Source organism: Candidatus Accumulibacter sp. ACC007 (assembly GCF_907163205.1).
Taxonomy (GTDB): Bacteria; Pseudomonadota; Gammaproteobacteria; order Burkholderiales; family Rhodocyclaceae; genus Accumulibacter; species Accumulibacter regalis.
This window is the reverse complement of the sequence record NZ_CAJQUD010000006.1, coordinates 282,444-339,178: the sequence shown is the minus strand read 5'-3', so window position 1 is coordinate 339,178 and position 56,735 is coordinate 282,444. Positions and strand designations below refer to the sequence as shown.

The 56,735-nt window shown below is 65.2% G+C and carries 49 protein-coding genes, 2 tRNA genes, 2 pseudogenes and 1 riboswitch (1 of these 54 only partly in view); of the genes and pseudogenes, 37 read left to right on the top strand and 16 right to left on the bottom strand.

Translation table 11 applies throughout. The features are described 5' to 3' along the window. Positions 1 to 76: 76 nt before the first annotated feature. A complete protein-coding gene (locus QZ634_RS15390) occupies positions 77 to 241 on the bottom strand; it encodes a hypothetical protein (RefSeq protein WP_291989845.1) in 165 nt (54 codons plus the stop codon). A 122-nt stretch (positions 242 to 363) separates the two neighbouring features. On the opposite strand from QZ634_RS15390, the gene QZ634_RS15385 reads away from it, so the two are divergent. From QZ634_RS15385 to cyoE, 3 genes are all read left to right on the top strand, one after another. Beyond that, complete coding sequence (locus QZ634_RS15385; protein ID WP_291989842.1) at positions 364 to 852, top strand: DUF2244 domain-containing protein; 489 nt, start codon at positions 364 to 366, stop codon at positions 850 to 852. A gap of 17 nt (positions 853 to 869) precedes the next feature. Continuing rightward, positions 870 to 1,220: a cytochrome c oxidase subunit II transmembrane domain-containing protein gene (locus QZ634_RS15380; RefSeq protein ID WP_291989966.1), complete on the top strand. Its 351-nt coding sequence runs from the start codon at positions 870 to 872 to the stop codon at positions 1,218 to 1,220. Between the two features lie 194 nt (positions 1,221 to 1,414). Beyond that, positions 1,415 to 2,311 (top strand): heme o synthase, encoded by an 897-nt coding sequence (gene cyoE / locus QZ634_RS15375; RefSeq protein WP_291989840.1) that lies wholly within the window; start codon positions 1,415 to 1,417, stop codon positions 2,309 to 2,311. Between the two features lie 4 nt (positions 2,312 to 2,315). On the opposite strand, the gene mpl is transcribed toward cyoE, so the two are convergent. Next, complete coding sequence (gene mpl / locus QZ634_RS15370) at positions 2,316 to 3,674, bottom strand: UDP-N-acetylmuramate:L-alanyl-gamma-D-glutamyl-meso-diaminopimelate ligase (protein ID WP_291989838.1); 1,359 nt, start codon at positions 3,672 to 3,674, stop codon at positions 2,316 to 2,318. Positions 3,675 to 3,803: 129 nt separating this feature from the next. Between mpl and QZ634_RS15365 the strand changes: the two genes are divergently transcribed. The 8 genes from QZ634_RS15365 (at position 3,804) to QZ634_RS15330 (ending at position 10,449) form a co-directional block, all read left to right on the top strand. Next, the gene (locus QZ634_RS15365) at positions 3,804 to 4,412 is read left to right on the top strand and encodes a hypothetical protein (protein ID WP_291989835.1); all 609 of its coding nucleotides are present in this window, start codon (positions 3,804 to 3,806) and stop codon (positions 4,410 to 4,412) included. Further along, entirely contained in the window at positions 4,409 to 4,960 is a 552-nt protein-coding gene (locus tag QZ634_RS15360) for a TlpA disulfide reductase family protein (RefSeq protein WP_291989833.1), read from the top strand. Before QZ634_RS15365 ends, QZ634_RS15360 begins: the two co-directional genes overlap by 4 nt. A gap of 47 nt (positions 4,961 to 5,007) precedes the next feature. Further along, on the top strand, positions 5,008 to 5,499 hold the full coding sequence (aroQ, locus tag QZ634_RS15355; protein WP_291989832.1) for a type II 3-dehydroquinate dehydratase: 492 nt from the start codon (positions 5,008 to 5,010) through the stop codon (positions 5,497 to 5,499). Positions 5,500 to 5,572: 73 nt separating this feature from the next. After that, on the top strand, positions 5,573 to 6,028 hold the full coding sequence (gene accB / locus QZ634_RS15350) for an acetyl-CoA carboxylase biotin carboxyl carrier protein (protein ID WP_291989830.1): 456 nt from the start codon (positions 5,573 to 5,575) through the stop codon (positions 6,026 to 6,028). Between the two features lie 15 nt (positions 6,029 to 6,043). Further along, positions 6,044 to 7,408 carry an acetyl-CoA carboxylase biotin carboxylase subunit gene (gene accC / locus QZ634_RS15345; RefSeq protein WP_291989828.1) on the top strand — a complete coding sequence of 455 codons (1,365 nt, stop codon included), beginning with the start codon at positions 6,044 to 6,046 and terminating at the stop codon, positions 7,406 to 7,408. A 16-nt stretch (positions 7,409 to 7,424) separates the two neighbouring features. Next, positions 7,425 to 8,315: a 50S ribosomal protein L11 methyltransferase gene (gene prmA, locus QZ634_RS15340; protein ID WP_291989825.1), complete on the top strand. Its 891-nt coding sequence runs from the start codon at positions 7,425 to 7,427 to the stop codon at positions 8,313 to 8,315. A 3-nt stretch (positions 8,316 to 8,318) separates the two neighbouring features. Next, positions 8,319 to 9,443, top strand: coding sequence for a DUF3426 domain-containing protein (locus QZ634_RS15335; RefSeq protein ID WP_291989823.1), 1,125 nt, complete (start codon positions 8,319 to 8,321; stop codon positions 9,441 to 9,443). A gap of 70 nt (positions 9,444 to 9,513) precedes the next feature. Then, complete coding sequence (locus tag QZ634_RS15330) at positions 9,514 to 10,449, top strand: carbohydrate kinase family protein (RefSeq protein ID WP_291989821.1); 936 nt, start codon at positions 9,514 to 9,516, stop codon at positions 10,447 to 10,449. An 84-nt stretch (positions 10,450 to 10,533) separates the two neighbouring features. Here the strand turns inward: QZ634_RS15330 and QZ634_RS15325 are convergent, their stop codons facing one another. Next, positions 10,534 to 10,932, bottom strand: a complete 399-nt coding sequence (locus QZ634_RS15325) for a hypothetical protein (RefSeq protein ID WP_291989819.1) — start codon at positions 10,930 to 10,932, stop codon at positions 10,534 to 10,536. Between the two features lie 302 nt (positions 10,933 to 11,234). Here QZ634_RS15325 and QZ634_RS15320 point away from each other — a divergent pair, with 302 nt between their 5' ends. The 5 genes from QZ634_RS15320 (at position 11,235) to QZ634_RS15300 (ending at position 15,621) form a co-directional block, all read left to right on the top strand. Then, positions 11,235 to 12,695 (top strand): DUF2868 domain-containing protein, encoded by a 1,461-nt coding sequence (locus QZ634_RS15320; protein WP_291989817.1) that lies wholly within the window; start codon positions 11,235 to 11,237, stop codon positions 12,693 to 12,695. After that, the gene (locus tag QZ634_RS15315) at positions 12,692 to 14,182 is read left to right on the top strand and encodes a DUF3482 domain-containing protein (RefSeq protein WP_291989815.1); all 1,491 of its coding nucleotides are present in this window, start codon (positions 12,692 to 12,694) and stop codon (positions 14,180 to 14,182) included. The genes QZ634_RS15320 and QZ634_RS15315 overlap by 4 nt, the downstream gene beginning before the upstream one ends. Before the next feature lie 13 nt (positions 14,183 to 14,195). Further along, entirely contained in the window at positions 14,196 to 14,519 is a 324-nt protein-coding gene (locus QZ634_RS15310) for a multidrug efflux SMR transporter (protein ID WP_291989813.1), read from the top strand. An 11-nt stretch (positions 14,520 to 14,530) separates the two neighbouring features. Further along, positions 14,531 to 14,851, top strand: a complete 321-nt coding sequence (locus tag QZ634_RS15305) for a multidrug efflux SMR transporter (RefSeq protein ID WP_291989811.1) — start codon at positions 14,531 to 14,533, stop codon at positions 14,849 to 14,851. A 179-nt stretch (positions 14,852 to 15,030) separates the two neighbouring features. Further along, positions 15,031 to 15,621, top strand: a complete 591-nt coding sequence (locus QZ634_RS15300) for a 1-acyl-sn-glycerol-3-phosphate acyltransferase (protein WP_291989809.1) — start codon at positions 15,031 to 15,033, stop codon at positions 15,619 to 15,621. A 19-nt stretch (positions 15,622 to 15,640) separates the two neighbouring features. On the opposite strand, the gene QZ634_RS15295 is transcribed toward QZ634_RS15300, so the two are convergent. Then, positions 15,641 to 16,330, bottom strand: coding sequence for a 3'-5' exonuclease domain-containing protein 2 (locus QZ634_RS15295; protein WP_291989807.1), 690 nt, complete (start codon positions 16,328 to 16,330; stop codon positions 15,641 to 15,643). A 486-nt stretch (positions 16,331 to 16,816) separates the two neighbouring features. On the opposite strand from QZ634_RS15295, the gene QZ634_RS15290 reads away from it, so the two are divergent. Both QZ634_RS15290 and QZ634_RS15285 read left to right on the top strand, forming a co-directional pair. Then, the gene (locus QZ634_RS15290; RefSeq protein ID WP_291989805.1) at positions 16,817 to 17,092 is read left to right on the top strand and encodes an AbrB/MazE/SpoVT family DNA-binding domain-containing protein; all 276 of its coding nucleotides are present in this window, start codon (positions 16,817 to 16,819) and stop codon (positions 17,090 to 17,092) included. Next, the gene (locus QZ634_RS15285; protein WP_291989803.1) at positions 17,089 to 17,484 is read left to right on the top strand and encodes a type II toxin-antitoxin system VapC family toxin; all 396 of its coding nucleotides are present in this window, start codon (positions 17,089 to 17,091) and stop codon (positions 17,482 to 17,484) included. Before QZ634_RS15290 ends, QZ634_RS15285 begins: the two co-directional genes overlap by 4 nt. Positions 17,485 to 17,690: 206 nt before the next feature. Here the strand turns inward: QZ634_RS15285 and QZ634_RS15280 are convergent. Continuing rightward, a tRNA-Arg gene (locus QZ634_RS15280) sits at positions 17,691 to 17,767 on the bottom strand. Positions 17,768 to 17,882: 115 nt separating this feature from the next. On the opposite strand from QZ634_RS15280, the gene QZ634_RS15275 reads away from it, so the two are divergent. Next, positions 17,883 to 18,338 carry a c-type cytochrome gene (locus tag QZ634_RS15275; protein ID WP_291989801.1) on the top strand — a complete coding sequence of 152 codons (456 nt, stop codon included), beginning with the start codon at positions 17,883 to 17,885 and terminating at the stop codon, positions 18,336 to 18,338. Positions 18,339 to 18,434: 96 nt separating this feature from the next. Here QZ634_RS15275 and QZ634_RS15270 read toward each other — a convergent pair whose 3' ends face one another. Continuing rightward, positions 18,435 to 18,980, bottom strand: coding sequence for a hypothetical protein (locus QZ634_RS15270; protein WP_291989799.1), 546 nt, complete (start codon positions 18,978 to 18,980; stop codon positions 18,435 to 18,437). A 168-nt stretch (positions 18,981 to 19,148) separates the two neighbouring features. Then, positions 19,149 to 21,134, bottom strand: a complete 1,986-nt coding sequence (locus tag QZ634_RS15265; RefSeq protein WP_291989797.1) for a UvrD-helicase domain-containing protein — start codon at positions 21,132 to 21,134, stop codon at positions 19,149 to 19,151. A gap of 204 nt (positions 21,135 to 21,338) precedes the next feature. Between QZ634_RS15265 and QZ634_RS15260 the strand changes: the two genes are divergently transcribed. The 9 genes and pseudogenes from QZ634_RS15260 (at position 21,339) to arsC (ending at position 29,965) form a co-directional block, all read left to right on the top strand. Further along, positions 21,339 to 22,499, top strand: a complete 1,161-nt coding sequence (locus QZ634_RS15260; RefSeq protein WP_291989795.1) for an efflux RND transporter periplasmic adaptor subunit — start codon at positions 21,339 to 21,341, stop codon at positions 22,497 to 22,499. A gap of 3 nt (positions 22,500 to 22,502) precedes the next feature. Next, entirely contained in the window at positions 22,503 to 23,243 is a 741-nt protein-coding gene (locus QZ634_RS15255) for an ABC transporter ATP-binding protein (RefSeq protein WP_291989793.1), read from the top strand. Beyond that, positions 23,225 to 24,433 (top strand): ABC transporter permease, encoded by a 1,209-nt coding sequence (locus tag QZ634_RS15250; RefSeq protein WP_291989791.1) that lies wholly within the window; start codon positions 23,225 to 23,227, stop codon positions 24,431 to 24,433. The genes QZ634_RS15255 and QZ634_RS15250 overlap by 19 nt, the downstream gene beginning before the upstream one ends. Before the next feature lie 303 nt (positions 24,434 to 24,736). Then, positions 24,737 to 24,982: an AbrB/MazE/SpoVT family DNA-binding domain-containing protein gene (locus QZ634_RS15245; RefSeq protein ID WP_291989789.1), complete on the top strand. Its 246-nt coding sequence runs from the start codon at positions 24,737 to 24,739 to the stop codon at positions 24,980 to 24,982. Positions 24,983 to 24,996: 14 nt separating this feature from the next. After that, positions 24,997 to 25,131: pseudogene (locus QZ634_RS15240) on the top strand (DNA-binding protein); the annotation flags it as partial. Between the two features lie 637 nt (positions 25,132 to 25,768). Further along, positions 25,769 to 27,073: a HipA domain-containing protein gene (locus QZ634_RS15235; protein ID WP_291989787.1), complete on the top strand. Its 1,305-nt coding sequence runs from the start codon at positions 25,769 to 25,771 to the stop codon at positions 27,071 to 27,073. Further along, a complete protein-coding gene (locus QZ634_RS15230; RefSeq protein ID WP_291989785.1) occupies positions 27,070 to 28,275 on the top strand; it encodes an ABC transporter permease in 1,206 nt (401 codons plus the stop codon). Before QZ634_RS15235 ends, QZ634_RS15230 begins: the two co-directional genes overlap by 4 nt. A gap of 219 nt (positions 28,276 to 28,494) precedes the next feature. Beyond that, complete coding sequence (locus tag QZ634_RS15225) at positions 28,495 to 29,526, top strand: SGNH/GDSL hydrolase family protein (RefSeq protein WP_291989783.1); 1,032 nt, start codon at positions 28,495 to 28,497, stop codon at positions 29,524 to 29,526. 85 nt (positions 29,527 to 29,611) lie between these two features. After that, positions 29,612 to 29,965 (top strand): arsenate reductase (glutaredoxin), encoded by a 354-nt coding sequence (gene arsC / locus QZ634_RS15220; RefSeq protein ID WP_291989781.1) that lies wholly within the window; start codon positions 29,612 to 29,614, stop codon positions 29,963 to 29,965. A gap of 276 nt (positions 29,966 to 30,241) precedes the next feature. On the opposite strand, the gene QZ634_RS15215 is transcribed toward arsC, so the two are convergent. Beyond that, a complete protein-coding gene (locus QZ634_RS15215) occupies positions 30,242 to 32,089 on the bottom strand; it encodes a glutamine--tRNA ligase/YqeY domain fusion protein (RefSeq protein WP_291989779.1) in 1,848 nt (615 codons plus the stop codon). Positions 32,090 to 32,121: 32 nt separating this feature from the next. Then, positions 32,122 to 32,583: a type II toxin-antitoxin system RatA family toxin gene (locus QZ634_RS15210; protein WP_291989777.1), complete on the bottom strand. Its 462-nt coding sequence runs from the start codon at positions 32,581 to 32,583 to the stop codon at positions 32,122 to 32,124. Positions 32,584 to 32,887: 304 nt separating this feature from the next. Further along, positions 32,888 to 32,969, top strand: a riboswitch (SAM riboswitch). A gap of 62 nt (positions 32,970 to 33,031) precedes the next feature. Here QZ634_RS15210 and metH point away from each other — a divergent pair. Together metH and murB are read left to right on the top strand one after the other, a co-directional pair. Beyond that, complete coding sequence (gene metH, locus QZ634_RS15205) at positions 33,032 to 36,739, top strand: methionine synthase (RefSeq protein WP_291989775.1); 3,708 nt, start codon at positions 33,032 to 33,034, stop codon at positions 36,737 to 36,739. A gap of 76 nt (positions 36,740 to 36,815) precedes the next feature. Continuing rightward, entirely contained in the window at positions 36,816 to 37,835 is a 1,020-nt protein-coding gene (gene murB / locus QZ634_RS15200) for a UDP-N-acetylmuramate dehydrogenase (protein ID WP_291989773.1), read from the top strand. Positions 37,836 to 37,889: 54 nt separating this feature from the next. On the opposite strand, the gene QZ634_RS15195 is transcribed toward murB, so the two are convergent. Genes QZ634_RS15195 through QZ634_RS15185 form a run of 3 tightly spaced genes read right to left on the bottom strand, consistent with a single transcriptional unit; the run spans position 37,890 to position 39,721 of the window. Beyond that, on the bottom strand, positions 37,890 to 38,369 hold the full coding sequence (locus tag QZ634_RS15195; protein ID WP_291989771.1) for a hypothetical protein: 480 nt from the start codon (positions 38,367 to 38,369) through the stop codon (positions 37,890 to 37,892). Positions 38,370 to 38,428: 59 nt separating this feature from the next. Then, positions 38,429 to 39,373, bottom strand: coding sequence for a pseudouridine synthase (locus QZ634_RS15190; RefSeq protein ID WP_291989769.1), 945 nt, complete (start codon positions 39,371 to 39,373; stop codon positions 38,429 to 38,431). A gap of 3 nt (positions 39,374 to 39,376) precedes the next feature. Beyond that, a complete protein-coding gene (locus QZ634_RS15185) occupies positions 39,377 to 39,721 on the bottom strand; it encodes an FKBP-type peptidyl-prolyl cis-trans isomerase (protein ID WP_291865568.1) in 345 nt (114 codons plus the stop codon). Positions 39,722 to 39,950: 229 nt separating this feature from the next. Here QZ634_RS15185 and QZ634_RS15180 point away from each other — a divergent pair, with 229 nt between their 5' ends. Both QZ634_RS15180 and QZ634_RS15175 read left to right on the top strand, forming a co-directional pair. Continuing rightward, entirely contained in the window at positions 39,951 to 41,063 is a 1,113-nt protein-coding gene (locus tag QZ634_RS15180; RefSeq protein ID WP_291989767.1) for an HD domain-containing phosphohydrolase, read from the top strand. Next, positions 41,060 to 41,341 (top strand): annotated as a pseudogene (locus QZ634_RS15175) (ThiF family adenylyltransferase); the annotation flags it as partial. The gene QZ634_RS15180 and the pseudogene QZ634_RS15175, both read left to right, overlap by 4 nt. Before the next feature lie 980 nt (positions 41,342 to 42,321). Here the strand turns inward: QZ634_RS15175 and QZ634_RS15170 are convergent. Continuing rightward, positions 42,322 to 44,109, bottom strand: a complete 1,788-nt coding sequence (locus tag QZ634_RS15170) for a GGDEF domain-containing protein (protein ID WP_291989766.1) — start codon at positions 44,107 to 44,109, stop codon at positions 42,322 to 42,324. A 260-nt stretch (positions 44,110 to 44,369) separates the two neighbouring features. Between QZ634_RS15170 and QZ634_RS15165 the strand changes: the two genes are divergently transcribed. Beyond that, positions 44,370 to 44,443 (top strand) — tRNA-Thr (locus QZ634_RS15165). Positions 44,444 to 44,520: 77 nt separating this feature from the next. Here QZ634_RS15165 and QZ634_RS15160 read toward each other — a convergent pair. Both QZ634_RS15160 and QZ634_RS15155 read right to left on the bottom strand, forming a co-directional pair. Beyond that, positions 44,521 to 47,610 carry a PAS domain S-box protein gene (locus tag QZ634_RS15160; RefSeq protein WP_291989964.1) on the bottom strand — a complete coding sequence of 1,030 codons (3,090 nt, stop codon included), beginning with the start codon at positions 47,608 to 47,610 and terminating at the stop codon, positions 44,521 to 44,523. Positions 47,611 to 47,680: 70 nt separating this feature from the next. Then, positions 47,681 to 49,759: a molybdopterin oxidoreductase family protein gene (locus QZ634_RS15155; RefSeq protein WP_291989764.1), complete on the bottom strand. Its 2,079-nt coding sequence runs from the start codon at positions 49,757 to 49,759 to the stop codon at positions 47,681 to 47,683. A gap of 194 nt (positions 49,760 to 49,953) precedes the next feature. Here QZ634_RS15155 and QZ634_RS15150 point away from each other — a divergent pair, with 194 nt between their 5' ends. The 4 genes from QZ634_RS15150 to QZ634_RS15135 all read left to right on the top strand — a co-directional run bounded on the left by QZ634_RS15150 (position 49,954) and on the right by QZ634_RS15135 (position 56,520). Further along, positions 49,954 to 51,222 (top strand): ChaN family lipoprotein, encoded by a 1,269-nt coding sequence (locus tag QZ634_RS15150; RefSeq protein WP_291989762.1) that lies wholly within the window; start codon positions 49,954 to 49,956, stop codon positions 51,220 to 51,222. Then, on the top strand, positions 51,219 to 53,300 hold the full coding sequence (locus tag QZ634_RS15145) for a M1 family aminopeptidase (RefSeq protein WP_291989760.1): 2,082 nt from the start codon (positions 51,219 to 51,221) through the stop codon (positions 53,298 to 53,300). Before QZ634_RS15150 ends, QZ634_RS15145 begins: the two co-directional genes overlap by 4 nt. A 185-nt stretch (positions 53,301 to 53,485) precedes the next feature. Further along, positions 53,486 to 54,046 (top strand): hypothetical protein, encoded by a 561-nt coding sequence (locus QZ634_RS15140; protein ID WP_291989758.1) that lies wholly within the window; start codon positions 53,486 to 53,488, stop codon positions 54,044 to 54,046. 209 nt (positions 54,047 to 54,255) lie between these two features. Next, a complete protein-coding gene (locus tag QZ634_RS15135) occupies positions 54,256 to 56,520 on the top strand; it encodes a TonB-dependent receptor plug domain-containing protein (RefSeq protein WP_291989756.1) in 2,265 nt (754 codons plus the stop codon). Between the two features lie 62 nt (positions 56,521 to 56,582). On the opposite strand, the gene QZ634_RS15130 is transcribed toward QZ634_RS15135, so the two are convergent. After that, positions 56,583 to 56,735 carry the 3' end of a dihydroneopterin aldolase gene (locus QZ634_RS15130; RefSeq protein ID WP_043562580.1) on the bottom strand. 204 nt of this gene lie beyond the right edge of the window, so only the last 153 of its 357 coding nucleotides appear in the window; its start codon lies beyond the right edge, outside the window; its stop codon occupies positions 56,583 to 56,585.

Genomic DNA, 56,735 nt, shown 5'->3' with positions numbered 1-56,735 from the left:
TTTCACCAACCGCGGAGGTTAACACACTCCACTTGATGTGGATCAATGTTCAACCGAAAAAAAATGGCGGCGCCAGTCACCGCGTCTGCGTCACCACGGCCCATTCCGCACCCTGAGACTGACCCCTGGCTCGACCGGAGACCCCGCCGAGAGCAACGCGGAGAATGCGCAGATTGCGCAGAATGCGCAGACGAAGCCGCGGCGAGGCGGCGCAACGCCAGACGAAGGCACGTGTAATCATGCAGTTGCCTGTCTGCCTTGCCATGCGCGCCGGGCCCCGTGTTAGAATTTCGCGATAGATGCCTTGATTTGTGTCAAGCCCAGCCGAGCCGCTCGCGGGGTCTGAGCATGCGGGAGGAATCGATGAGCCTGGTTGCGGCACAGACACCGGCAGCGCAAACTTGGGAGGCCCGCCGGGACTGCTCGCTGTCCGTGGTCGAACGTAAGTGGTTGTTCCGTGTCACTGCTATCTGGTCGGGCGCCATCGCAATCACTTTCTCGTATTTCGGCGCCTGGCCGGTACTTCCATTTACCGGACTCGAGCTTGGTCTGCTGTGGTGGGCTCTACGGCAAATCGACGCGAGCGCCGACGATTTCGAGAGGATCACCCTTGAATCTGAACGCTTGACGATAGAGACACGCTGCGGCGCGCTGTGGCAACGCCATGCCTTTCATCCGTACTGGGCGCAGCTGCAGTTTGATCGGACTCCGGGACAGCAGCGCCGCCTGCTGATCCGCTCGCATGGCAAGGAGGTCGAAGTCGGCCGCTGGCTGACGGAAGAACAGAAGTGGGCGCTCGGCAACGAGCTGAAGAAGAACCTGGGCGCCGCTCGGCCCGAGAAAACTCTCTGAGGAGAGCGTTTTTGAAAATGCTTCATCGTTTCTGTCAACGCACGAACGTCTTATGGTCGGGCCTGTTCGCGGCAGCGACGCCCGCGCTGGCGCGCGCCGAGTCGACTGCCGACACCGCTTTCGCCGCTGCTGTGGGCCATGAACCGCTAGCCATGCACGGCTATGTTCTGGTCATGCTTACCGTGCTCTTCGTGATGATTTTTGCGATCACCATCTACTCGATGGCCAAGCACCGGAAGGGCGGCGGCAATCAGGCGAGCACGTTTTCTGGGCCGACCGGAACGGTGCAGTGGCTGTGGGCGATGGTGCCGTTCGCCATCTTGCTTTTCGTCGACTACATCCTGATCAGCCTCCACTTTGCCGGCTGACCCACCGCGCAGCTTCGAAAAAATGATCGTCGTCAATCAAAGACCACATCGCGCGTGCAGGTGACTGATTCCCGCGGGGATGGCATCATTCGCCAGCGCTGCGGCGTGCGCTTATTCAGAAATCCTCGGAAGTTACCAGCTTGCGCGGAAGCAGGGGTTGAGACGATGAAACCAAGAAGCGACAGGAAAGCGATATGGCAGTGATCAGCACCAGCTCCCGACGTTCGCCCGGGCAGCGCCTGGGGGCATTTTTCGAGTTGTGCAAGCCGCGGGTCAACAGCCTGATCGTGTTCACCGCGATGATCGGCATGTTTCTGGCGGCGCCATCGTTCCCGCCGTTCGGGCTTTTTGTCGCCGCCTCGGTCGGCATCGCCCTGGTCGCTGGCGCGGCAGCGGCAATCAACTGCCTGATCGAGCAGGAAATCGATGCTCGCATGGCGCGAACGCGTGCCCGACCGACCGCGCGGGGCGAAGTTTCGGCACGCGAAACGCTGACCCTGGCCACCGTGGTCGGCGGCCTGGGATTGTGGATTCTGCACGCCTTCGTCAATCCACTCACCATGTGGCTGACGCTGGCCACCTTTTTCGGCTATGCGGTGATATACACCGTGGTGCTGAAACCGGCGACGCCGATGAACATCGTCATCGGCGGCGCCTCCGGCGCCATGCCCCCGCTACTCGGCTGGGCGGCGATCACCGGCCAGGTCGGCGCCGAAGCGCTGGTCCTGTTTCTGATCATCTTCATCTGGACGCCACCGCACTTCTGGGCCCTGGCTTGTTACCGCTGCGCCGAGTACGCCAAGTCGGGCCTGCCTATGCTGCCGGTCACCCACGGCATCCGCCTGACCTGCCTGCACAGCCTGCTCTACGTGGTGATGCTCACCGGCGCAACCATCCTGCCCTACACGCTCGGCATGAGTGGTCCCTGGTATCTGGCGGCAGCGCTGATTCTCGACGGCATCTTCCTCCTCTACAGCGTCACCCTCTGGCGGGACTACAGCGACAAGCTGGCCAGGCTGACGTTTCGCTATTCGATCATCTATCTGACCTTGCTCTTCGCGGCGCTGCTCGCCGATCATTTCCTGCGCTGACCGGTCAGGCCGCGAGCGCGGCCAGCAGCTTCTCGTGAATGCCGCCAAACCCGCCGTTGCTCATCACGAGAATCTGGTCGCCGGCGCTTGCGGCGCCCGCAATCCGCCCCACCAACTGCTCCAGATCGTTCTCGACGATCGCTTTTTCGCCTAGCGGAACGAGCGCCTCCGCAACGTTCCAGCCAAGATTCGCCGCGTAGCAGAAGACCTCGTCGGCGTCGGCCAGGCTGCCTGGCAGCAGTGCCTTCATGATTCCCAGCTTCATGGTGTTCGAACGCGGTTCGAGAACGGCCAGGATGCGCGCCCGGCCGACCTTGTGCCGCAAACCGGCGAGAGTGGTCGCGATCGCCGTCGGATGGTGCGCAAAATCGTCGTAGACCTCGACACCGCGGACAGTACCGCGCAGTTCCATGCGTCGTTTGACATTCTCGAACGCCGCCAGCGCCGCCAGGCCCTGAGCGAAAGACACCCCGACATGTCTGGCCGCCAGCAGGGCGGCCAGCGCGTTGAGCCGGTTGTGCGCGCCGCTCAGCGCCCATTGCGTGCGACCAATCAGTTGCTCGCCCTGCCACAACTGCAGTGACCCGTCTGCGTCGTCGCCCTCGACACGCCAGCCTTGCGGATCGTTGAAGCGTTCGACCGGGGTCCAGCAGCCGCGCGCCAGGACGCGCTCCAGACTGGCCTCGGCGGCATTCGCCAGGAGCAGGCCATTGCCCGGCAGAGTACGCACCAGATGGTGAAACTGCGTCTCGATCGCCGCCAGATCAGCGAAGATGTCGGCATGATCGAACTCGAGGTTGTTCAGGATCGTCGTCCGCGGGGAGTAGTGAATGAACTTGGATCGCTTGTCGCAAAAGGCGCTATCGTATTCGTCGGCTTCGATCACGAAGAACGGCGAGTCGCTGTCGTCGCCGGACAACCGTGCCGAAACGCCGAAGTTCAGCGGCACCCCCCCGATCAGGAAGCCGGGACTCAGGCCGGCATGCTCGAGAATCCACGCCAGCATGGCGGCGGTGGTGGTCTTGCCGTGCGTCCCGGCGACGGCCAGTACCCAGCGTCCATGCAGCACGTGCTCGGCCAACCATTGCGGCCCGGAGACGTAGGGCAAGCCACGGTCGAGGATCTCCTCGAGCAGCGGATTGGTGCGGGAAATGGCGTTGCCAACCAGGTAGCAATCGGGTTCGAAAGCGATTTGTGCCGCATCGTAGCCTTCGACGAGTTCGATCTGCGCCGCTTCGAGCTGCCTGCTCATCGGCGGGTAAACGCTGCTGTCGCAGCCGGTTACGCGGTGCCCGGCGGCACGCGCCAGCTGGGCAAGCCCCCCCATGAAGGTGCCACAGATGCCGAGGATATGAATATGCATTTAGCCGATCCAAGTTAGAATTGCTGCGCGGAAGACGCGATTGTACCCCTCCCGGAGGCCTGCCTTCCTGGCCTGCCCGGACTACCCAGCTTGCCCTTCGACACTACCAAGCACCACCGGAAAGCTTTGATGAGCAGCCGACAGGATCGCCAGCGCCCCCCACAGCAGCGCAGCCGCATCGCCAGCCTCGCAGCACGGCTGATGGCCGAAGATGGCATCAACTCGGCGGCGTTGGCCAAACGCAAGGCGGCGCGCAGCCTCGGCTTGCCGGACAGCGCCGCGATGCCCGACGATGCCGAAGTCGAGGCCGAACTGCGAACCTACCAGCGCCTCTTCCAGGAAGACGAACAGCAGGCGAGGCGCCTGCACCTGCTGGGCATCGCCGCGCGGCTGATGACCACCGTGCAGCGCTTCAACCCCTACCTCAGCGGTTCGGTGCTTGACGGCACTGCCGGCCGTTACGCCGAGATCGACATTCAGCTCTTCGCCGACAGCGCCAAGGACGTTGAAATCTTCCTCCTCAACGAACGCATCAGCTACCGCCACAGCCCGCCGCGTACCGATCGCGCAGAAGCAGTGCTGACCCTGCTCATTGACGACGCGGTCGCCAACCTGGTGGTCTACCCACGCGACGACGAGCGCGTGAGCTTCAAGACACGCGACGGCCGGGTTCGCGAGCGCGCGCGTCTGGCGGCGGTGCAGAAACTACTGGCCGGCAACGGCAGACCCGCACCATGAGCAGAGGGCGCGGATTCCTGATTGGGCTTCTTGCCGCTTTCGTCGCCTTACTGGCAGCCATCTACAACGCAACGCAGCACTCCAGCACCGTCCAGCGGGCTTTTGCAGCTGTCCCGGCCGACACCGTCGCGCACCTGTTCGCCAGCACGCTCGACGACGAGAACGGTCTGCCGCAGCCGCTTTCGCAATGGCGCGGCAAGACGCTGGTGGTCAATTTCTGGGCCACCTGGTGCCCCCCCTGTCGACAGGAAATGCCGGCTTTTTCGCGATTACAGCGGGCATATGCGGCTAACGGGGTGCAATTTGTCGGCATCGCGCTGGATTCCGCCGACAGCGTGCGAGACTTTTCCGAACGCCATCCGGTCGCCTACCCGCTGTTGATGGGTGGCGCCAAAGGTGTTGAACTGGCAGGCCAGTTCGGCAATTCGTCGCTCAGTCTGCCCTACACCATCGTTCTCGATCGGTACGGTGCCGGACGTCTCCTTCGACTGGGGCCCTTGTCGGAAAACGAACTCGACGATTTCCTGCGCAAGTTGACTGCCCACTGAAGACTGTTGCTGGACAAAATGCGCCCATTTGCGGCAAACTTGCAGCCATGGAGAAGCAAAAGACCCACACCACGGAAACCGACAAAGAGCCGCCAAGTCCGCACCTGCTCGTCCTGCACGGGCCCAATCTCAATCTCCTCGGCACGCGTGAACCCAAGCACTACGGCTCGACCACTCTCGCCGAGATCAATTTGGCCCTGGCCAAGCGCGCCGAGACTGCCGGCGTCAACCTGGAGTCGTTCCAGAGCAATCACGAAGGCGCACTGATCGAACGTGTGCACGCCGCCGGCCGACAAGGCGTCAGCTACATGATCGTCAATCCAGCGGCCTACACGCACACCAGCGTCGCCCTGCGCGACGCGATTGCAGGAACCGGCATTCCCTTTATCGAAGTCCACCTCTCCAATGTGCACGCGCGCGAAGCTTTCCGCCACCATTCGTACTTTTCCGATCTGGCGATTGGCGTCATCACCGGCCTTGGCAGCGAGGGTTATCTGCTGGCGCTCGAATACCTACTGAGCAAGGTTTCAGCTGAGTGAGCCTTCGAGCAATACGTTGTCTGGCGCCCGTGGCCCCTGGCCGCGAACGAGTATGTTCATCCGGAGAGAATTAATGGATCTGCGCAAGTTAAAGAAACTGATTGATCTCGTCGAGGAGTCGAGTATCACCGAACTCGAGATCAATGACGCCGAAGAAAGGGTTCGCATCGTGAAACATGGTGGTGCCATGGCCCATCAAGCCTACGCCATGACCATGGCCACGCCGACCCAGATGATGGCCGCCGCGCCGGCAACCGTCACCGTCACGGCGTCCGACGAACCGCAACTGCCGGACGGCGACATCGTCAAGGCGCCGATGGTCGGCACTTTTTACCACTCCGCCAGTCCAGGCGGCGATCCCTTCGTCCGGCTGGGCAGCGTCGTCAAAGCCGGCGACACGCTATGCATCATTGAGGCAATGAAATTGCTCAACGAGATCGAAGCCGATCACGCGGGTACGGTGATGGCCATTCTGGTCGAGAATGGCGAGCCAGTCGAATACGGCGAGCCGCTATTCGTCATCGGCTAGGGAGAATCTTCCGTCATGTTCGGGAAAGTCCTTATCGCCAATCGCGGCGAAATCGCCCTTCGTATCCAGCGTGCCTGTCGCGAACTCGGCATCAAGACAGTGGTCGTTCACTCGGAAGCCGATCGCGAAGCCAAGTACGTCAAACTCGCGGATGAATCGGTCTGCATCGGTCCGCCGCCTTCGGCGCTGAGCTACCTCAACATCCCGTCGATCATTTCGGCGGCCGAAGTCACGGATTCCGAAGCCATTCACCCCGGCTATGGCTTCCTCTCCGAGAACGCGGACTTTGCCGAGCGGGTGGAGTCTTCAGGCTTCGTTTTCATCGGCCCCCGTCCGGAGACTATCCGCCTGATGGGCGACAAGGTCTCTGCCAAGGAGGCCATGCGCGCCGCCGGGGTTCCCTGCGTCCCCGGGTCGCTGGGAGTGCTGCCCGAAGACCCCAGGGAAATCCTGCGCCTGGCCAAGGAAGTCGGCTACCCGGTCATCATCAAGGCGGCGGGTGGCGGTGGCGGGCGCGGCATGCGCGTCGTGCACACCGAAGCGGCGCTGGCCAACGCGGTGACCATGACCCGTACCGAAGCGCAGAATTTCTTCGGCAATCCACAGGTTTATCTCGAAAAGTACCTGGAGAACCCGCGCCACGTCGAGATCCAGGTGCTCGCCGACAGTTTCCGCAATGCGGTCTTTCTCGGCGAGCGTGATTGCTCGATGCAGCGCCGTCACCAAAAAATAATCGAGGAGGCTCCTGCTCCGGGAATTGCCGTCCGCCACATCGCGCGCATAGGCGAGCGTTGTGCCGAAGCCTGTCGACGCATCAACTATCGCGGTGCGGGAACCTTCGAATTCCTCTACGAGAATGGCGAGTTCTATTTCATCGAGATGAACACGCGCATTCAGGTCGAACATCCGGTCACCGAACTGATCAGTGGCGTCGATCTGGTCGCCGAGCAGATCCGTATTGCCGACGGCGAGCGACTGCGCTTCAAACAGCGGGATCTGGCTTTCCACGGCCACGCCATCGAATGCCGAATCAACGCCGAAGACCCGTTCACCTTTGTTCCTTCGCCCGGCAAGATCACCTTCTACCACCCCCCCGGCGGACCCGGCATCCGCGTGGACTCACATATCTATCAGGGCTACACCGTGCCGTCACATTACGATTCGATGGTCGCCAAGGTGATTTCCTACGGTGACACTCGCGATCAAGCGATTCGCCGCATGCGCACCGCACTGTCGGAAATGAGTATCGAAGGCATCAAGACCAACATCGCACTTCATCAGGAACTGATGCATGATGCCCGCTTCATGGAAGGTGGCACCAGCATTCACTATCTCGAACAGCGGCTGGCCGCCAAGAACGAGCTCAAAAAGGGCGCCTGAGCGGCGCCGATCAGCGATGGCCTGGCTATCCCTCAGTATCCAAACCGACTGCCTGCACGCTGAGGCCCTGGCCGATGCGCTCCTTGAAGAAGGGGCGCTGGCAGCGAGCATCGAGGATGCCGACGCCGGCACCGCCGACGAGACGCCGCAATTTGGCGAGCCCGGATCGATGACCCGCCCGGGCTGGGAGCGCTCGCGCGTGGTCGCCCTGCTCAAGCCAGACACCGATAGCGCGCTACTGGTCAGCCTCTGTGCGGCGCGAGCGGGCCTCGACGAGGCACCTGCCTTTGCCGAGGAAGAGATCGCCGAGCAGGACTGGGTGCAAGTCACCCAGGCGCAGTTCGAACCGATTCGCGTCTCGGAGCGTTTGTGGATCGTTCCATCGTGGCACGACGCGCCCGATCCGCAGGCCATCGTTCTGGTCCTCGATCCCGGCATGGCCTTCGGCACCGGTTCTCACCCCACGACCCGATTGTGCCTGGAGTGGCTCGAACACTGCATTGCGCCGGCAAGCTCGGTCCTCGACTACGGTTGCGGTTCGGGCATCCTGGCCATTGCCGCGGCCAGACTCGGGGCCAGCGACGTACTGGGAGTGGACATCGACCCACAGGCGGTGGCCGCGTCGCTCAGCAACGCCGAACGCAACGGCGTCGCCGTCCGCTTCCAGGACTCGGAACGCGAAGTGAAGGGGCAGTTCGACATCGTCGTCGCCAACATCCTGGCCAACCCGCTGAAGGTTCTCGCACCAGCGATCTGTGGCCACGTACGTCGCGGCGGTCGCCTGGCGCTGTCGGGGATCCTCGCCGAGCAGAGCGAGCAGCTTGTCGCTGCTTATGCGCCCTACCTGCCGCTGCGCGTTGCCGACACGCGCGATGGCTGGGTATGCCTCGCCGGCGTGAAGGACTAGCCGATGAAAACCTGCTGCCCGGGCTGCCAGACGATTTTTCGCGTAACCCCGGAGCAACTCAAGGCGCGTGCCGGAAAAGTCCGTTGCGGGCAGTGCCGACGGGTGTTCAACGCTCTCGACAGCCTGCTCGACGACGCCGAACCGGTCGTCGGTGCGCCGCCAGCGACGGCGCCGGATGTCCCGCTCGAGTCGGCAACGCCACTCCACGCGGAAACCCCGCTGCAAGCGGAAACACGGCCGCCGTCGGACCGCGCGGACGAGGCGGCGCCCGCCGTCGCCGCGCTGCTGCGCGAAGAAATCGACGCCGCCGAGACCGGGAGCGGGGAGGACGACGAACCCGCACCCGCAGACGCCGAGCCTTCCGGTCGCGCCGAGCCTTTCTTTGCTACCTACACCCTGGACACTGTCGCCGACAGTACCGGCCAAACGATTCCCGAGGCCGCTCCCGAAAGCCTTGCGGAAAGCGCGCGCGTCAGCCCGCCAACCGATTCGCCGCCAATGGCCACCGGGCGGCTGGCGAACGGCACGGAAATCGACGCCATCCGCGACGCCGAACACGGGCTCCTGCCTCGTGAAAACAAGGACCTGCCGGGTTACGATCGCTGGCTGGAAGGCGCCATCAGCCAGCCCGCGCCGCCGGTCGCCGGCAAGGCGCTGGCCGCCCCGTTCGTGATCGTCATCGTCCTCCTGGTCCTGACCCTGATCGGCCAGACCATCTTTCACTTCCGCGGGGTGATCGCTCTCACCACGCCCAGCACGCGACCGGCGCTGGCCGCGCTGAGCGCCGCTTTGGGCACCGACATCCCGCTGCCGCGTCACGTCGATCTGGTCAGCATCGAAGCCTCGGATCTACAGAGCGAACCGGGACGAAACAAGCAGCTCATGCTCCAGGCTACCCTGCGCAACCGGGCCAGCTATGCGCAGGCGTACCCGGCGATCGAACTGACGCTCACCGACAGCGCCGACAAGCCCATCGTGCGCCGCGTTTTCATGGCCGACGAGTACCTCGCGCCGGCACAGCTTGCCGAGAAATCGTTCGCCGCCAACGCCGACGTCGAAGTTCGCCTGTGGCTGGACGCCAGCGAGGTCAAGGCCGCCGGCTACCGGCTCTACGTCTTTTACCCGTAAGCCTTGTACCCGTAAGCCTTGCCCATTTGCCCATCCTTCCCTCATCCCGATGTAACTCCCCGGAAAGTCAATGTCGACACTCATTTGCGGCTCAATCGCCTTCGATAACATCATGGTCTTCCATGATCGCTTCAAGAATCACATCCTGCCCGAGCAGATTCACATCCTCAATGTCGCGTTCCTGGTTCCCGAGATGCGTCGCGAGTTCGGTGGCTGCGCCGGCAACATCGCCTACAACCTCAAGCTGCTCAATGGCGAACCCCTGATCATGGCCACGGTCGGCGACGACGCCGATCCCTATCTGCTGCGCCTGGACGATCTTGGCTTGTCGCGGGCGCACGTGCGCCGCATTGCCGGCAGCTTCACCGCCCAGGCTTTCATCACCACCGACCTCGACGACAACCAGATCACCGCCTTCCACCCCGGTGCGATGACCTACTCGCACCTCAATCACGTCGCCGATGTGCCTGGAGCAACCCTCGGGATCGTCGCGCCGGACGGACGCGACGGCATGCTGCAGCACGCGCAGGACCTCGCGGCAGCTGGCGTCCCCTTCGTTTTCGATCCCGGCCAGGGGCTGCCGATGTTCTCCGGCGAGGACCTGATGGGCTTCATGAAACTGGCCAGCTACGCCTGTTTCAACGATTACGAGGCGAAGCTGCTCTGTGACCGCACCGATCGATCGATCGAACGACTGGCCGACGAGGTCGACGCGCTGATCGTGACCCTCGGCGGCGAAGGCTCGCGCATCTACGCCAACGGCCGTTGCCACGAAATCCCCGCTGTCCAGGCCACTACCGTCGTCGATCCCACCGGTTGCGGGGATGCCTACCGCTCAGGGCTGCTCTACGGTATTGACGCCGGCTGGGACTGGCAGAAAACGGGTCAGCTTGCCGCCGTGATGGGGGCGATCAAGATCGCCCATCGTGGTGGACAGAACCATCGCCCGACACGCAACGAGATCGCCGATCATTTCGCCAGCGCTTTTGGCAGTCGCCCCTGGTAAGCCGACGGCAGCGACGGGGCATGTGATTTCAGCGCCGCGACCCGCTGCGGCCGGATCGCCCACCCCGGCAAGCCAGCGGCCGGCCTAACTCAGCTTGCACTCGTTGGCCAGCGGCTGGCCGGTCCTGGCGTTCATCAAGACGCTCTTCCAGGGCAGATCGATCCACAGCAGACCATTCTGCCGATCCTCGTAGCGAGGCAGGCCCGAGCTCGAGTCGTAGCGCAGCAAGGTACGGCGCTTGCCCTGCCAGTCCAGCTCGATCATCCGCGTGTTTTTCTCATTGCGCCGGACCATGACGCTGCGCCCGAGCTCACAGAAGTAGACCCCGCTGCCGAGGGGAATCTGCAGTTGCCCGCGCTCGCTGGTGATACCTGGTTGCGGGGCGGCAACAACCGACGGCGGCCGCTGCTCGAAGAGCGCGCAGCCGGCGAGGACGATCGGCAGAATGGCGATGCTGACGATGAGCGGGCGATGAACTGGCACGCGTAAACCTCGAATCGTGAAAAGAAGACGGGAAAGAGCATGACAGGTTTCACGAAAACGACAAGATTTGCCGGCAAGTCCGGCCGTACCTTGCCGCGCAAAAGCGCTTGCACCGACCCGGCGCTTTGCCAACGACGCCAGCCACTGCGCGCGAGCGGGCAGGCGGCCGCGGCTTTCCCGTACTGGTTTCCCGCGCTTGACAGCGCTGACCGGGCCAGAGAAACTCTGCGCGGTGCGCATGCCTACCCCCGACCACTCCCCGCTCATTGCGGCCCGCCATCCCTCCCTCATATCGCCCGACGATGAATGAACGCGACGCCCTGCTGACCACCGCAGTGCGCGCCGTCGAGACCGTCGACGGGGACAGGAGAAGCTGGACCGACGAGGACCGTTCGTGGTCCAGCCAGGCGGCGGCGGAGGCCGTCGGCGAAGGGGCCAGAGCCGCCGACTTCATCGCCTGCCGCGCGCAATTTGCGCTCGATCGCTTGCGGCCGCGTGACCCCGGCTTCGTTCGCGTCGTAGACGGTCTGCTGTGGCGTGGCTGGATCGCTGCCCTGGTGATGGTGCTCTCCTTTGCCGCCGGTGTGCTCATCGATCGCATCGGATCGGGCCAGAACATCAACCTGCTGGCGCCACCGGTGCTCGGCCTGCTGGCCTGGAACGTCGCGGTCTACCTTTTGCTACTCGTCAATAGCCTGCGCCGCGGTGGCAAACCAGCCCGTCAAGCGGGCCCCGTGCGCCGCGCGTTGGTCGCCGGCTTGGCCGGCAGCAGTCGCCGGCTGCGCCAACGCGGCGTCGCCATGCCGTCTGCCGTGCTGCCCCGGCTGCTGGGTGACTGGAGTCAGATCGCCGCGCCGCTCTACGCCGCACGCGTCGCACGCCTGCTGCACTTCGCTGCCGCGCTGTTTGCCGCCGGCATCCTGAGCGGGCTTTATCTGCGCGGACTCGCCTTCGAATATCGCGCCGGATGGGAAAGTACCTTCCTCGACGCCGAAACGGTGCACCACCTGCTGAGCGTGCTGCTGGCACCGGCGCTGTGGCTCACCGGTTCGCTCCTGCCCGACGTTGACCGACTCGCCGCGATCCGCTTCGGCGTCCTGCCGGCGACGGAAAACGCGGCGCCGTGGTTGCATCTTCTCGCCGCCACGCTGTTCATCGTCGTCATCGTGCCGCGCAGCGTTCTCGGTATTGCCAGCGGCCTGCTTGAACGCCATCGCCGCACACGCCTGCTCGGCGACCTTGGCGACCCCTATTTCCAGCGCCTGCTGCACGGCTACCTGGCCGGACCCGCTCAGCTGACCGTCATCCCCTACAGCTATCACCCGGCGCCGGCAACGACGACCGGGCTGCAGCGGCTGCTCAGGCGGGTCTTCGGCGACAACGCGCAGCTCACCTGGGCGACGCCGGTGAGCTATGGCGGAGAAGAGACGCTACCGGCAGGCGGGCACCCCGAGGGCCACGGCCCGAGCGTCGCGCTGTTCAGTCTGCTGGCCACCCCGGAGCGCGAAACACAGGGCGCCTTCGTTCGTGCCGTGCGCGCCATGGGAAATGGCGGGCCGGTCCTCGTGCTGGTCGATGAAGCGCCGTGGCGCGCCCGTTTCGACCCCGATCCACGACGTATCGAACAGCGCCGGGCCGCCTGGCGCAGCGAACTCGCCGATCTCGCCGAACTCGGGCTCACCCCGGTTTTCCTGGATCTCGCCCAAGCCGATCTGAACGCGGCGCAGGACGAGATCGAACGTCGTCTGGAGGGCTCGGCATGAGCGCAGATCGCATCTCCCTGTCGCTGATTTCGCATACCAACGCCGGCAAGACAACGCTGGCGCGGACGCTGCTCGGCTGCGACGTCGGCGAGGTACGCGATGCACCGCACGTCACCGTCGACGTCAACGCCTACTCGCTGATCGGCACGCCCGAAGGCGACGAATTGACGCTCTGGGACACCCCCGGGTTTGGCGACAGCGCCCGACTTGCCAAGCGCCTGCGCCAGCAGGGCAACCCCATCGGCTGGTTCGTCGGGCAGGTCTGGGATCGCTTTCGTGATCGCTCGATGTGGTTTACCCAGCAGGCGGTGGCCAACGTCCGCGACCAGGCCGACGTGGTGCTCTACCTGGTCAATGCCTCGGAGGAACCGGCTGACGCCGGTTACCTCGAACCCGAGCTTGCCGTTCTCGAGTGGATCGGCAAACCGGTCATCGTCCTCCTCAACCAGACCGGCCGTTCGCGACCGCCCGCCGAGGAAGCCGCCGAACACGACCGCTGGCGAAGCCTCCTCGGCGGCTATCCAATCGTCCACTCGGTGCTCCCGCTGGACGCTTTTGCACGCTGCTGGGTGCAGGAGATCACCCTCCTGCACGAAGTCGGCACGATGTTGCCGGCACAACGCGGGGAAGCCTACGCACGCCTGGTCGGCGCCTGGCAGGCGCGCCGTGAGGCACAGTTCGACGCGTCGATGGCGGTGTTGGCAGAAACGCTGGCGCGCGCCGCGCTGGATCTCGAAACCTTGCCCGAAACGCGGCTGACAGGAACGCTGCGCGACCTCAAGCGCGCGCTCGGCGTTGGCCGCAACGCGGCGGCTGGCGACGACGCGGCCAGGGACGACAAGGCGCGCGCCCTGCAGGCGCTCGCTTTGCGCGTCGACAGCGATCTGCAGGCGGGGCTCGATCGTTTGATCGCCATTCACGAACTCGAAGGCCACGCCAGCGAAGAGCTGCTGCGGCGTATCGCGCTGACGGTGAGCGTCGAAGCCCCGGTCAATGAGCGCAAGGCGGCGCTGATGGGCGGCGCGGTATCCGGCGCATTGACCGGCCTCGGCGTCGACATCGCGCATGCCGGCCTGACGCTCGGCGCCGGGATGATCACCGGTGCCGTCGTCGGCGCGCTGGGCGGCGCCGGCATTGCCCGCGGCGTCAATATGGCGCGCGGTCGACGCGGCACCACCTTGCGCTGGGACGACAGCTTCCTGTGCGAACTGGTGGTCAGCTCGCTGTTGCGCTACCTGGCCGTCGCGCATTACGGGCGCGGGCGCGGCGAGTGGCGAGAAACCGAATATCCGGCGTTCTGGCCCCCGCTGGTGACCGCGGCCGTCGCGGCGAGCAGGGCAAGGCTGCTGGCTGCCTGGGCCGGCCGCGAGACGGGCGTCGCGGCGAGCGACATCGACCCGGGCAGAGTCGCCAGCGCCGCCAGGCCGCTGATCGCCGAGATCGCCCGCAAGCTGCTCGACGACCTCTATCCCGCTTCCCCGGGCTGAGCGAGAACAGGGCATGGAGTGGATCGCGCTGCTCGTCGCCGGCGTTTTCGAATGGGGCTGGCCGGTCGGGTTGAAGCTCGGCTGGTCGCCGAGTGGCGCCCATTGGGGCTGGCTGGCCTTCGCCGCACTGAGCATGGGCGCCAGCGGCGCGCTGCTGCTGATCGCGCAGCGGCAAATTGCCATGGGCACCGCCTACGCCGTGTGGACCGGCATCGGCGCCGTCGGTACCTTCGTTCTCGGCATCCTCCTCTTTGGCGAAGCAGCAACGATCGAGCGTTTCTTCTGCGTTGCGCTGATCGTCGCCGGCATCGTCGGCCTCAAGATCGCCTCGAAGTAGGCGCCGGCCCAATGGACTGGATGGCGCTTCTCGTCGCCGGCCTTTTCGAGTGTGGCTGGCCACTGGGGCTCAAACTCGGACACAGCGAGCGCGGCACGCACTGGGGATGGATCGCCTTTGCCGGCGTGTGCATCGTCGCCAGCGGCGCGCTGCTGCTCTACGCGCAACTGAGCATTCCGATGGGCACCGCCTACGCGGTATGGACCGGGATCGGCGCCGTCGGCACCTTTGCGCTCGGCATCGCGGTATTCGGGGAGGCGGCAACGCTGGCCCGTTTCTTCTGCATCGGCCTGATCGTCGCCGGCATCCTCGGCCTGAAGCTGGTGGCGTAGCCGCGCCGTCGCATTCAGGCAATCACGCGACAAGGCCGTCGCGAACGCCCCAGATCGCAGCCAACCGACTCATTGCACGCCTACCGGCGGCCAGGACAGGCGATAATGCGCCTCCCGTTTCAAACGCGGTGGCCTGCCTTCCGGCGACCGGTACTGCGCGCCAACTGACAGGCAGACCCATGCACCGCACCATTTTCGGCACCCCGATCGTCAACAGCGTGCTGCGCGCTTTCTCGGTGAGCTTCCTGAAGATCACCGGCTGGAAGATCGAGGGCACTCTGCCGCCGTCGGCGAGCAAGAGCGTGTTGATCGCCGCTCCGCACACCAGCAACTGGGACCTGCCCTATACGCTGATGGTCGCCTTCGCCCTGCGGCTGAATATCTACTGGATGGGCAAGGCGCAGATTTTCAGGCCGCCGTTTCGCGGCCTGATGATGTGGCTCGGCGGCATCCCCGTTGCGCGCGAAACGGCCAACAATCTGGTCGCCGCGTCGGCAGCCGCGCTCCAGGCCGCCGATGGCCCGGTGCAACTGATCGTCCCGCCCGAAGGAACACGCAGCAAGACGCGGCAATGGAAGACCGGCTTCTACCATATCGCCGTCAGTGCGCAGGTGCCGATCGTCCTCGCCTACATGGATTACGAGAAGAAGGTCAGTGGCCTGGGAGAAATTTTCGTGCCGACCGGCGACGTCGAGGCCGACATCGCTGCCATCAAGGCTTTCTATGCGCCGTTCAAAGGCAGGAACGCCAGCCAGTACCACGCCGATTGATGCGCTGGCGCAGCGCGCATCAATCGGGCGATTCGACGGACTCCACCGGCTCCACCGACTCCACCGGCTCGGCAGAGCCGGAAGGCTCAGCCGGGGCAACGGGTGCAAGGTGCAGGTCCAGTGCATAGAACACGGCCAGAGCGGCGTAGGCGTCGTTGGCCGCATAAAGGAGCTGGTTCGGCAGCAGCGTCGGGCGCGCCCAGTTGGACGTCGTCACCGAGCGCGACTTCTGCAGGCGCTGTCCGAGGACCATGGCCACCGCGGCTTTCGCGCCAACCGTCTGGCGAATTCCCTTCCTGCGCAGCGCGTCCGCAAGATCGATCATCGCCCGAATGCTGGCGCCAAGCTTGCTCAGCAGTACCGCCCGATCCGACTTCAGCCCGAAGCCGACCTTCACCACCGCGTCTGATTCGACGACGCTCTTGATGAATTCGCACGCCGCCGCGCCGTGGACGCGGACGACGAAGGCCTGCTCGCGCAGGGCGAACTGGGCGACGTGCGGCCCGCTGGTCAGCTCACCCTTGGCAAAGGTCGGCTTGCTCTCGGTATCGAAACCGATGAAACCGGCACGCAGGATTTCGGCGCGCGCGGCCTCGAACTGCGCCGCTGTCCTCAGCAAATGAATACGCTCAAGGGGCAAGCCGGCGAAAGGCGGGAGCTGCGCTATATCTTCCCGGGTCGGGCGCTGCGGAAGCGTCGTGTTCGACATTCGCTGCATCACTTCGCTGTAGAGAACTACCTGTTTGCGCCGGCGCGAGAAGCGCAAGCGTCAGGCCAGGGATTATCGTCGAATCCGTTGTTCGCTGCAGGGTTGAATCTCCGCTCGCCGTCGCCACGAACGAAGTTCCCGTCAAGGTGGAGGAGCCATCACGCCGAGAAACACCAGGGTCACCCTGGGTGAACTCTTGGAGGTTTGGCGCGACAGCGCTCGCCAATCGTAGACGCCAAAATGGGCACCGACAAGGTGCCCACTCGTGTTTGCTCCTGGCACGCCCACGACGATAAGTCTGGGCACTGGCAGATCACGATCTCGATCGATGTCTCAGCTGGATCGCCCGCTACCGGTGACGCGCCCACCCCATCCAGCGTCCGCCAGATTCGCAGAGTCTGCGCCAACCGGAAGTAGGCCGCTTGCCACAAGGCCACGACGCACCGATAATCTGTCTTACTTCCCGTCTTACCATCGGAGCTTCCCATGAGCACGGCAACGATCACGCTTTCCAGCAAGGGGCAGGTCGTAATCCCGAAAGAGATTCGGGACGAACTGCATTGGCATCCGGGAACGCAGATCACTCTGGTTTCCAGCGCGTCCGGCGTCACCCTCAAGGCGTTGCCGAAGAAGACCGGACGCAGATTTTCGGACCTGATCGGTCTGCTCAAACACGAAGGGCCGCCGCTAGCCACTGAAGAACTCTGCAAGCCGGTTGACTACGGTGCGGATTGGGAATCCTCGGAGGGTCAGAGCCGTTGATAGCGCTGGACACCAATATGCTGGTGCGGGCTTTGGTCGCAGACCACCCCGAGCAGCTTGCCCTGGTTCGCCAACTGATTGCCAACAACACCATCTTTGTTTCGCGCACGGTGCTGCTGGAAACCGAATGGGTACTGCGAGCGCGCTACAAGCGAACGCCGACCGAACTGCTGAATTTCTTCAGGGTGTTGCTGGAAACCGACGATACCGTGGTCGAGGGCGCCGAAGAAGTCCACCAGGCGCTCGATTGGTACGCGCTGGGCGCGGATTTTGCCGATGCGCTCCACTTGGCTGTGTGCGGTGCCACGCTCATGCACACCTTCGATCAGGATTTTTGCAAGGCAGCTCGCGCTGCGGGAATCGCGCCAGAGGTACGGGTGCTTGCGGCTTGAATCAAGTTTGCCCGATGTAGCGACAATCTCTGCAAACACCACAAATCATGCGGCGCTTACAGCAGCCTTCGCCGCAGAGCTCAAGCTCTCCGAGCTCGCATCGAACGGGTCTTCGCGATACTGACTGCCAGCAGCGCAAAAGTGCGCCGACGCCGGGCGCAGACGTCAAAATGGGCACCACCTGGGTGCCCACCTGTTTGTGCTCTTGGCACGCCCGAGACGATTCGAACGTCCGACCCCTGCCTTCGGAGGGCAGTACTCTATCCAACTGAGCTACGGGCGCGTGCTGGACGGCAAGCTTAACCGGTTTGCCCTGGGCCGTCCAGCTCGGCACTTCTGGGCGGCGGCAAACGGCGTTACAATTCGTCCTCTAACCTGCAGACAACCAAGGATTCGGCATGGCGCAAACACAATTCTCTTCACGGACGATCCTGGTGATCACCATCGTCATTGCCGTTCTTCTGATGGTCGTCATCTGGCCGCTGTCGATGATCGGCAAGGGCAGTAGTGAAACCACCAGCGATGCCTACCACGATGAGGTCTATGTGCGCATTCTGCCGGTGGCCAAGCTCGAGCTGGCGAAAGCGCCGGCAGCAGCGGCCGACGGCCAGCCGCGTGACGGGGCGACGGTTTACAACGCAGTCTGCATGGCCTGCCATGCCAGCGGCGTCGCTGGCGCACCCAAAGCCGGCGACAAGGAAGCCTGGGCGCCGCGGATCGCCACCGGCACCGACGCGCTGGTGGCCAGCGTCACCAACGGCAAGGGCGCGATGCCGCCAAAAGGCGGTGGCGCGGACCTGACCGACGCGGAGATCAGGGCCGCGGTCGAGCACCTGATGAGCCTCGCGCAGTAGGACGTCCGATTCGCCGGCACAAAAAAAGGAGACCTCGCGGTCTCCTTTTTTGCGCGCTGCGAAAGTTGCTCAGTAGGCGCGGGGCATGCCAGAGGTTTACTTCGTCACTGCCGGAACGACGGCCGCGGCGGCGGTCGGGCCGGTGGGCGCGGTCGCCGGAACGGTGCTGGCAGCGGCGGCTTCCACTTTGCCGGCAGCCATGTCTTTCACTGCTGCGGTCGGAGCGCCTGCTTTCGACGACGCAACCGGCGCCTTGCTTTCAGCCTTCATCTCGGGCTTGGCGACGACGGCGCCAGCACTGGCAGCGGTAGCAGGCTTGGCGGCAGCCTTGGGCGCGGCCGTTTTCGGCATCGCGTCATGCATCTTGTCCTTGCCCGCTTCCTTGCCCATTTCGTGGGCCATCGCTTCGGGCTTGGCGGTCGCTGCGGTGGCAGCAACTGCCGGGGTCACCGCGGGAGTAGCTGCAGGAGTAGCTGCAGGGGTCGCAACCGCTGGCGTCGTCGCAGCTGGCATTGCGGCAACCACTGCGGCTGGCTTGACGGCCTCAACGGCCTTGGCGGCACCGGCGGCGGAAGGCGCTTGTGCGAAGGCGGCGGTGCTGAAAGCGGCGGCGATGGCAACGGCGATGATGTTCTTGAACATGTGGATCTCCTGAGATTGATTGGTATTGTGCGCTCGGCCGTTTTGCTGTTTCTGTTGTTTCGGCCTTGCCAGCATTAACGCGGGCGCTTGCCAATGCGATGTCAGGTCGCGCGTAACGTCGCGTAACGCGCTGTAACCACCTCCCGGAGCAGAGGGACTTGCCAGGACTCACCGGGCCTTGCCGAGCATCGCTTTCATCGCGGCCAGGCGGTCGGAGTTGGCAGCCTTGTCCGGCGGTGCGGCGCTCTTGCCGCCGGAAACACGCAGGTCCTCGCTGCCCATTTCGGCGACGAAACGCGACGGCTCGCAGGGAATCGTTTCGCGGCCCTGCTTGCGTCGCTCGCAATAGCTCAGGTGCAGCGACCGCTGCGCGCGGGTGATTCCGACGTACATCAGGCGGCGCTCCTCCTCGATGCGGCCGTCGGCCTGCGCTTCACGGTGCGGCAGAATGCCTTCTTCGATACCGATCAGAAAGACGTGCTTGAACTCCAGGCCCTTGGCGGCGTGCAGGGTCGACAGCTGGACGGCGTCGACGTCCGCCTCGTTCTTGTCGAGCAGGTTGATCAGGGCGATGGTCTGGGTAAGGTCGATCAGCGTCTTGCCTTCTTCCTGCCCCTTCTTGCCCAACCAGTCGCAGAACTCCTGGACGTTGCCCCACTTTATTTGCGCCGCGCGCTTCTCGTCGCGCTCGTTGAGCCAGTCCTCGTAAGCGATGGCGTCGAGCAGTTCGCCGAGTAGCTGCGCCGCCGGGTCGCGGTCGGCACGCGCCTGCAGGCGATTGATGAATTTGCAGAATTCGAGCAGCGGCGCCAGTTGGCGTGGCTGCACGCGCTGCGCGAAGCCCTGTTCGAAAGCAGCGGCGAACAAGGACAGATGACGCTCGCCGGCGTAACCGCCAAGCGCCTGCAGGGTGCTGGCACCGACGCCACGCCGCGGCGTGCTCACCGCGCGGATGAACGCCGGGTCGTCGGCGTCGTTGGCCAGCAGGCGCAGGTAGGCGACGAGATCCTTGATCTCGCTCTTCTCGAAGAACGACTGGCCGCCGGACAGCAGGTAGGGGATGCGCTGGTTGCGCAGAAACTGTTCGAGGGCACGCGCCTGGAAGTTGCCGCGGTAGAGGATGGCGTAATCGCGGAACGCTCCGCGATGCTCGAAGCGGTGCGCCTGCAGCTTCATGACCACCGCCTCGGCTTCCTTTTCGTTGTCCTGGCAGATGCTGACGGTGATCGGGTCGCCGTGGCCGAGCTCGGACCACAGCTTCTTGTCGAACAGTTTCTCGTTGTGCGCGATCAGCGCGTTGGCCGCCTTGAGGATGCGCACCGTCGAGCGATAGTTCTGTTCGAGCTTGATCAGCTTGAGCTGCGGATAGTCGCGCGGCAGCCCGCGCAGATTTTCGATGTCGGCGCCGCGCCAGCCATAGATCGCCTGGTCGTCGTCGCCGACCGCGGTGAACGCGGCGCGCGGTCCGGCGAGCAGCTTGAGCAATCTATACTGGCTGGTGTTGGTGTCCTGATATTCGTCGATGAGCAGGTAGCGCAGGCGGTTCTGCCACTTCTCGCGCACTTCCGGATGAGCTTCGAAGAGCGCCACCGGCAACGCGATCAGGTCGTCGAAATCGACCGCCTGGTACGCCTGCAGAGTCGCCGAATAGCTGGCAAAGGCGTTCGCGGCGAGCATTTCGGTGTCGTTCTGCGCGTCCTTGCGCGCCTGATCGGGCGAGACCAGCGCGCTCTTCCAGTTCGAGATCAGCGCTTGCAGCTTGCGGATGACCGCCTTGTCGACGCTGGCGGCCAGTTCGGAGACGATGGCAAAACAGTCGGTGGAATCGAGAATCGAGAAGTTCGGCTTGTAGCCGAGCGTGCGCGCTTCCTCGCGCAGGATGCGCACGCCGAGCGCGTGGAAGGTCGAGATGGTCAGACCTTTCGACGGCTTGTCGGCGAGCAGCTTGTTCACCCGCGCCTGCATTTCCTTCGCCGCCTTGTTGGTGAAGGTGATGGCGGCGATATTGCCCGGGCTGAAACCGCAGACCTCGATCAGATAGGCGATCTTCTCGGTGATCACCCGCGTCTTTCCCGATCCGGCGCCAGCCAGAACCAGCAGCGGACCGTCGAGGTAGCGGATCGCTTCGCGTTGCGGGGGGTTGAGCGAGGACATCGGGCGGGCGGACACCAGCGGGGGCGGAAGCGGGGGGCGATTCTAGCATGCCCGCCGAGGGCCACCGTGCTGGCGCCGGGCCGGCCAGCGGCAGCGACGCGCGACGAGACCTTCCGTCCTTGCCCTGGGCACGGTTTCGTCAGAACATGATGGACCTTGCCTTCAAGCCTCCTCGCCAACCCTGAGCCCCACCGCCATGTCGCCATGTCTCCGCTGATTCGCCGTCTGTTGCTTGCTGTGCCGGTCGTCGTGCTGATCGGCGGAGGCGTGTGGTGGGCAACACGGCCAGAACCGGTGGCGGTGGTGTTCAGGGAAATCGAACGCGGCCTGGTCGAATCGACGATCGCCAACACCCGCGCCGGGACCATCGAAGCCTGCCAGCGCACCAAGCTGTCGACGATCACCGGTGGCCGCATCGAGGTGCTGGCGGTCAGGGAAGGCGACCGCGTGGAGAAGGGCCAGCTGCTGATGAAGCTGTGGAACGACGACCAGCAGGCGCAGCGGGCGTGGTACGCCACGCAGGTGACCACCGCTCGCCAGCGCGTGAACGAAGCCTGCAGCGTCGCCGCCAACGCCGAACGCGAGGCCGAGCGACAGGCGAGCCTGCGCGCCAAGGGCTTTGTTTCGTCGGCCAAGGAGGACAGCGCGCGCAGCGAGGCGCAGGCCAGGAGCGCCGGTTGTGCCGCCGCCAGGGCCGACGTCGTGCAAGCGGAAGCGAGAGTCCGCCTGACCCGCGTCGAGGAGGGCCGGACCGTGCTCTACGCGCCTTTCGCGGGCACCGTCGCCAAGATCGTCGGCGAGGTCGGCGAGTACTCGACGCCGTCGCCGCCGGGCGTGCCGACGCCGCCGGCGATCGACCTGATCGACGACTCGTGCCTGTACGTCAAGGCGCCAATGGACGAAGTCGATGCGCCGCGCATCGCTGCCGGGCAGCCGGTGCGGATCAGCCTCGACGCGCTGCCCAGGCAATCGTTCCCGGGTAAGGTCAAGCGCGTCGCGCCCTACGTCTCGGCGCTCGAGAAGCAGGCGCGCACGGTCGATATCGAGGCCACTTTCGACGACCCGAAGGCACCCGGCAAGCTGCTCGTCGGCTACAGCGCCGACGTCGAAGTGATCCTCGAGGTGCGCGAGAACGTCGTCCGGGTACCGACCTCGGCGCTGCTCGAAGGCGGACGAGTGCTGGTCGCCGGCGCCGACGGCAGGCTCGAAGAGCGGCAGGTGAAGACCGGTCTGGCCAACTGGGAGTTCGCCGAAGTGCTCGAAGGACTGGCGCCGGGCGATCGCGTCGTGACCTCGCTCGAACGCGCCGGCGTCAAGGCCGGCGCGCCTTATTCAGTCGACGGCCGGGCGGCGGCCGGCCGCTAGCCAATGAGCGCAGCGCTGATCGAACTGGCCGGCATCGAGCGCGTTTTTCAGCTCGGCGACAGCGAGGTGCACGCGCTGCGCGGCCTTGACCTGACCATCGCCGCCGGCGAGTACGTCGCGGTGATGGGCCCGTCCGGCTCGGGGAAATCGACGCTGCTCAACCTCCTCGGCCTGCTCGACCGCCCCAACGCCGGCACCTACCAGCTTGCAGGCCGTGACGTCACCACGCTGTCGGCGGAAGAGCAGGCGCGGGTACGCAGCGAGCGCATCGGTTTCGTCTTCCAGAGCTTTCACCTGGTGCCGCGCCTGACCGCCGCCGAGAACATCGCCCTGCCGATGATTCTCGCCGGCATCGCGCCCGCGCAACGCACCGAGCGGGTGGCGCAGACGCTGCGCGACTACGGGCTGGAGAACCGCGCCGACCATCGCCCGGACCAGCTCTCCGGTGGCCAGCGTCAACGCGTCGCGATCGCCCGCGCGACGATCATGCAGCCGGCGGTGATTCTCGCCGACGAGCCCACCGGCAACCTCGATCGCGCCACCGGCGAGGAAGTCATGCGCCTGCTCGAAACGCTCAACGGCCACGGCGTGACGCTGATCGTCGTCACCCACGACGGCGCCCTCGGCGCCCGCGCCAGGCGCCAGTTGCTGATGGAAGACGGCGCCCTGCAAAACGACAGCGCCAGCCCCGCCGAGGCGAAAGGCGCCTGCGTAGCGCCCGTAGCGTGCGTACTCCCGACCTGATCCGCTTCGCCCGCGACGCGGCGACCGGCAACCCCGTGCGCACCTTCCTGCTCGTGCTGGCGATGGCCATCGGCGTCGCCGCGGTCGTCGTCCTCACCGCGCTCGGCGACGGCGCCCGCCGCTACGTGCTCAGGGAGTTCTCGTCGATCGGCAGCAACCTGGTCATCATCCTGCCCGGGCGCTCGCAGACCGGCGGCTTCAACCCCGGCAACGCGGTCACCAGCACGCCGCGCGACCTGACCATCGACGACGCGCAGGCGCTGCTGCGCGCCAACGCCGTGCACCGCGCCGCACCGCTGGCCGTCGGCACGTCCGAGATCAGCTTCGCCGGCAAGCTGCGCGAAGTAATGGTCGTCGGCACCACCGCCGAGTTCATCGACGTGCGCCGCCTGGCGCTCGCACAGGGGCGCTTCCTGCCCACCGGCGACTGGCGTCGTGGCGTTTCGGAAGCGGTCATCGGCGCCAAGGTGCGCGACGAAATGTTCGGCCACGAGTCGGCGCTCGGACAACTGGTGCGCGTCGGCGACCGCCGTTTTCGCATCGTCGGCGTCCTCGCGTCCAGCGGCCAGGGGCTGGGGATGAATACCGACGAGCTGGTCATCGTCCCGGTGGCGCTGGCGCAGGCGATGTTCAACAGCAACACCCTGTTCCGCATCCTCGTCGAGGCGAGCAGCCGCGAAGCGATCGAACCGGCCAAGGTGCAGGTGACCGAGATCATCAGGCAGCGCCACGACGGCGAGGAGGACGTGACGATCATCACCCAGGACGCCGTGCTGGCCACCTTCGACCGCCTGCTCGGAACGATGACCCTCGCCGTCGCCGGCATCGCCGCCATCAGCCTGGCCGTCGCCGGCATCCTGGTGATGAACGTGATGCTCGTCTCGGTCGCCCAGCGCAGCGCCGAAATCGGCCTGCTCAAGGCCCTCGGCGCCACCGGCGCGACGATCCGCAACGCCTTCCTGACCGAGGCGGCGATGCTCTCGGTCGCCGGCGCCGTGCTCGGCTTTGTTCTAGGGCAGGCGGGCGCGGCGCTCATCCGCCAGCTCTACCCGGTCTACCCGGCCTTCCCCCCCGACTGGGCCGTACTCGCCGCCCTCGGCACGGCGCTCGTCACCGGCGTGCTCTTCGGCGTCCTGCCCGCCAGCCAGGCCGCACGCCTCGATCCGGTGCAATCCTTGTCCAGGCGCTGAGCCGGCGGCGGAGCGGCAGAGAACTCCTGCCGAGCGGCACGCACCTACGCCGTCATTGCGAGGAGGCAAAGCCGACGCGGCAATCCAGCTCCACCCTCTTACTTCTTCACCGCCGACGCATCGCCACCGCCAGGAGAAAGATCTCTGGATTGCCACGTCGGCTGCGCCTCCTCGCAATGACGCACTGGCGAGGCGCATGGTGTGCATGGCGAGGAAATCACTTGCCCGCCGTAACCTCGATAACACACCCACTCACCGGGCATTACAATATTCGCCAACGCAATACAGAAGGAGGCGCGAGACATGGCGACGACACTTACCAGCAAGGGTCAGGTCACCATCCCCAAGCAGATTCGTGACGCCTTGAACCTGGCACCCGGTTGCTCCATGGATTTCTCGGTCAATCGCGAAGGGGATGTCGTTATCCACAAGGCAGGCGCAAGGCCGAGTCGCAAGCCCGACCGCTTCGAAGCTGCCTGTGGCAAAGCCGATGTCAAATGGCGGACTGACGAGCTGATGGCGCTACTGCGCAGTGAGAGTGAGGGCTGATGCTGCTGGTCGACACCAACGTCCTCGCCGACTTTTTCATCGGTGCGCATGCCGCCGTGTCGCGATTTCCGCTATTGACCCGAGACGCGCGACGCTACACCTCCTATTTTTCCGAGGTGACACTGATCGCACCGGAAGCCTCGCCATGAATGATTCTCAACCGTCACGCCCAGCCAGATTGAACCCCCTATTGGGGCATTCGCAGACGGGAGGCGGTCGCATGACCACCGCTGGCGTGTTGGCTCGACCTCGCCGAATTTCGCCACCGAGTTCCCCGGATCCGGATTTGAGCTCCCTGAGAGAGGTAACTATCCGGAGACTCCGGATAGTTCGCCGGGAAGGCGCTCGGCAGGTAGCGCGAGAAACGCGTCGTGACTCTTGCCCAAGGCACAGGGGAGGACCTGACCTCCTGCGTTTGACTCCGCGCGTGCGGCCCCCCTGCGGATCCTTGGCTTGGCCCGACGGTGCACGGTCGCGGCTCACGATGGGGCTTGTCATGAGGGATCCTGAACTCTCATCAGGGCTGTTCCGGGCCAATTGGGGCTTATTCGGGCCAATTGGGGCTTTTCCTCTGCAAGAGAATGCCGATTTGACTCCGATTGGTCGAGTCCAGCCATCTCCTCGAATGGGTGACGCCGCGCACTTGGGCTCCGCACAATCCCCCGAACGCTCCGCACTTTTGCAGTCGAGCTCCGCACATTTTAGGGACGCTCGAAAGCGCAAGCCTATCCAGGCGGCGCTGGCAAAGCAGCCCGGCGAGAAGAAATTGACCTGGGGTGATCCGACATGATCGCCAGGGTCCAGCTCTGGGGCCGGACGATCGGCGCCGTGTCGCGGCCGGAAGGACGGGACGTCGCGGCCTTTCAGTACGACCCGGAGTTCGCGCGCAGCGGCATCGAGATTGCGCCACTGACCATGCCCCTGAGCGAGCGCGTGCATGAATTCCCGGCGTTGCCGCGCGAGGCCTTCCACGGTTTGCCGGGACTGCTCGCGGATTCGCTGCCGGACCGCTTCGGCAACGCCTTGATCGACGCCTGTCTGGCCACGCAGGGGCGCAGGCCGGAGAGCTTCAACGCGTTGGAGCGCCTCCGTTACACTGGCCGCCGCGGCATGGGTGCGCTGGAATTTGCGCCAGTGCTGGGACCGAGCGGGCGCAAGACAAGGCCGGTCGACGTCGCTGCGCTGGTACGGCGGGCGAGCGAAGTCCTGACGCATCGAGACGATCTCCAGGAACATTTTCACCAGGCGGGCAAGGCGAAGGCGCTGCGCGACCTCCTGAGCGTCGGCACGGCCGCCGGCGGGGCGCGAGCCAAGGCAGTGATCGCGTGGAACCCGGCGACCAGCGAGGTGCGTTCGGGACGAATCGCGGCCGGCGACGGTTGCGAATACTGGCTGCTGAAATTCGACGGCGTTTCCGGCAACAAGGACAAGGAACTGGAAGACCCGCAGGGATACGGCGCCATCGAGTACGCCTATCACCTGATGGCCAAGGCGGCGGGGATCACGATGAGCGCCTGCCGGCTGCTCGAGGAGAACGGACGGCGGCACTTCATGACCCGCCGCTTCGATCGCCTGCCGAGTGGGGAAAAGCTGCACATGCAGTCGCTGGCCGCACTGGCGCATTTCGATTTCAACCACGCCGGCGCCACCGCCTACGAGCAGGCACTGCTGACCCTCCACCAATTGCGGCTGCCAATGGCCGCCGTCGAGGAGCAGTTCCGGCGGATGGTCTTCAACATCGTCGCGCGCAACCAGGACGACCACGTGAAGAACATCGCCTTCCTGATGAACCGGGAGGGCGAGTGGGCACTCGCCCCGGCCTTCGACCTCACCTACAGCTACAATCCGTCGGGTGCCTGGACGGCCACGCACCAGATGACGCTGAATGGAAAACGGGACGGGTTCGCGCGCAAGGATTTCAAGGCCTGCGCGCAGGCGGCGCTGATGAAACGGGGCCGCGCGGCGACGATCATCGCGGAAGTGCAGGCAGCCGTGCAGCGCTGGCCCGAGTTTGCCGCCGAGGCGCGCGTCGCCGACGAACGGCGCGACGCCATTCAAACGACCCACAGACTGTCTTTTCCGGAAAGATGATCCGCCCCCGCGACTCCCTGCTCCTCGCCCTGCGCGCGATCACCGCGCACCGCCTGCGCAGCTTCCTGACCCTGCTCGGCATTGCCGTCGGCGTCGCGGCGGTGATCCTGCTGACGTCGATCGGCGAGGGCATCCATCGCTTCGTGCTCGCCGAATTCACGCAGTTCGGCACCAACGTCATCAGCGTCTCGCCCGGCCGGACGAAAACCGCCGGGCACGCGCCGAGCGGCATTCCGACGTCGGTGCGGCCGCTGACCCTCGACGACGCGCGCGCCCTCGAACGTCTGCCGCACATTACCGGCATGACGGCGACCGTCTGGGGCAATTCCGAAGTCAATGCCAATGGCCGCCTGCGGCGCACGACGGTCAATGGCGTCAGCGCCGACATGCTCAAGGTGTTCAGCATCAAGGTGCGCAGCGGCCAGTTCCTGCCCGCCGAGGACGCCGACAGCGCGCGCGCCTTCATGGTCCTCGGCGCGCGCCTCAAGGAGGAGCTGTTCGGCACCGCCAACCCGCTCGGTGCCAAGGTACACGTCGGCGGCATGCAGTTTCGCGTCATCGGCGTCCTCGAAGCCAAGGGGCAGTTCCTGGGCATCGATCTCGACGACGCCGCGTACATCCCGACGGCGCGCGCGCTCGAGCTCTACAACCGCGACGGGATCATGAAGATCGACCTGTCGTACGAGGAAGGGGTGCGTGCCGCCGGCGTCAGCGCGCTGGTCAGGAGCACGCTGACGGCTCGCCACGGCCGCGAGGATTTCACGATCACCACCCAGGAAGACATGCTGCGCACGCTGTCGAACATCCTTGACGTGCTGACCATGGCCGTCGGCGCGCTGGGCAGCATCTCGCTGCTCGTCGGCGGTGTGGGCATCGTCACCATCATGACCATCGCGGTCAACGAGCGGACCGGCGAGATCGGCCTGCTGGTCGCCCTCGGCGCGCCGCGACGGACGATTCTCGGCCTCTTCCTCGGCGAAGCGGTCGCCCTCTCGGCGCTCGGCGGATTGATGGGCCTGCTGCTCGGCTTCGGGCTGGCGCAGTTGATCCACCTGCTGGTGCCGGCGCTCCCGGTACACACGCCGCTCAGCTTTGTTGCCCTCGCCGAACTCATCGCCGTGGCCATCGGCCTGCTGGCCGGCGTCCTGCCGGCCCGGCGCGCGGCGCGGCTGAACGCGGTGGACGCGTTGCGCGCCGAATGAGACGCCGCGGATCGGCGAAGGCCCGCTGGCGCGATGCCGCTTCCCGCCGCTGACCCTGGCGCACGAAGGGTGTCGGAAATTTTTACAGCAGACAACGATCCAGCTTGTGCACGAAACAAGATAGATCGTGAAAACAGCGCCTTGCGCGCGGCGGCGCATTTCTTGCTTGCGAGTCAACGTTCGTCAAACCGACGTCGATCAACTGGAAAGGAGTACAAGATGAACAAGCTTCTCCGCATCCTGGCGTTGCTCTTGGTGGTCGGCGTTCCGACTTCGGCCAGCGCTGCCTTGCAGCAGTTGACCAATCTCTTCGTCTTTGGCGACAGCCTTTCCGATGGTGGCAACAGCGGGCTGCTGAGCCAGGCGGCTACCGGCGGCACGGTCACCTTTCCGCCGCCGCCCTATTACAACGGTCAGTATTCGAACGGCCCGGTCGCCGTCGAATATCTGTGGAACATGTACAACCCGGGCAATACGAGTTTCCGGCCTTCGCTGGCCGGCGGAACCAACTATGCCGTCGGTGGGGCGACGACCGGGCTGGAGAGCTTCAATTCGGTCAATCCGAACGTGCCCGGCGCGCTGCAGCCCGTCTATGCGCAGAAAAGCAACGCCTGGCAGCTGGCTTCTTTCGCGGCCCAGAGCCCGGTCTTCGACCCGGCGACTTCGCTCTTCGTCGTGTGGTTGTTCCCGAACGACGTGTTTTACGCGGATACCACCGCAACGCTGCCCGGGATCGTGCCCGGTTCCGCCGGTGGCGCCAACCTGATCAGCAATGGCGTCGCGAACATCGTGGCCACGGTGCAGACGCTCGCCGCAGCCGGCGCGCAACACGTTCTGGTAGCGAACATGCCGGACCTCGGGCAAACCCCCGGCTTTCTCGGTAACGTCGGCCTGTCGGGCTTAAGCGCCCTCTTCAACAACAGTCTTGGGCTGGCGATGAGCGCGCTCGATGCGGCACTGCCCTCGCTCGAGATCGTCCAGTTCGATACCGCCGCGACACTGAGCGAGATCATCGCCAACAAGGACGCCTATGGTTTTGACGTCACGGACCAGGCGTGCGTCAATAACCTCCTCAACGGTCAGTGCAATCCGGCCACCTGGATGTTCTGGGACGGGGTACACCCGACGACCAGGACGCATGAGATCCTGGCGGCAAGGTTCTTCTCCGCGGTGCCCGAGCCGAGCGCCATTCTTCTGCTGGCGATCGGCCTCGTCGGTCTGCTGGTGACCGGCCGGCGCAAGGCGCTGTAGACGACCTCGCTGGTTTGCCCGGAGCCCCGCTGCGGCGGGGTTCGTCGCGTGGCGAACACGCTTTTTCTCTCTCCAGGGGTCATCGATGAGCGACATTCCGCTGCGCATTTATCACAACAACCGCTGCTCGAAGAGCCGTGCCGCCTGCCAGTTGATCGCTGACAGGGGCGTCGAAGTGGAGGTGGTCGACTATCTCAAGACACCGCCAAGCCGGGACGAGCTGCGCGCGCTGCTCGACAAGCTGGGAATGAAACCGGCGGAACTCGTGCGTCGCGGCGAAGCGGTGTTCAAGGAAAACTACGCCGGACGTTCGCTGAACGACGACGAGTGGCTGGACGCGCTGGCCGCACACCCGATTCTCATCGAGCGCCCGATCGTCGTGCGCGGAGAGCGGGCGGTTCTCGGCAGGCCGCCGGAGAAGGTACTGGAGTTGCTGTAGGCGCGGCGGGCGCGGCGACGGCAGGACGGACGGCGCTCCTGGCGCGGTGCCCAAGATTTCAACGGGTGACCGGACAGGTGCTCCCTGGACTGCCGCGTCGCTTCGCTCCTCGCAGTGACGGCCACGCGGCGCGGCGCCAGGGGTCTCGCCTGGAGCCGGGCATCGGACTTGGACCGTCATTGCGAGCGCAGCGAAGCAATCCAGGGAGTGGCAATGGCCGCCGTTCCCCACCGCGGGTACGCGCGGCTTCTCCCGCGCGCCGCCAAACGGAACTCCCTACTTGCGCGCGCCGCCCTTTGCCGACCAGGAATCCCTGAGCGTCACCGTGCGGTTGAAGACCGGCGCGCCAGGCTGCGAGTCGAGGCGATCGGCGACGAAATAGCCGTGCCGTTCGAACTGGAAGTACTCTTCGGGCTGAACGCCCTTCAGCGAGGGTTCGAGCCAGGCCTGGATGACGCGCATGCTGTCCGGATTCAGGTCGGCGCGGAAATCGCGCTCGACGCCTTCGGGGTCACCGTCGCGCCTGGCGCCCGGTGACGGAACGGCGAACAGCCGGTCGTACAGGCGCACTTCGGCGGGACAGGCCTCGGCCACCGAAATCCAGTGCAGGTTGCCCTTGACCTTGTAGGCGTCGGCGCCGGGCGTGCCGCTCTTCGAATCGGCGAAGTATTCGCAATGGACGGCGCTGACGACACCGCTTTCGTCACAGTCGAAGCCGGTGCATTTGACGACATAGCCGTAGCGCAGGCGGGCCATGTTGCCCGGGTAGAGGCGGTGGTAACCCTTGCTCGGCTGCGCCATGAAGTCCTCGCGCTCGATCCACAGCTCTCGGCCAAAGGGCATCGCGCGCTTGCCGGTTTCCGGCTTCAGCGGGTGGTTGGGCGCAAAGCGCTCCTCGCTTTCTCCGGCCGGGTAGTTGTCGATGACGAGCTTGAGCGGATCGAGCACTGCGACGCGGCGTTCGGCCGCTTCGTTGAGCACTTCGCGCATGCAGTCCTCGAGCAGCGAGTACTCGATCAGCGAGTCCGATTTCGAAACGCCGACGCGCTCGGCAAAGAGGCGAAAACCGGCCGCCGGGTAGCCCCGCCGGCGGGCGCCGACCAGCGTCGGCAAACGTGGGTCGTCCCAGCCGCTCACGTGCCTTTCCTCGACCAGCTGGATCAGCTTGCGCTTCGAGAGGACGATGTAAGTCAGGTTGAGTCGCGAAAACTCGATCTGCTGCGGCAGCGGCCGCTGCAACAGCCCGCCTTCGGCCAGCCGCTCGAGCAGCCAGTCATAGAAAGGTCGCTGGTCGGCGAACTCGAGCGTGCAGATCGAGTGGCTGATGTTCTCGAGCGCATCTTCGATCGGATGCGCGTAGGTGTACATCGGATAGACGCACCAGCGGTCGCCGGTGTTGTGATGGCTGGCGTGACGAATGCGGTAGATCGCCGGATCGCGCAGGTTGATGTTCCCGGCCGCCATGTCGATACGCGCGCGCAGGATGTGCGCGCCGTCGGGGAACTCACCCTTCTGCATGCGCTTGAAGAGGTCCATGCTTTCGTCGGCACTGCGCTGGCGGAACGGCGAATCGGCGCCGGCTTCGGTGAGCGTGCCGCGGCTGGCGCGCATTTCCTCGGCGCTCTGGCTATCGACGTAGGCGTGGCCGCTGCTGATCAGGTATTCGGCGAAGGCGACCATCCAGTCGAAGTAGTTGGACGCGAAATAGAGGTTGCACTCGCTGTCGGCCGACCCTTCGACAAGCGGGCCTTCCCAGGAAAAGCCGAGCCAATGCACGGCATCGATGATCGAATCGACGTATTCCTGCTCTTCCTTCTCGGGGTTGGTGTCGTCGAAACGCAGGTGGCAGCGACCGCCGTAGTCCTGCGCCAGCCCGAAGTTCAGGCAGATCGACTTGGCGTGGCCGAAGTGCAGATAGCCGTTCGGCTCGGGCGGAAAGCGCGTGCGGATCCTGGCCGGGTCGAGTTCACCGGCGAGTTGCTGCGCGGCCGGCCCGGGCTGGCCCGACCATCGGCGCGCCACGTGCTTTCCGGCAGCAAGATCGGCTTCGATGAGGTTGCGAATGAAGTTGGTGCTGGCGACTGCGGGGATGCTCGCCGAATGACTGCTGGGCTCCTGGCTCACGGGGAAATCCTTGATTCGATAAGCCTCGCATTTTACCCGCCCGGGCCGGCGCCACCGCCGCTTTTCGCGGCCAGGGCGTGCGCTCGCGCTTCGAAGGCGCTGACCATGCCGGCGGCCATCGGCACGACCATGAGCTGGATCACCGGCATCAGGAACAGGGAGCGGGTCTCGCAGTCGAGCGCGAAGTCGACGTGGCAGCGATCATCGGCGAGTGGCGTGAAGGCCCAGAGGATACCGAAGTGAGCAAACGAGCGATCGTTGGAACGAACGCTGATCCGGTGCGGGCGGTCGAGTTCGGTGCGCGTGCGGAAGCGATGCAGCAGCAGCCCGAGCGCCAGGCTCTGCTCGGTTTCGTAGGCCGCCTCTTCGCGGCGAACGATCCTCGCCTCGCAGACCAGCGGCACGAACTCGGGGTAGCGTTCGACATCGGCGACGACATCGAACAGGCACTCGGCGGGGAGCGCAATGGCGCGACTTTCGCGATGGGTTGCCATGGGCTGCTGCCTCCTGATTGCCGTTTCACTGCTCGCCGTCCTGATCGGATGCTTGCAGCGCAGGGCGCAGAATCACGCGCTGAGTACGGGGGCCTGGCGACGCCGCGCATGCGGAACAGCACCGATCATAGCAATCACTGGCCTTTTGCGCGCAGTAGGATTGCCGCCGGGACGCGCCCGATACGGCCCGGCTTTTCCCGCTGGTGCGCGTAGCAGGCGCCTGATCGGCTTCGCGAAGGGGGAAAACCGCTGGCTTGACAAGCTTTTCCCCGACGGGTAGATTCGCCTCCTGCCCGCGCTAGCATGCCGGGTTCGCGCCGATTTGACGTAAACAGATTGCGGGCGCGTTAAAAATACCGCTAAAGCGAAGCCCAGATCAGAACCCGTCGAGCTTTGCGCCGACGGGTTTTTTGTTTTGCAGCGCCGCACCAGTAGACAAGGAATAGCCATGCAGCCGGACCGTACCGCCGAACTCAAAGCCTGCCTCGAAAGGAAGATTCTCGTTCTCGACGGCGCCATGGGCACGATGATCCAGCGCCATCGGCTGCAGGAAGCGGATTACCGCGGCAGCCGCTTCGCCGCGCATGCGCACGACCTGAAAGGCAACAACGACCTCCTCGTGCTCACCCAGCCCGATCTGATCCGCGCGATTCACGCCGAGTATCTGACGGCGGGCGCCGACATCATCGAAACCAACACCTTCAACTCGACCAGCGTCTCGCAGGCCGACTACCACCTCGAAGCGATCGTCCACGAGCTGAACGTCGCCGGCGCCCAGCTCGCACGCTCGGTTTGCGACGAGTTCACCGCCCGCGACCCGAGCCGGCCACGCTTCGTCGCCGGCGGCCTCGGACCGACGTCGCGTACGGCGTCGATCTCACCGGACGTCAACGACCCGGGCTACCGCAACACCAGCTTCGACGAACTGGTGGACACCTACAGCGAAGCCGTGCGCGGACTTTGCGAGGGCGGCGTGGACATCATCCTGGTCGAGACGGTGTTCGACACGCTGAACGCCAAGGCCGCGCTGTTTGCCGTCGAGCAGTACTTCGAGCAGGTGGGACGACGCTGGCCGGTGATGATCTCGGGAACGATCACCGACGCCTCGGGGCGGACGCTTTCCGGGCAGACTGCCGAGGCTTTCTGGAACTCGCTGAACCACGTTCGGCCGCTGAGTTTCGGTCTGAACTGCGCGCTCGGCGCCGCTGAGTTGCGCCAGTACGTGGAAGAGTTGTCGCGCATTTGCGACTGCTTCATCTCCGCGTATCCCAATGCCGGGCTGCCGAACGCGTTTGGCGGCTACGACGAGACGCCGGAGCAGCTCGCCGCGGAAGTTTCCGACTGGGCCCGGCAGGGCTTCGTGAATATCGTCGGCGGCTGCTGCGGCACCTCGCCCGAACACATCGCGGCGATCAGCAAGGGCGTCAGCGGCGTCAAGCCGCGTGCCGTGCCGCAAGTCGAGCAGAAACTGCGCCTCTCCGGGCTCGAACCCTTCAACGTCGGCAAGGCCTCGCTGTTCGTCAATGTCGGCGAACGGACCAACGTCACCGGCTCGAAGGCCTTCGCACGGATGATTCTCGAAGGCCGCTTCGACGATGCGCTGGCCGTCGCCCGCCAGCAGGTCGAGAACGGCGCGCAGGTCATCGACATCAACATGGACGAGGCGATGCTCGACTCGAAGGCGGCGATGGAGCGCTTCCTGAAACTGATCGCCAGCGAGCCGGACATCTCACGCGTACCGATCATGATCGACTCGTCGAAATGGGAGGTCATCGAGGCCGGCCTCAAGTGCATCCAGGGCAAGGGCATCGTCAACTCGATCTCGATGAAGGAGGGCGAGGCCGGATTCCTGCGTCAGGCGCGGCTGGCAAGACGCTACGGCGCGGCGGTCGTGGTGATGGCCTTCGACGAAAGCGGCCAGGCCGACACCTACGCGCGCAAGACCGAAATCTGCGCGCGCGCCTACCGGCTGCTCACCGAGCAGGCGGCATTTCCGCCCGAGGACATCATCTTCGATCCGAACATCTTCGCCATCGCCACCGGCATCGAGGAGCACAACAACTACGCCGTCGACTTCATCGAGGCGTGCCAATGGATCCGCGCCAATCTGCCGGGTGCGCAGATCTCGGGAGGCGTCTCCAACGTCTCCTTCTCGTTCCGTGGCAACGACGCGGTGCGCGAGGCGATCCACACCGTCTTCCTCTATCACGCGGTCAACGCCGGCCTGTCGATGGGCATCGTCAACGCCGGCATGCTCGGCGTCTACGACGACCTCGACCCGGCGCTGCGCGACAAGGTCGAGGACGTGGTCCTCAACCGTAGCCCGGCAGCCGGTGAAGCGCTGGTCGAGTTTGCGCTGACCGTCAAGGAGGGCAAGGCCAAAGATACCGGCCCCGATCTCAGCTGGCGTGAGCTGCCGGTCGAGCAGCGCCTGACGCACGCGCTGGTCAAGGGCATCAACAACTTCGTCGTCGACGACACCGAAGAATGCCGTGCGGCGCTCGAAGCCGCGGGCAAACCGCCGCTGTCGGTGATCGAGGGACCGCTGATGAACGGCATGAACGTCGTCGGCGACCTCTTCGGCGCCGGCAAGATGTTCCTGCCGCAGGTGGTCAAGTCGGCGCGGGTGATGAAACAGGCGGTCGCCCACCTGATCCCCTATATCGAAGCCGAGAAGCTGCGTACCGGGGTGAGCAGCAAGGGCAAGATCGTCGTCGCCACGGTCAAGGGCGACGTGCACGACATCGGCAAGAACATCGTCGGCGTCGTGCTCGGCTGCAATGGCTACGACGTCGTCGACCTCGGGGTGATGGTCTCCTGCGACAAGATCCTGCACGCGGCCAGGGAACACGGCGCGCAGGCGGTCGGGCTGTCCGGCCTGATCACCCCGTCGCTCGAGGAGATGACTCACGTCGCCGCCGAAATGCAGCGCCTGGGCTTTGCCGACGGCGCTGATGGCAGCCCGCCGGTGCCTCTGCTGATCGGCGGCGCGACGACCAGCCGCGCGCATACGGCGATCAAGATCGCGCCGAGCTACAGCGGGCCGGTGATCTACGTCCCCGACGCCTCGCGCGCCGTCGGTGTCGTCACCCAGCTGCTGTCGATCGACCACGCCGCCAGCTTCAAGAGCGAGGTCGCCGCCGACTATGAAAAACTGCGCGCACAGCACGCCAACAAGAAGGGAGTCCAGCTGGTCAGCCTGGCGGCGGCGCGCGACAACCGTTTCAAGGCTGACCCTGACGCGGCTTACCGGCCGCTCGCGCCGAGCAAACCGGGGCTGCACGTGCTGCGCGACATCGATCTGGCAACGCTCGCCGAGTTCATCGACTGGGGACCGTTCTTCCAGACCTGGGATCTGGCCGGCAGCTTCCCGAAGATCCTCGACGACCCGCTGGTGGGCGAAACGGCGCGCGAAGTCTATGCCGACGCGCAGAAGATGCTGCACACGATCATCGCCGAGAAATGGCTGAGCGCCAACGCCGTCTTCGGCCTGTTCCCGGCCAACGCCGTCGGTGACGACATCGAGATCTACGCCGACGAAGCGCGCCGCGAGAAGTTGATGAGCTGGCACAATCTGCGCCAGCAACAGGAGCGCCCGACGGGCAAACCCCACTACTGCCTGAGCGATTTCGTCGCCGAGCGCGGCACGCCAGACTGGCTGGGCGCGTTTGCCGTCGGCGCCGGCTTCGGCATCGAAGGCAAGCTCGCCGAATTCGCCGCGGCGCACGACGACTACCGCGCGATCATCCTGAAAGCGCTTGCCGACCGCCTCGCCGAGGCCTGTGCCGAATGGTTGCACGCGCAGGTACGGCGCGACTACTGGGGCTACGCGAGCGATGAGACGCTCGACCGCGACGCGCTGATCCGCGAGGACTACCGCGGCACTCGGCCAGCGCCCGGCTACCCGGCGTGCCCCGACCACACTGCCAAGCGCGCGCTCTTCGCGCTGCTCGACGCGCCGGCCAACGCCGGCATGGGGCTGACCGAGAATTTCGCGATGACGCCGGCGGCGGCGGTGGCCGGCTTCTATCTGGCGCACCCCCAGGCACGCTACTTTGCCGTCGGCAAGATCGCGCGCGACCAGCTCGAAGACTGGGCGGCGCGCGCCGGCTTCAGCGTCGCCGAAGCCGAACGCTGGCTGGCCCCCCTGCTCTAGGCAAGCGGGCAGGCGACCAGGCAGGCGACGAAAGGGAGGCCGCAAGCTGAGCGCGCAGGATCTGCCCGACTTCGTCGTGCGCGACGTCGACCTCGGCGCACGGACGACGCTGCGCTTGCCGGGGCGGGCGGCGTTCTTCGCCGAGATCGACGCCGGCGCGCAACTGGCAGCGCTCGCCGGCCATCACCGCCGACGCCGCTTCGTCCTCGGTGCGGGCAGCAACGTGGTGCTCACCGGCGACTTCGACGGCCTGCTCCTGCACATGGCAATTCGCGGTCGCCAGCTGATCGGCGAAGACGACGACGCCTGGTACGTGCGTGCCGGTGCCGGCGAGAACTGGCACCAGCTGGTGCTGTGGACGCTGGCCAGGGGCTGGCCCGGTCTCGAGAACCTGGCGCTGATTCCCGGCACGGTCGGCGCTGCACCGATCCAGAATATCGGCGCCTATGGGCTGGAAGTCGGCGAGCGCCTGCACGCCGTCGAAGCCATCGACATGCTCACCGGCAGGGCCCTGCGCCTCGGTCGCGACGACTGCCGCTTGGCCTACCGTGACAGCGTTTTCAAGCAGGAAGGATGGCACCTGAGCGGGCAACGCGTGATCACCCGGGTGACCTTCCGTCTGCCGAAAGCGTGGCAGCCGCTGCTCGCCTACCGCGAACTCGCCGCCGAAATCGAACGGCAGCAGATCAGCAACCCGCCCGGCGCCTGCACGCCCGAGCAAATCGCCGCGGCGGTGATCGGCGTCCGCAGCCGCAAGCTTCCCGACCCGGCGACACTGCCGAACGCCGGCAGCTTCTTCCACAACCCGGTGGTCAGCGCGTCTGTCGCCGCAAGCCTGGCCATTGCGCATCCCGATCTGCCGCGCTACCCGCAGCAGGACGGCCGCGTCAAACTCGCCGCCGGCTGGCTGATCGAGCACAGCGGCTGGAAAGGCAGGGATCTGGGCCGCGCCGGGATGTACGCGCAGCAGGCGCTGGTACTGGTCAATCACGGCGGTGCACGCGGCGCCGACGTGCTGGCGCTGGCGCATGCCGTTCAGGCCGCCGTACGCGAACGCTTCGCCGTCGAGCTCGTACCGGAGCCGGTTCTTCTCTGAGCGCTGCCTGCCGATCAGACGGCGTTCACCGGCGGCCGGTCGAGATCGCCGCGTTCACACCGGCAGGACGCTGCCACAAAGTTCGATGAACTCGTCGCCCTGAAAGCAGGCGCCGACGGTGTGCTCTTCATCCCAGAGCGTGCTGTAGGCCAACTCGGTGCTCGCCTTGCCATCCAGCGACGAGACCGTAACGGCGACCAGCGACACCGCCCCCCACACCTGACTGGCGTCCGCCAGCCTGGGGAAAGCGGCACTCGCTTCGCTCAGCTCGCCCCGCGCCAGAGATTCCGCATACGGGCCGTAATGCTCCAGCAGCGCCTGTTCGATGGTTGGCCGCCAGCCGGCAAAGCGCGTGGCGACTTCTCGCGCCGCCTGTAAGGCCTGTGCGTCAGGCTCGTTGCGCGTCCCGGAGACCGCCAGCGGGACGCTTTCGTCGGCGCCAAGGCTGATCGAGCCGCGCCAGTGGCCGCGCGAGCGCACGAGCTCGCCAAGCTGCGGATCGCTAAAGGGCGCCGATTTGAAAAGATCAAACATGGGTTATTGCTCCCTACTGACCAAGTTGACAAGGACTATCGCCGCACACTGCCGAAGCCTCAAAATACCTCGTCCGGGCGCAGGAATCGCCATTGCCCGAGCGGCAGGTCGGCGAGTCTGACGGCGCCGATGCGCACGCGCTTGAGGCCACGGACGCGCAAGCCGACCAGCTCGCACATGCGCCGGATCTGACGCTTGCGTCCCTCGCGGAGCACGAAGCGCAGCTGATCGTCGTTCAGCCACTCGACCTTGGCCGGCTTCAGTGGCCGCTCGTCGAGGCTGAGGCCATGATTCAAAAGCGCCAGGCCCTTGCCGTCAAGCTGGCCCTCGACGCGAACCAGATACTCCTTGTCGACGCTGCTATCCTGGCCGATCAGGTGGCGCGCGACGCGACCATCCTGGGTCAGCACAAGCAGGCCGGTCGAATCGATATCAAGACGGCCGGCAGGCGCCAGACCCTTGAGGCATGAAGGATGAAACAGGGGCGTGTCCGGCGTGCACAGCTGATTTTCGGGCTGAACCAGCGTCACCGCGGGCGTGAAACCGGGCTCCGGCTGCCCGGAAACGTAGCCCATCGGCTTGTGCAGCAGGATCGTCATGCGGCTTTGCTGGCATGCCTGCGCCTGCTTGTCGAGGACGATCACCGCCGACGGGTCGGCGCGGGTGCCGAGTTCGCTGACCCGCCGCCCATCGACGAAAACCCAGCCGCGCGCGATATATTCGTCGGCGTTGCGCCGCGAACACAGGCCGCGCTCGGCCATCAGCTTGGAAATACGAACGCCCGCTTGCGGAGCCTTGCTGCTTGCTGCAGCGGGCCCGGCCGACGCGGGCGACGGGCCCGCCGCGGAGCGAGTCGACGCAGCCGACGAGACCGAGCCTGCCGGAATCCGGCGTACCACCCTTGCCGGCTTGACATCGGCCGCTGGCGGCGGGCGGGAAGCCGGCACCGCCGCTGCCCCGGTTCCCGGGGCTACGCTCTGCGGCTTGCGTGGCCGATCGGCCATGAATCAGGCGATGTCCAGCAACTCGATCTCGAAGGTGATCTTGGCGTGCGGCGGAATCAGGCTGCCGGCACCGCGCGCACCGTAGGCGAGATCGGCCGGAATGATCAGCCGGCGGATGCCGCCCACGCACATTCCCGGGACACCTTCTTCCCAGCCGGCGATCACGTGTTTTCCGTCCAGCGGAAAGCGGAAGGGTTCGTTGCGGTCCACGCTCGAGTCAAATTTCGTGCCGTCGGCAAGCCAGCCCGTGTAATGCACGATGACGTGCTGGCCAGAGCAGGCGACCGGTCCACTACCGGCGATAATGTCCTCAATCTGGAGACCGCTGGGGGTGGTGACAATGGGCATCGGAGATCCTCGTAAACGAAAAAAAGCGCAGTGTAGCCCAGCATCCCGCCAAAAGGGCCATTTCGGCGCATTATGCCAAGAGCCTCCGGCTCCCTGAAAGCGCATCCCTACGACATATTCGTTGGCGGACGCAGGAGCACGGGGGTGAAGCCCCATTAATAATATGGATACCTTCGCCGAGCAGGCGATCCGGTAAAATGCACGAAACGATCAGCCAGGGATTCGAACGATGGACGCATCGACGCTTAGTGAGCCAGTTGTCACCGACCAGGAAGCCCTGCAGGAGTTCATCGACATCCTGTGGGAGTACGCGCCAACGATCGAACGCGACGTTGCGCGCCTGCGGAACCATCCCACTGAACGCGCGGTCGTCGGCAACCTGTTCCGCACACTGCACAATATCAAGGGCGACGCCGCACTCTGCAGGGTCGAAGTCGGGGTGGCCATCGTGCATCCGATGGAGTCGGTTCTCGTGCGCGTGCGCAACGGCGAGCTCCCGTTCACCGATGCCATTGCCGAAACCATCCTGTTGACGGTCGATCGCCTGGAGCTGGCGGTTGAACGGCTGTCCTCCGGGCAGACACTCGACGGCCTGCAGCTTCAACTCCTGGTCGAAGGGCTGGAAAAACTGGCCGTGGCAACGCCATCCGGACTTGACGCGTGTGTCGCCGAAGTGATCGAAGCGGTAACCGGCAGCCGCCCGGTCGCGGTCCCGCTCCCGGTCATGGTCAGCGAAACGAAACGCGGCAAGGGCGATGGCTCCAGGTCGCAGGCCGCCGACGACCTGCTTTTCTTTCTGACGCTCGCCAATCAGTTCGAAATGCGTTCACCGCGTTTCGAGGGCCGTACCATGCGCATCCTGCGCCTGGCACTGGAAACCAATCAGATGGCCGGCGACCCGATTGACCCGGTGCAACTTGAAGCCGCTATCTACATGCACGACATCGGCATGATGTTTCTTCCCGAATCCGTGTGGCTCAGGGCCAGTGCGCTGACCACCGCGGAGCAACGCATCATGCGCGCGCACCCGGAACACGCAGCCGGCCTGCTGTCGCGCATGGGCGGCTGGTCAGCCGCCGCCGAGATGGTCGCGCAGCACCATGAAATGCCGGACGGCAAGGGTTACCCGGGCGGCCTGAAAGGGGCAAGCATCTGCCCCGGCGCCAAGGTGCTGGCCATCGTCGATGCTTTCGAGGCGGTGATGTTGAAGCACGCCGAGCGTGGCCGCAAACGTTCCCTGCTGCGCGCCATCGCCGAAATCAACGCCTGCGACCAACAGTTCGCGCCGGAGTGGATCGAGCCTTTCAACCAGGTGATACGGCGCGCCGCTGACACCCGATGACTGACCAAGGGGCGGCCGATCTGGAGCGCCGCTTCGCGGGTATTGCGCGCCTGTACGGTCCGGCCGCACTGCAGCGCTTCCAGCGCGCTCATGTCGCCGTCGTCGGCGTCGGCGGCGTCGGTTCGTGGGCTGCCGAAGCACTGGCGCGGTCGGCCATCGGCAGGATCACGCTGATCGATCTGGACATGGTCGCCGAGTCCAACGTCAACCGCCAGGTACACGCACTCGACGGCGAGTTCGGCAAGGCCAAGGTCAGCGCCATGGCGCAGCGCATCCAGGATAAGCGCACGGTCAGCGATCGGGATTGTGACGGAGAAGCACTCGATGTGTTCTGGGCTTTCGATATGGCTCGGATCGACGGGCGACAGGCCGGTCCCGTGATGATGCGCGCTCGTTGCGATACTCGCGTCTGAATGGGTGGGGTCATGACTCGCGCTTCGTGGTTCGAAGTATCGCAATTCTTTAGTTAAAAGCGAGATTCTTTTTTTCTTTCCTGCTTCGCGTCTCTCTGCCTTTAGTCTCACTACGTGCACCCGACCTCCAAGAGTTTGTGAATTCTCTGGTCGTTATATCCCTATTTTTTTTTATTTTTAGGACTCTTCAACTAATATCGGTCAGTCATATCTCTCTGGGCCATAGTCACGACGGGTGGTACTGGCTTTCTACCCAATCCTACCCATTGTTCATCTCTCTTCACGTGATCGGTTGAGTGTATTGTGTTATTGGCTATCATTTAGAGGATACGCGCTCCCCAATCATCTATCTCTTAGACACCCCCGCTTCTGAGTTGAGAACTCTTGCCGCGTGTGTGTTCCGTGTGATGTTGGATTAGCCTTTGTTGCCGTTTTGTTCTTTCGCGTTTTGACGATTTAGCGATTCGCTATCCGAAGCGCCACGGCGGGCGAGCAAGCACGACGTCATCGGATCTGACAACTGCGCAGGTACGGTTCGTCGCGTCTGCGTCAACGCACCTCGGCTGTGGTGCCGGCACGTGTTTCCGTGACTCAGGGTTCGCGATTTTTTCTTTGTGGCCAACGAGAGGGTGGGAGGGTCGTCCCGCGCGCGCGGCGACCGGGCAAGCCTGAGGCGCAGAGTCGTAGCGCGGGAGCCGGCGTCGGCTGCGGCCGAGGTTGTCTCGTCAGTGACTGCCCATAGTTAGTATTTCGCTGGATAGTTGCTACTCCGGCATGTCGTTGGCGGCGATTATTATTTTAGTTCCGTCGTCCGGCATGCTGTTTTGTGTGGATACGATGTTTTTTTAGTGGGATTGTGTTTTGGTGTGTAGGTGTATTCTTGCCACCTCTGTGTGTAGAATCTGCGGACGGGTATTGCGACCCGCGCTGAAGGTGATCAGCTGCCGGTTGTTGTTGTGCAGGAAAATACGCCGGGTCAGCTCACGTTGCAGGCGAACCAGCGCCGTCTGCGCGTCCTCGAGCGGCGTATCGGGGAGCAGGATGATGAACTCCTCGCCACCGAAGCGGGCGACCGTATCCTGCGGACGCATCGTCTCGCGAATGACCGTCGTCAGGTGGATCAGCGCGGCGTCACCGGCGTCGTGTCCGAGGCTGTCGTTGAGCTTCTTGAAGTTGTCGATGTCGAGCAAGGCGACGCAGAGGGTCGATTGGCGGCGCTGCGCGCGCGCCGTCTCCTTCTCGAACGCTTCTTCGAGACCGCGACGATTGAGGACGCCGGTAAGCTGGTCGTGACGAACCAGGGTGCTGGCCTTGTCGAGCTCGGCCTGCAATTCTCCGATGCGCTTCTCCGCGTCCTCGACGCTCTGTTTGGCATTGCGCAGCTCGTCACGCGAACGCTGCGCGTTGAGCTGGATGATCTGCGTCTCGCGGATCACTTCGGCGAGCACGTCTTCCAGCTCGGAGATGTCTTCGGCGTTACTGATGCGGTCGGCGCAGATTTCGATCTTGTCGTGATAGTCCGAAGTCGAATCGGCAAACTCGGCCAGGTGATCGACGAAACCGGCGAGCATCTGCTTGAGGCTTTCGCGCGCTTCGTTGAGGCTGTGCTTCAGCTGCCCCTGCTTGAAAATCACTTCCTTGAGCCGATTTTCGGCATCGCCGATCGAGCGGATGCTCAACGGGCCGGCGACGATATCGCGAACGATCTCGATCTGGCCGGCGAGCCAACGGTCCTCGACGACCAGCTCGCCAACGTTCTCGATCAACAACTGGAGCAGATTGAGCAGGCCCGCACGCAGCTCGACGCGGTCTTCGGCGAGGATTTCGAGGCGAAAAGCAAAGCGCTTGACGCTCGCCTGCAAGCCGTCCATCGCCGCGCGCGAGGTGGCCGTGCGAACCTTGTGCGCCAGTGCTTTCGCGTCGGCGACCAGCTCCGGCTCGTCATGAAGCTGCGACGGGATGAGCACTTCCAGCGTGTATGCGAAGATCTCGCTCAGCTCGGCCGACAACTCGGCAGCCTGCGCGCTGGTCTGCTGCGCTTTTGCCGCCGCGGCAAGGTCTGCCGTCGACGGCTTGGCCGGCGAGGCGGCAGTCGAAGTCGAAGTCGCCGCCTTGTCGTCCTCGACGAGGGGGATTTCCTCGGCCATCGGCGCATTCAGCGACCACGAGCGAACCAGCCCCTGCAGGCGAGTGAACAGCAGCTCGCTGTTGCCGGCAGCGCCGGCCAGTACCCGTTCCAGCGCCTCGCGCTTGCGGGCCACGGTGAGGCCCGCCTGCTTGCTCTCCCACTGCCGCAGGAAGTCGCCGAACAGCTCACTCCAGGGAAGATCCTGTTCCTTGCCGAGCTGCGCGAAGAACTCGCCCAAACCGCGTTTGAGCTCGTCCCAGGTCTTGCCCTTGAACGCCTGTTCGAAGCGCTTCAGCAACCTCTCCTGCGTCGGCTTTTCCTTCGGCAAGGCGCTCAGCAGCGCCTTCAGCTCACGCTCCGGAAACGGCGCCGCGGCGCCGGCCGGGGTCCCGCCGATCTCGTGGTAGAGCGCCCGATAGTTCTCGGGCGACGGCGGCAAGCGCCGGCTGGCCAACAGGCGAAAGGCTTCGCGGGCAATTTCCGACGGATTCGTGAGCGTTGGCATGGAGCTTCCATCAACAAGAGATACGGGTCGCGGCATTTTAGCAGCGCGCCCCCCGGGGAGAAAGCACGCCGGGCCGTGGAAGTTGCGACAGATCAAACACCTGGCGACGCGGCGCAGCGCTTCGCCCTGGCCACAGCGGCGCCTGGCCTGGCGCCCCGCCAGCCAGCACCCGGACACGCACGCTGGCCACTACGCAAGCACGTTGCTTCCTGGCGGAGGATTCCGATTCGGCTATAATCACGGCCTCGGCAGCCGTAGCCGCCTCCGTAGCATGAAGGTCGTGCAGTTGATTTGTAATCATCAGGTGTTGGTTCGATTCCGACCGGAGGCACCAGTAGAAAAAAGCGGTCAAGCCACCCTTCACGATGGCCTTTTTCCCGGGTCGCCGGCCTGTGGCCCCCAGACGGTCGATCAGCGCGGCAACTCGAGATGGAAGCACGCCCCCTGACCAGGCGCGCTTTCCGCCCACACCCGCCCACCCATGCGTTGCACGGCCTTGTGTACGATGGCCAGGCCGACGCCGGTGCCGGGATACTCCTCGGCGCGCTGCAGGCGTTGGAAGATCTCGAAGATGCGCTCGTGAAAGCGCATGTCAAAGCCGATACCGTTGTCCTTGAACGCCAGAATCACGGTCTCGTCGGTCTGGCTGGCGCTGATCACCAGGGTCGGCGGCCGACTCTTGCGGCTGAACTTGAGCGCGTTGTCGAGCAGATTGCGCAGCACCATGCTCAGCCCGTCCAGGTCGGCGCGAACACTCAGCCCCGATAGCGTCGCCACTTCGACGACCATGCCGCAGGCGTCGATGTCCGCACGTCGATTGTCCAGGCAGGCGCTCACCTGCTCCGACAAGACGAGCGCCTGGCTGTGCAGACTGCGCCGTTCGAGACGCGAATAGGCCAGCAGATCCTCGATCAGGCGGCCCATGTGCGCGACCCCGTCGCGTACGTTGTCGAGGAACAGGCGCCCCTCTGCGTCCAACTGGTCGTGGTAGGCGTCGAGCAAGAGGCGGCTATAGCCATCGATGCCGCGCAGTGGCGCCTTCAGATCGTGCGAGACGGAATAGGTGAAGGTCTGCAATTCCTTGTTGGCGGCGTCCAGTTCGGCAGTGCGCCGACGCACACGCTCCTCGAGATCGGTGTTCAGTTGCCGGATCTCGTCTTCCATGCGTCGACGCTCGCTGATGTCGCGAATCACCGCCAGCGGACCACCGTCGGGCATCCGCGTGGCGATCACGTCGGCGACGAAAGTCGAGCCATCCCTGCGCAGGAACTGCCATTCCCGCTGGTGATCGGCCTGGTCCTTGATGGCGTCAAGCGCCGGAGCGATGTGCGCTTGCTCGCCCGGCACAACAATGTCGGCGCAATGCCGACCGAGCAGATCCTCTCGCGGGTACCCGAGCATCCGGCAGATGGCTGCATTGCCATCGCGACAGTAGCCCTCCTGGTCGACGATGAGGATGCCGTCCGGCGCATACTCGAACAGGGTGCGATAGCGCGCCTCGCTGGCCGCCAGCGCCAGACGCGCCTGATGTTCGCTGCTGATGTCGCGAACGACGGCGATGAACGGACCGGCACTGGGCAAACGCGTGAGTCGCGCCTCGAAGCGGCGTACGCAGCCCGACAGCGGCAAGTCGTATTCGGTGGTCGCCAGCCCGCCGTGTTCGCCGACTTCCGCCATCCCGCACGCCAGCAGCTCGCCCACTTCGCCGGGCAAGACGTCCTGCAGGCGCTTGCCGAGAAAGGCTTCGGGCGGCAGGTAGAGATCGGCACTTTGCCGGGCACGGTAATCGCGGACGGTGCCGTCCGCATCGATCAGGAAGAAGAGATCGGGCAGGGCCTGGAAGACGGAGTCGAGTACCAGTTCCCCCTGCCGGGCTTTGGCCTCGGCCAGTTTGCGCTCGCTGATATCCTCGGAAAATATGACGATGCCGCCAATCGTTTCCTCGGCGGTGTGCCACGGCCGCACCTCCCAGCGCAGCCACTGAACGCGGCCATCGAAGCGCTCGAAACGCTCCTCATCGGCGCGCACCACTTCGCCCGCCAGCGCCCGGCGATGGACCTCCTTCCAGGCGTCGACGATCTCGGGGAATATTTCATAGTGCGAGCGGCCAACGATCTCGCAGTCTTCCAGCCCATAGTCGCTCAACCAGCGCTGGCTGACAGCCAGATAGCGCATGCGGGGGTCGAACATCGCCAGCGCGGCAGGCGCATGGTCGATGAACAGACGCAGTTGGGCTTCGCTCGCGCGCAGCGCCGCTTCGGCGAGCTTGCGTCGGTTGATGTCTTCGACGACCGATACGAAATACTTCGGCGTACCGTCATCGCGGCGCACCAGACTCACCGTCAGGTTTATCCACACCGCCGCGCCGGACTTGTGCAGGTAGCGCTTTTCAAGATCGTAAGTGTCCCGGCTCCCGGCCAGGACCTGATTGACCCGTTCGAGATCTGCGGCGAGGTCGTCGGGATGGGTGATCGCCTGAAAGCTCAGTTGCAGCATCTCGTCACGGCTGTAGCCGACGATGTCGCAGAGGCGCTGATTGACGTCCAGCCAGGAGCCGTCCGGGGCGACCCGGGCAATGCCGACAGCCGCTTGATCAAAGGTCGCACGCAGGGAATCCTCGCTCTCGCGCAGGGCCAGTGTACGTCGCGTCACCTGCCGACGCAGCAGAACGACGAAGGATGCGGCCAGCACCAGCGCAGCTGCAGCAGCGATCAAGGCCCACGCCACCCACTCCGGCCACTTGTCCGTTCCGGACCCGCCCAGCCAGCGGTCGAGCGACTGGTAGTAGACGCTGTCGCGTTTGTCGAGCAGCGCTGCGAGGTGGCGGTCGAGCGCCCCGATGATCGCCGGATCGGCGTCCGCCGGCGCGGCATAGCGGACCGAGATCGGGTTGAAGACGATGCCCGTGGACTCAACCTGGTAACGGGCCGAATGCAGCGTCCCGAAAACGCGGCTGACGATTCCGGCGTCGGCGTCACCGGCGGCGACCAGGGCCAGTACCTGCTCGTAGTTGTCGGCGGGAAGCGCAAGGATACGCACACCGAACTCGTCGAGCAGCTCGCGCAGCGCGTCGCTGTGAGTCGCACCTTCGACCAGCGCGACGCGCTTGTCCTGCAGGGCAAGCAGCGACTGGATCCTGCTCCCTGGCCTGGCGAAGACGACGCCCCAGTTGCCGAGCAGGGTCTGCCCGGTAAACTGGAATCGTTCGGCGCGTTCAGGGGTGTAGGCGATACCGGTCAGCAGGTCGATCTCGCCGCGCTCGAGCATGGCGAAGATCGCCTGCCACTCGTCGTGGACGAACTCCAGGCGCCAGCCCTCCTGCTGCGCGACGTAGTTCACGACGTCAACGGCGATGCCCTGCATTTGTCCGGACGAATCGTCGAAGGCGATCGGCGGATTGCTGCCCACGCCGACGCGCACGGTTCTTTGCTCGGCGTGCCCGGGCGCAGAGAAAACAGCGAGCAGCAGCGCCACGGCGAGAAGCACTGCGCGGTAACGCACGGCGATCAATGCGGCCGCTCCAGATAGGAGGTCGCAGCGTGGCCGGGCCGGCAAGCCATTCAATGACGCTTCAAAGCGCGGCAACCTCGACCAGGCAATCGTAGAAAGTGGCGCCGCCACCGATGTCGGTAAGCGCCTGGCTGGTCACTTCGTTGCAGTTGCGACCGTCGGGCGAAAGCTTGCGCCACCAGATCGAGGTGGCCATGGCCACGCCGGGCCGCACGCGGTCACTGACGACGGCGCGGGCGTGGAACTCGCCGCGCTGGTTGAAAATGCGCACCGGGCTATCGTCGGTGATGGCGCGTGTGGCCGCGTCGGCCGGATGAAGATGGATGGCCGGCGACTTTTCCTGCGCCAGGAAGCGCGCCGAGTTGGCGAAACTGGTGTTGAGAAAGTTGCGCGCCGGCGGGGTGATCAAGGCGAGCGGAAACTCGCTGGCCAGCGGGCTCTGCCGCCACTCGCGCGGGGCGATGAAATCGGGCAGCGGGTCGACGCCGACACTGGCCAGCGTCGCACTGTGGAACTCGCATTTTCCCGACGGAGTCGGGAAGCCGCCGTCGGCAAAGGGCGCTGCGCCGCGGGGCAGGTTCAGCCGGGCGTGCCCGTCGGCCTTGAGCTTGTCCCACGACAGCCCGGCCAGGCGCGGGTCGTTCCAGTCGAAGGCCTGGCGGCAGAGGTCTTCGTCGGAGTCGGCAAAGCACGCCTCGCTGAAACTCATCTCGCGCGCCAGGCGGCGGAACAGCTCGGTGTTCGACAGAGCCTCGCCAAGCGGCGGGATCGCCGGCTGATTGACCTGGACGTGCAGGTGCCCGTAGGACTTGTGGATGTCGAGCTGCTCCATGTGGCTGGTCGCCGGCAGGAGGATGTCGGCGTAGTCGGCGGTGTCGGTCTGGAAGAGATCATGGACCACAGTGAATAGATCGTCGCGGGCAAAGCCGCGCACGACCTCGGCCGAGTGCGGCGCGATGGCCACCGGATTGCTGTTGTAGACGAACAGCGCCTTGATCGGTGGCCGCGCGCGCAACAGATCCTGGCCGATGGTACTCATGTTGATCGTTCGCGGCGCCGGCCTGGGCATCAGATCCGGGCGTTCGAGGGCAGCGCTGTCCACCGGGTAGTTGCCCGAGCTGGAGAGCAGGATACCGCCGGCAGGGTGTCGCCAGGCGCCGGTGAGCGCCGGCAGGCAGGCCAGCGTGCGCAGCGCCATGCCGCCGCCGGCGGTGCGGTTGATGCCGTAGTTGGTACGTATCGCTGTTGGCGTCGTGCGGCCGTATGCGTGCGCGAGCTGCTCGACCTCGGCTTCTTCGATGCCACAGATCGCCGCTACCCGTGCCGGCGGGTATTGCCGAGCGCGTTGCTTGAGGGCGTCGAAGCCGAGCGTGTGCCGGGCGATGTAGTCGTGATCGAGAAGCTCGTCGCGGATCAGCACGTGCATCAGCCCGAGCGCCAGCGCGCTGTCGGTTCCGGGCAGCAGCGCGATGTGCTGGTCGCACTTGTCGGCGGTCGCCGTGCGGCAGGGATCGATGGCGATCAGACGTGCGCCACGTCGTTTCGCTTCCTGCGCCAGCCGCCAGAAGTGCAGGTTCGAGACGACGCTGTTGCTGCCCCAGATGATGATCAGGCGCGCATCGACGACGTTCTCGACGTCGAAACCGACGCTCGCACCGATGCTCGCGCGGTAGCCCATCGCGCCGGCGCTGGCGCAGATCGTGCGGTCGAGTTGGGCAGCGCCGAGACGGTGGAAGAAGCGGCGATCCATCGAGCCGTAGCCGAGCAGGCCGGAATTGCCGGCGTAGCTGTAGGGAACGATCGCCTCGGCGCCGTCGCTGGCGATGATCTGGCGATAGCGATCGGCGATCGTCGCCAGCGCCTGCGGCCAGGAGATGCGTTCGAAGCTCGCCCCGGGGCCCTTGCCGCCGACCCGGCGCAAGGGGTAGAGCAGGCGGTCCGGGTGATATATGCGCTCGGGGTAGAAGGCCACCTTGGTGCACAGCACGCCGGCGGTCGGCGCGTGATCGGCGGCGCCGGCGACCTTGACGACGCGGCCGTCGCAGACGCTCACTTCGAGCGCGCAGGTGTCCGGGCAATCGTGCGGGCAGGCACCGCGTACGCGGTGCGTGCCGGCGGCGGTGGAGGAGGGCGTGCTCATGGCGCGTCACCCGTGCTCTGGTTGCGATGCTGCGAAGATAGCAGCTTCCGGTGCTTTCCGGCAGCCTGCCGAGGCGAACATTTTCTGCCCTATGATGTCTGTGCAGGTCGGCAACCGCAAGGAAATTCCTGCCTGGCGACGCCCACGGCGGGCGACAGGTCGCCGACCAGCACCTCACCCCGGAGCCACCAGCCATGATGCCATCACTCCCTCCCCGACCCGGATCCCGATCGGCTCCGCGAACCATCTTCCCCCTGCTCGTCGCGGCAGTCGGCAGCACGCTTCTCGGCGCGCTGGTCGCCAACAGCAGCGCCATGGGCAGCGCAGCGGGCAGCACGAAAGCGCCGGCCAAAGCCTGTCTGGCGCCGGCAAGCTGGGCGGTCTTCGCCGATCGGCAGCCGCAAGCCGCCAGCAAGCAGAGGATTTTGGCCGAATTGAGCGGGCGCGACGTACTGCTGCTCGGGGAAGAACATGACAACGCCGACCACCACCAATGGCAATTGCAGGTGCTCTCCGGGCTGCACGCGCTGCGCCCGGAGATGGTCATCGGCTTCGAAATGTTTCCCCGCCGGGTGCAAGCGATTCTCGATCGCTGGGTCGCCGGCGAGCTGGGCGTCAAGGAGTTTCTCGCGCAAGCGGAATGGGACAAGGTCTGGAACACGCGGCCGGAACTGTATCTGCAACTCTTCGAGTTCGCGCGACTGAACCGAATTCCAATGCTGGCCCTGAATATCGACCAGGACCTGACGCGCAGGATTGCCGACCGCGGCTGGGACGCGCTACCGCTTGCCGAGCGTGAAGGCGTCGGCCAGGCGGCCGCGCCGTCGGACGCCTACCGCGAGTTCCTCTTCGAGGTCTATGGCCAGCACGCGACGATGCGCGGCAAGTCGACCAAGGCCAGACGCGGCGACGCCGCCTTTGCCCGCTTCGTCGACTCGCAACTGGCCTGGGATCGAGCGATGGCCGAAGTGCTGGCCGGCCAGGTAAAGCCGACGGCGAGCGGCGGCAAACCGCTGATCGTCGGCATCATGGGGAGCGGTCACCTGCGCTTCGGCCATGGAGTGCCACACCAGTTGCGCGACCTTGGCGTGCGCTCGATCGGCACCCTGTTGCCGCTCTCCGCGGCAAGCCCTTGCGACGAGCTTGTCCCCGGGCTCGCCGACGCCGTCTTTGCCGTGCCAACACCGCCGCGCACGGCGACCGAGCCGCCGCGCCTTGGCGTGACGCTCGACAGCAAGGAAGGGCGAGTGCTGATCGCCAGCGTGAGCAAGGGCAGCCTGGCCGAGAAGAGCGGCCTGCAGGATGGCGACCGGATTCTTGCCGTGGCCGGCCAGCCGCTGAGCGGTCTGACTTCGCTGTTGAACTCGATACGCCAGCAGCCACCGGGAACCTGGTTGCCGCTGCACATCGAGCGCGCCGGCGAGAAGCTTGAAATCATCGTCCGCTTCCCGGCGCAGCAATGAGTCGCTGGCCTGCCTTGCGCTCGCTGCCGGCGCTGCTCTTGCTGGCCCTGGCCAGCGCTGCGGCGTGGGCGGTCGACACGCCTGCCGCGCACCTCGCACTCGATGTCACGCTCGACCCGGCCAGTCGCCGCCTCGCCGTGGTCGCCGCGGTCAGGCCCGGCCAGCGGAGCTTTCGCTTCGCCCTGCACGAGTCGCTGAACATCGACAGCGCGTCGGTCGACAGTCAGCCGATCGTCGTCCGGCTAACCGGGCAGCAGGGAAACCTGCGCACCTGGCAGGCACGCCTGCCGACGGCGCAGGCGACGCTGCGCATCGCATACCAGGGCACGCTGCCGGCCCTCGACGCCCGCCTGGACCATCGCCAGGTGCTGCGCGGGCTGCCGCCGATGGCCGCTGTCGAAGGCAGTTTTCTGCCCTCCGGCGGCGGCTGGTATCCGCAACCGGCGGCTTTGTTCAGCTACCGCGTGCGCGTGAACGTCCCCGGCGAGCAACGTGCGCTGGTCGCCGGCCGACTGCTTGACGAGGAGCTGCCGGCAGGACCCGGCGATCGCTATCGCGCCAGCTTCGAGTTCGCCCATCCGGCCGACGGCATCGACCTGATGGCCGGCCCGTGGATCATTCGCGAGAAAACGATGCCGGCCGGCGACGCGGGGCCGCTGCGCCTGCGCACCTACTTTACACGCGAACTCGACGAGATCGCCGGCCTGGCCGACGCCTACCTCGACGACACGCGTACGCATATCGAACGCTATGCACGGGAAATCGGCGCCTACCCGTTCAGCAGCTTTTCGGTGGTCGCCAGTCCGCTGCCGACCGGCTTCGGAATGCCGACCCTGACCTATCTCGGTGCCGAGGTGCTCAAGCTGCCCTTCATTCGCGCCACTTCGCTGGGCCACGAGATCCTGCACAACTGGTGGGGAAACGGCGTCTACGTCGATTACGCGACGGGTAACTGGGCCGAGGGCCTGACCACCTTCATGGCCGACTACGCGTACAAGGAGAGCGAATCGGCCGCCGCCGCACAGGCCATGCGCCTCGGCTGGCTGCGCGACTTCGCCGCGCTGCCGCCGGCGAGCAGGCAGACGCTGGCGTCGTTCCGCTCGCGCACGCACGGCGCGGCGGCGGCCGTCGGCTACGGCAAGGCGGCAATGCTCTTCGTGATGTTGCGCGATCGGCTCGGTGAGCAGCACTTTCGCGCCGGCGTGCAGCTGTTCTGGCAACAGCAGCGCTTTCGTGTCGCCAGCTGGGGCGACTTGCAGCAAGCCTTCGAGCAGGCCTCGGGGCAGTCGCTGACGATTTTCTTCCGCCAGTGGCTGCTGCGCGACGGCGCGCCCGCACTGCGCATCCGCAGCGCAAGCGCCAGCACGGTCGCCGGCGACACGCGTCTGACACTCGAAGTGAGTCAAGACCCGCCGGCCTACGCTCTGCGTCTGCCCATCGAAATCAACTACGGAGGGCGCTCGGAAAGCCGTGCCGTCGACATTGACCGCCTGCAGCAGACGGTCAGTCTGACCCTTGCCGGCTCGCCGCAAGGCGTCGTTCTCGACCCGCAGCTGCGCCTCTGGCGATTGCTCGACGCGGCGCAACTGCCGCCAATCCTGCGCCAGTGGATCGTCGCCCGCGAGCCACGCCTGCTGCAGGTCTCGGCGCTTTCCGAGGTGCGCGACGCGGGCGCAGCCCTGGCGGCACGGGTATTTGAAGTCGCGCCGCAGGAAATTCCGCCCGACGACCTGCGCAAGACGACGACGCCGGTATTGCTGATCGGCCTGCATGCCGAGGTTGATGCGGCGCTGGCGGCGACAGGCTTGCCGCCGCGGCCGCCGACTCCCGGTCAGCGCGGAAGCGCCCAGCTGTGGACCATCGTGGGCCAAACGGAAGTACCGGTAGCCGTCGTTTCGGCACGCGACTCTGCGGCGCTGAGCGCCCTGCTGCGCCCACTGCCGCACTACGGCAGCCAGAGCTGGCTGGTTTTCGAAGGCAGTCGCGCGCTCGCCCGCGGCGTCTGGCCGATCGTCGATCCACCCGTTCCGGTAAGCCGTCCGCCGGCCGGCAATCCTGGCGGAAAAGCCGGACGCTGAATGCCGGCGCGGCGCGGACGGCGCAAAACCTGACAAGGCTGCGGGAGGCGTGCTATCGTTCCGGCTTTTCGTCCCGGGCCGGGCAAAACGAGCTGTTCTTGCCACGCCACCGACGCCTTCGCGATCGTACCGATTCGCGCCGTTCCAGCCACTAACGCCGCCGCGCGACGCGTGCAGGGAGACTGATGATGCCGTTTCTGAAACGAGCAATTGCCGCACTGGCGGCGACGACACTGGCCATTCCGGCCGTCATGGCGCAACAACTGGCACAGACCCCGCCACAGGCAGACTTCAAGGCCGCCTGGAGCGCTCCCGAGCCGTGGCGAACCGACCGTTTCTACCTGCAGACCAGCCTCGCCTCGGTGCACTTCCACCCGGATGACGCGCACGATAATTCGCAGGCTCTGATCAACCCCGAGTGGCGGCTGGACAAGCAGTGGCTAAAGGGTCAGCTGCTGGTCGGCGCAGCGACTTTCGACAACTCCTATAGTCAAGCGACGTGGTACGCCTACGGCGGCCTGCTCTGGCGGCCGGTCGAGACGGTGCAACCGTTCTATCTGAAGCTCACGGCTGGCGTCATACATGGCTACCGGGGCGAGTATCAGGACAAGATCCCGATGAACGGCTCGGGGTATGCCCCTGCCATCATACCGTCGATGGGTTACTGCTATAACCGCTTCTGTTCGGAGGTGGTACTGTTCGGCGCGGCAGGCATGATGTGGACCGTCGGCATGACGCTGCCCTAAGCTTCGTTCGGCTGACCGCAGCATCAGCTCGAACTCGTAGCGCAAGCGTCGGCCTGGCTGCCACCAGGCCAGCCCACAGCAACTCCCCTGCCACAAGCTTTTGATTTTCATCAAAAACAGCGCCTTGTGCGGCGATTTGCCACATTCCGCACTGCAACATCAATCCCTAGAATGCCCGGCATCAGGACGACATTCAGGGAGAGTTGGCAATGGAGCGGGAGAGAAAACCGATCGCCGTCGCAGTGGCGCTGGCCTTGGCCGGCGGGTGGCAGCACGCCGACGCGCAAGAGAGCTCGGCAACACCGGTCATGACGGAAGTGGTGATCAATGCATCGCGGATCGACGACGTCGATCCGCTCGACAGCAGGCGCCTCGACGCGTCGAGCATCGCGCCCTACCGCGCTTCAACCAGCGATAGCGCCAGGCTGCTCGACGCACTGCCCGGTGTCAGCACCTACGGTGCCGGTGGCGTTTCCAGTCTGCCGGTAATCCGCGGTCTGGCCGACGACCGCATCCGCATCCAGGTCGATGGCATGAACCTGATTTCCTCGTGCGCCAACCACATGAATCCGCCGCTGTCGTATATCGACCCGACCAACGTCGACAGCGCCGCCGTGTTTGCCGGCGTCACTCCGGTCAGCGCCGGCGGCGACAGCATTGCCGGAACGATCCAGGTCAACTCGGCGCCGCCGGAGTTCGCCAAGGCGGGCGAAGGCAAGCTGCTCAAGGGCCAGGCCGGCGCCTTCTATCGCAGCAACGGCAACGGTCGCGGCGCCAATCTCTCGGCGACGATCGCCAACGAGATGCTCAGCCTCAACTATTCGGGCTCGACGGCGCAGGCGGACAACTATCGGGCCGGGGGTGACTTCAAGGCCGCCGGGCTGTCGGAGGGTACGACCGAGTGGCTCGACGGCGACGAGGTGGGCTCGTCGCTGTACAAGTCGCAAAACCAGTTGCTGAGCCTCGCGTTGCGCCACGCCGAGCATCTCTTCGAGCTCAAGTTAGGCTATCAGCACATGCCCTACCAGGGCTTCCCGAATCAACGCATGGACTTGACCGACAACACCAGCCAGCAGGTCAATGCCCGTTATCTGGGCGAGTATGCCTGGGGTTCGCTGGAGGCGCGCGCCTATCACGAAGACACGCGGCATACGATGAACTTCCTCGAGGACAAGCTGCAGACCACTGGCCCGATGAAGAACCTGGCCGGCATGCCGATGGATACGCACGGCAAGACCACCGGCGTCCAGCTCAAGGCGGAGATCATGGCCTCGGAACGCGACCTGTTCAGGGTCGGCGGCGAATACCAGAAATACCGGCTGGACGACTGGTGGGATCCGATCTCGCCGGTGGTGGCCATGCCGATGGCGGGAATGAAGGGATCGACTTTCTGGAACATCAACGACGGCCAGCGCGACCGCTTCGACGTCTATGGCGAGTGGGAGGCGCGCTGGAGTCGGCAATGGCTGTCGCAGCTCGGACTGCGCAGCAGCACGGTGAGGATGGATAGCGGTGACGTGCAGGGCTACAACACAGCGTTCTACGGCGACCCGCAAAACCCGGCGTCGATTCCCGGCGCGTTCAACGCTCTCGATCGCCAGAAGACCGACCACAACATCGATCTCGCCGCCCTGCTGCGCTTCACGGCAGCTGCCGAGCAGACTTACGAGGCAGGCTACGCGCGCAAGACGCGCTCGCCGAACCTCTACGAGCGCTACGCCTGGTCGACCAACAACCCGATGGCCATGAACATGGTCAACTGGTTCGGTGACGGCAACGGTTACGTCGGCGACGTCGACCTCGATCCGGAGGTCGCGCACACCATCAGCGCAACAGCGAGCTGGCACGACGCGGCGCGCGAGCAGTGGAATCTCAGCGTCACCCCCTTCTACACCTACGTGCAGGACTACGTCGATGCCGTTCGCTGTTCGGGTGGCAGCGGCATGTCGCCGTGCCAGGGGAGCAACCTGACACGCACAGACAACTTCGTTTACCTGCAGTTCGCCAATCAGACGGCGCGGCTGTACGGCGCCGACGCCAGCGCCCGCCTGCCGCTGGTGCAAGCGAGCGCGCTCGGCAAGCTGACGATGACCGGCGTGTTGAGCTACGTGCGCGGGCGGAACTCGCAGAGTGACGACAATCTGTACCACATCATGCCTCTGAACGCGAAGCTGGCACTGGTCCAGAACTCGGGAGCGTGGACCAACACCGTCGAAGGCGTCTTCGTCGACGCCAAGACGCAGGTTTCGCAGACGCGCAATGAACTAACGACCAGCGGCTACGGTTTGCTCAACCTGCGCAGCAGCTACGAATGGAAGCAGCTGCGCGTCGACATCGGCGTCGAGAACCTCTTCGACAGGCTCTATGAGTCGCCCCTCGGTGGCGCCTATCTTGGTCAGCGGCCAATGCTCTACGGAACGGCGGTGCCGGGTACGGGGCGTTCGCTCTACGCCGGGATGAACCTGCGCTTCTGAGCGCTGGAGCAATACAAGGCTCGCAGTGGGCAGGCAGCCAGACACGGGCCGCGAGCGGGCGATCAGGAGGCGGCGCCACGCTCGATGACCACGCCGACGCGCTGCACGCCGCTCATCATTCCCAGCTTGGCGATCGAGACGCGCACCCAGGTGGCGCCGAAGTCTTCGAGAAGCAGCGTCGCCACGTATTCGGCAAGCCGTTCGAGGAGGTTGAA

Coding starts and splice junctions, on each gene's coding strand:
- QZ634_RS15390 (WP_291989845.1), bottom strand. CDS start 241: ATGATTACACGTGCCTTCGTCTGGCGTTGCGCCGCCTCGCCGCGGCTT.
- QZ634_RS15385 (WP_291989842.1), top strand. CDS start 364: ATGAGCCTGGTTGCGGCACAGACACCGGCAGCGCAAACTTGGGAGGCC.
- QZ634_RS15380 (WP_291989966.1), top strand. CDS start 870: ATGCTTCATCGTTTCTGTCAACGCACGAACGTCTTATGGTCGGGCCTG.
- cyoE (WP_291989840.1), top strand. CDS start 1,415: ATGGCAGTGATCAGCACCAGCTCCCGACGTTCGCCCGGGCAGCGCCTG.
- mpl (WP_291989838.1), bottom strand. CDS start 3,674: ATGCATATTCATATCCTCGGCATCTGTGGCACCTTCATGGGGGGGCTT.
- QZ634_RS15365 (WP_291989835.1), top strand. CDS start 3,804: ATGAGCAGCCGACAGGATCGCCAGCGCCCCCCACAGCAGCGCAGCCGC.
- QZ634_RS15360 (WP_291989833.1), top strand. CDS start 4,409: ATGAGCAGAGGGCGCGGATTCCTGATTGGGCTTCTTGCCGCTTTCGTC.
- aroQ (WP_291989832.1), top strand. CDS start 5,008: ATGGAGAAGCAAAAGACCCACACCACGGAAACCGACAAAGAGCCGCCA.
- accB (WP_291989830.1), top strand. CDS start 5,573: ATGGATCTGCGCAAGTTAAAGAAACTGATTGATCTCGTCGAGGAGTCG.
- accC (WP_291989828.1), top strand. CDS start 6,044: ATGTTCGGGAAAGTCCTTATCGCCAATCGCGGCGAAATCGCCCTTCGT.
- prmA (WP_291989825.1), top strand. CDS start 7,425: ATGGCCTGGCTATCCCTCAGTATCCAAACCGACTGCCTGCACGCTGAG.
- QZ634_RS15335 (WP_291989823.1), top strand. CDS start 8,319: ATGAAAACCTGCTGCCCGGGCTGCCAGACGATTTTTCGCGTAACCCCG.
- QZ634_RS15330 (WP_291989821.1), top strand. CDS start 9,514: ATGTCGACACTCATTTGCGGCTCAATCGCCTTCGATAACATCATGGTC.
- QZ634_RS15320 (WP_291989817.1), top strand. CDS start 11,235: ATGAATGAACGCGACGCCCTGCTGACCACCGCAGTGCGCGCCGTCGAG.
- QZ634_RS15315 (WP_291989815.1), top strand. CDS start 12,692: ATGAGCGCAGATCGCATCTCCCTGTCGCTGATTTCGCATACCAACGCC.
- QZ634_RS15310 (WP_291989813.1), top strand. CDS start 14,196: ATGGAGTGGATCGCGCTGCTCGTCGCCGGCGTTTTCGAATGGGGCTGG.
- QZ634_RS15305 (WP_291989811.1), top strand. CDS start 14,531: ATGGACTGGATGGCGCTTCTCGTCGCCGGCCTTTTCGAGTGTGGCTGG.
- QZ634_RS15300 (WP_291989809.1), top strand. CDS start 15,031: ATGCACCGCACCATTTTCGGCACCCCGATCGTCAACAGCGTGCTGCGC.
- QZ634_RS15295 (WP_291989807.1), bottom strand. CDS start 16,330: ATGTCGAACACGACGCTTCCGCAGCGCCCGACCCGGGAAGATATAGCG.
- QZ634_RS15290 (WP_291989805.1), top strand. CDS start 16,817: ATGAGCACGGCAACGATCACGCTTTCCAGCAAGGGGCAGGTCGTAATC.
- QZ634_RS15275 (WP_291989801.1), top strand. CDS start 17,883: ATGGCGCAAACACAATTCTCTTCACGGACGATCCTGGTGATCACCATC.
- QZ634_RS15270 (WP_291989799.1), bottom strand. CDS start 18,980: ATGTTCAAGAACATCATCGCCGTTGCCATCGCCGCCGCTTTCAGCACC.
- QZ634_RS15265 (WP_291989797.1), bottom strand. CDS start 21,134: ATGTCCTCGCTCAACCCCCCGCAACGCGAAGCGATCCGCTACCTCGAC.
- QZ634_RS15260 (WP_291989795.1), top strand. CDS start 21,339: ATGTCTCCGCTGATTCGCCGTCTGTTGCTTGCTGTGCCGGTCGTCGTG.
- QZ634_RS15255 (WP_291989793.1), top strand. CDS start 22,503: ATGAGCGCAGCGCTGATCGAACTGGCCGGCATCGAGCGCGTTTTTCAG.
- QZ634_RS15245 (WP_291989789.1), top strand. CDS start 24,737: ATGGCGACGACACTTACCAGCAAGGGTCAGGTCACCATCCCCAAGCAG.
- QZ634_RS15235 (WP_291989787.1), top strand. CDS start 25,769: ATGATCGCCAGGGTCCAGCTCTGGGGCCGGACGATCGGCGCCGTGTCG.
- QZ634_RS15230 (WP_291989785.1), top strand. CDS start 27,070: ATGATCCGCCCCCGCGACTCCCTGCTCCTCGCCCTGCGCGCGATCACC.
- QZ634_RS15225 (WP_291989783.1), top strand. CDS start 28,495: ATGAACAAGCTTCTCCGCATCCTGGCGTTGCTCTTGGTGGTCGGCGTT.
- arsC (WP_291989781.1), top strand. CDS start 29,612: ATGAGCGACATTCCGCTGCGCATTTATCACAACAACCGCTGCTCGAAG.
- QZ634_RS15210 (WP_291989777.1), bottom strand. CDS start 32,583: ATGGCAACCCATCGCGAAAGTCGCGCCATTGCGCTCCCCGCCGAGTGC.
- metH (WP_291989775.1), top strand. CDS start 33,032: ATGCAGCCGGACCGTACCGCCGAACTCAAAGCCTGCCTCGAAAGGAAG.
- QZ634_RS15195 (WP_291989771.1), bottom strand. CDS start 38,369: ATGTTTGATCTTTTCAAATCGGCGCCCTTTAGCGATCCGCAGCTTGGC.
- QZ634_RS15190 (WP_291989769.1), bottom strand. CDS start 39,373: ATGGCCGATCGGCCACGCAAGCCGCAGAGCGTAGCCCCGGGAACCGGG.
- QZ634_RS15185 (WP_291865568.1), bottom strand. CDS start 39,721: ATGCCCATTGTCACCACCCCCAGCGGTCTCCAGATTGAGGACATTATC.
- QZ634_RS15180 (WP_291989767.1), top strand. CDS start 39,951: ATGGACGCATCGACGCTTAGTGAGCCAGTTGTCACCGACCAGGAAGCC.
- QZ634_RS15170 (WP_291989766.1), bottom strand. CDS start 44,109: ATGCCAACGCTCACGAATCCGTCGGAAATTGCCCGCGAAGCCTTTCGC.
- QZ634_RS15155 (WP_291989764.1), bottom strand. CDS start 49,759: ATGAGCACGCCCTCCTCCACCGCCGCCGGCACGCACCGCGTACGCGGT.
- QZ634_RS15150 (WP_291989762.1), top strand. CDS start 49,954: ATGATGCCATCACTCCCTCCCCGACCCGGATCCCGATCGGCTCCGCGA.
- QZ634_RS15145 (WP_291989760.1), top strand. CDS start 51,219: ATGAGTCGCTGGCCTGCCTTGCGCTCGCTGCCGGCGCTGCTCTTGCTG.
- QZ634_RS15140 (WP_291989758.1), top strand. CDS start 53,486: ATGATGCCGTTTCTGAAACGAGCAATTGCCGCACTGGCGGCGACGACA.
- QZ634_RS15135 (WP_291989756.1), top strand. CDS start 54,256: ATGGAGCGGGAGAGAAAACCGATCGCCGTCGCAGTGGCGCTGGCCTTG.